36 protein-coding genes, 3 pseudogenes and 1 riboswitch are annotated in these 49,011 nt (G+C 73.7%); of the genes and pseudogenes, 22 read left to right on the top strand and 17 right to left on the bottom strand.

All coding sequences use genetic code 11. From position 1 onward, the window contains the following. The 7 genes from DEF28_RS28005 to DEF28_RS28000 form a co-directional block, all read left to right on the top strand. Positions 1–1,117, top strand: a 1,117-nt coding sequence (locus tag DEF28_RS28005; RefSeq protein ID WP_181874679.1) for a pseudouridine synthase, incomplete at its 5' end; no start/stop codon positions are given. A 45-nt stretch (positions 1,118–1,162) separates the two neighbouring features. After that, the gene (gene aroH, locus DEF28_RS07760) at positions 1,163–1,525 is read left to right on the top strand and encodes a chorismate mutase (RefSeq protein ID WP_114397331.1); all 363 of its coding nucleotides are present in this window, start codon (positions 1,163–1,165) and stop codon (positions 1,523–1,525) included. 105 nt (positions 1,526–1,630) lie between these two features. After that, a complete protein-coding gene (locus DEF28_RS07755) occupies positions 1,631–2,725 on the top strand; it encodes a prephenate dehydrogenase (RefSeq protein WP_114397330.1) in 1,095 nt (364 codons plus the stop codon). A gap of 275 nt (positions 2,726–3,000) precedes the next feature. After that, positions 3,001–3,708, top strand: a complete 708-nt coding sequence (cmk, locus tag DEF28_RS07750; protein ID WP_233515154.1) for a (d)CMP kinase — start codon at positions 3,001–3,003, stop codon at positions 3,706–3,708. Between the two features lie 94 nt (positions 3,709–3,802). Then, a complete protein-coding gene (gene der / locus DEF28_RS07745) occupies positions 3,803–5,227 on the top strand; it encodes a ribosome biogenesis GTPase Der (protein ID WP_114397328.1) in 1,425 nt (474 codons plus the stop codon). 86 nt (positions 5,228–5,313) lie between these two features. Then, the gene (locus DEF28_RS07740; RefSeq protein ID WP_114397327.1) at positions 5,314–5,814 is read left to right on the top strand and encodes a DUF523 domain-containing protein; all 501 of its coding nucleotides are present in this window, start codon (positions 5,314–5,316) and stop codon (positions 5,812–5,814) included. A 661-nt stretch (positions 5,815–6,475) separates the two neighbouring features. Beyond that, on the top strand, positions 6,476–6,949 hold the full coding sequence (locus DEF28_RS28000) for a hypothetical protein (protein ID WP_199493172.1): 474 nt from the start codon (positions 6,476–6,478) through the stop codon (positions 6,947–6,949). A 207-nt stretch (positions 6,950–7,156) separates the two neighbouring features. Here DEF28_RS28000 and DEF28_RS07730 read toward each other — a convergent pair whose 3' ends face one another. The 3 genes from DEF28_RS07730 to DEF28_RS07720 all read right to left on the bottom strand — a co-directional run bounded on the left by DEF28_RS07730 (position 7,157) and on the right by DEF28_RS07720 (position 14,452). After that, positions 7,157–9,835, bottom strand: coding sequence for an AfsR/SARP family transcriptional regulator (locus DEF28_RS07730; protein WP_114397326.1), 2,679 nt, complete (start codon positions 9,833–9,835; stop codon positions 7,157–7,159). A gap of 518 nt (positions 9,836–10,353) precedes the next feature. Next, positions 10,354–11,319, bottom strand: a complete 966-nt coding sequence (locus tag DEF28_RS07725) for a hypothetical protein (RefSeq protein ID WP_114397325.1) — start codon at positions 11,317–11,319, stop codon at positions 10,354–10,356. A gap of 1 nt (position 11,320) precedes the next feature. Further along, positions 11,321–14,452 (bottom strand): hypothetical protein, encoded by a 3,132-nt coding sequence (locus DEF28_RS07720; protein ID WP_114433214.1) that lies wholly within the window; start codon positions 14,450–14,452, stop codon positions 11,321–11,323. A gap of 655 nt (positions 14,453–15,107) precedes the next feature. Here DEF28_RS07720 and DEF28_RS07715 point away from each other — a divergent pair. Continuing rightward, positions 15,108–15,578 (top strand): CBS domain-containing protein, encoded by a 471-nt coding sequence (locus DEF28_RS07715; RefSeq protein WP_114399608.1) that lies wholly within the window; start codon positions 15,108–15,110, stop codon positions 15,576–15,578. Positions 15,579–15,664: 86 nt separating this feature from the next. Here DEF28_RS07715 and fdhF read toward each other — a convergent pair whose 3' ends face one another. The 3 genes from fdhF to DEF28_RS07700 form a co-directional block, all read right to left on the bottom strand. Continuing rightward, positions 15,665–18,373, bottom strand: a complete 2,709-nt coding sequence (gene fdhF, locus DEF28_RS07710) for a formate dehydrogenase subunit alpha (RefSeq protein WP_233515153.1) — start codon at positions 18,371–18,373, stop codon at positions 15,665–15,667. Between the two features lie 11 nt (positions 18,374–18,384). Continuing rightward, a complete protein-coding gene (locus tag DEF28_RS07705) occupies positions 18,385–20,097 on the bottom strand; it encodes an NAD(P)H-dependent oxidoreductase subunit E (RefSeq protein ID WP_114399610.1) in 1,713 nt (570 codons plus the stop codon). A gap of 138 nt (positions 20,098–20,235) precedes the next feature. Then, a complete protein-coding gene (locus DEF28_RS07700; RefSeq protein WP_114399611.1) occupies positions 20,236–21,156 on the bottom strand; it encodes a CPBP family intramembrane glutamic endopeptidase in 921 nt (306 codons plus the stop codon). 437 nt (positions 21,157–21,593) lie between these two features. Here DEF28_RS07700 and DEF28_RS07695 point away from each other — a divergent pair, with 437 nt between their 5' ends. Both DEF28_RS07695 and DEF28_RS07690 read left to right on the top strand, forming a co-directional pair. Continuing rightward, positions 21,594–22,382: a hypothetical protein gene (locus tag DEF28_RS07695; RefSeq protein ID WP_114399612.1), complete on the top strand. Its 789-nt coding sequence runs from the start codon at positions 21,594–21,596 to the stop codon at positions 22,380–22,382. Positions 22,383–22,502: 120 nt separating this feature from the next. Next, positions 22,503–22,733 (top strand): annotated as a pseudogene (locus DEF28_RS07690) (sigma factor); the annotation flags it as partial. A gap of 25 nt (positions 22,734–22,758) precedes the next feature. Here DEF28_RS07690 and DEF28_RS07685 read toward each other — a convergent pair. From DEF28_RS07685 to DEF28_RS07665, 5 genes are all read right to left on the bottom strand, one after another. Further along, entirely contained in the window at positions 22,759–23,616 is an 858-nt protein-coding gene (locus tag DEF28_RS07685; RefSeq protein ID WP_181874391.1) for an energy-coupling factor ABC transporter ATP-binding protein, read from the bottom strand. Next, entirely contained in the window at positions 23,613–24,359 is a 747-nt protein-coding gene (cbiQ, locus tag DEF28_RS07680; protein WP_114399614.1) for a cobalt ECF transporter T component CbiQ, read from the bottom strand. Before cbiQ ends, DEF28_RS07685 begins: the two co-directional genes overlap by 4 nt. Positions 24,360–24,362: 3 nt before the next feature. Beyond that, positions 24,363–24,812 carry an energy-coupling factor ABC transporter substrate-binding protein gene (locus DEF28_RS07675; RefSeq protein WP_114399615.1) on the bottom strand — a complete coding sequence of 150 codons (450 nt, stop codon included), beginning with the start codon at positions 24,810–24,812 and terminating at the stop codon, positions 24,363–24,365. A gap of 3 nt (positions 24,813–24,815) precedes the next feature. Further along, positions 24,816–25,580, bottom strand: a complete 765-nt coding sequence (locus tag DEF28_RS07670; RefSeq protein ID WP_233515152.1) for an energy-coupling factor ABC transporter permease — start codon at positions 25,578–25,580, stop codon at positions 24,816–24,818. Beyond that, a riboswitch (cobalamin riboswitch) is annotated at positions 25,571–25,770 on the bottom strand. Its footprint overlaps the gene before it by 10 nt. 367 nt (positions 25,771–26,137) lie before the next feature. Beyond that, complete coding sequence (locus DEF28_RS07665) at positions 26,138–26,515, bottom strand: RNA-binding S4 domain-containing protein (protein WP_374058225.1); 378 nt, start codon at positions 26,513–26,515, stop codon at positions 26,138–26,140. Between the two features lie 899 nt (positions 26,516–27,414). On the opposite strand from DEF28_RS07665, the gene DEF28_RS07660 reads away from it, so the two are divergent. Together DEF28_RS07660 and DEF28_RS07655 are read left to right on the top strand one after the other, a co-directional pair. Then, positions 27,415–27,945, top strand: coding sequence for a lytic polysaccharide monooxygenase auxiliary activity family 9 protein (locus tag DEF28_RS07660; protein ID WP_114399617.1), 531 nt, complete (start codon positions 27,415–27,417; stop codon positions 27,943–27,945). Positions 27,946–28,796: 851 nt separating this feature from the next. Next, a pseudogene (locus DEF28_RS07655) lies at positions 28,797–29,318 on the top strand (lytic polysaccharide monooxygenase auxiliary activity family 9 protein); the annotation flags it as partial. 919 nt (positions 29,319–30,237) lie between these two features. On the opposite strand, the gene DEF28_RS27480 reads toward DEF28_RS07655, so the two are convergent. Then, the gene (locus DEF28_RS27480) at positions 30,238–30,597 is read right to left on the bottom strand and encodes a hypothetical protein (RefSeq protein WP_181874467.1); all 360 of its coding nucleotides are present in this window, start codon (positions 30,595–30,597) and stop codon (positions 30,238–30,240) included. A 139-nt stretch (positions 30,598–30,736) separates the two neighbouring features. Here DEF28_RS27480 and DEF28_RS29055 point away from each other — a divergent pair, with 139 nt between their 5' ends. Continuing rightward, a complete protein-coding gene (locus DEF28_RS29055; protein WP_114433267.1) occupies positions 30,737–31,393 on the top strand; it encodes a transposase in 657 nt (218 codons plus the stop codon). Between the two features lie 61 nt (positions 31,394–31,454). Then, positions 31,455–32,268, top strand: a pseudogene (locus DEF28_RS07635) (IS982 family transposase). A gap of 19 nt (positions 32,269–32,287) precedes the next feature. On the opposite strand, the gene DEF28_RS07630 reads toward DEF28_RS07635, so the two are convergent. Next, a complete protein-coding gene (locus DEF28_RS07630; RefSeq protein ID WP_114398848.1) occupies positions 32,288–34,045 on the bottom strand; it encodes a PucR family transcriptional regulator in 1,758 nt (585 codons plus the stop codon). 792 nt (positions 34,046–34,837) lie between these two features. Between DEF28_RS07630 and dnaK the strand changes: the two genes are divergently transcribed. From dnaK to DEF28_RS07595, 6 genes are read left to right on the top strand one after another with little or no spacing between them, the layout of a single operon-like run. After that, positions 34,838–36,739: a molecular chaperone DnaK gene (dnaK, locus tag DEF28_RS07620; RefSeq protein WP_114398850.1), complete on the top strand. Its 1,902-nt coding sequence runs from the start codon at positions 34,838–34,840 to the stop codon at positions 36,737–36,739. A 9-nt stretch (positions 36,740–36,748) separates the two neighbouring features. Next, positions 36,749–37,357, top strand: coding sequence for a nucleotide exchange factor GrpE (locus DEF28_RS07615; RefSeq protein ID WP_114398851.1), 609 nt, complete (start codon positions 36,749–36,751; stop codon positions 37,355–37,357). 7 nt (positions 37,358–37,364) lie between these two features. Beyond that, a complete protein-coding gene (locus DEF28_RS07610) occupies positions 37,365–38,291 on the top strand; it encodes a DnaJ C-terminal domain-containing protein (protein WP_114398852.1) in 927 nt (308 codons plus the stop codon). Then, positions 38,288–38,623: a chaperone modulator CbpM gene (locus DEF28_RS07605; RefSeq protein ID WP_114398853.1), complete on the top strand. Its 336-nt coding sequence runs from the start codon at positions 38,288–38,290 to the stop codon at positions 38,621–38,623. The genes DEF28_RS07610 and DEF28_RS07605 overlap by 4 nt, the downstream gene beginning before the upstream one ends. A gap of 11 nt (positions 38,624–38,634) precedes the next feature. Further along, complete coding sequence (gene clpB / locus DEF28_RS07600; RefSeq protein WP_199493173.1) at positions 38,635–41,274, top strand: ATP-dependent chaperone ClpB; 2,640 nt, start codon at positions 38,635–38,637, stop codon at positions 41,272–41,274. A gap of 60 nt (positions 41,275–41,334) precedes the next feature. Further along, positions 41,335–42,498 carry a baeRF10 domain-containing protein gene (locus DEF28_RS07595; protein WP_114398855.1) on the top strand — a complete coding sequence of 388 codons (1,164 nt, stop codon included), beginning with the start codon at positions 41,335–41,337 and terminating at the stop codon, positions 42,496–42,498. Between the two features lie 191 nt (positions 42,499–42,689). Here the strand turns inward: DEF28_RS07595 and DEF28_RS27995 are convergent, their stop codons facing one another. Together DEF28_RS27995 and DEF28_RS27235 are read right to left on the bottom strand one after the other, a co-directional pair. Next, positions 42,690–43,553, bottom strand: coding sequence for an SLATT domain-containing protein (locus DEF28_RS27995; protein WP_199493170.1), 864 nt, complete (start codon positions 43,551–43,553; stop codon positions 42,690–42,692). A 25-nt stretch (positions 43,554–43,578) separates the two neighbouring features. Further along, the gene (locus tag DEF28_RS27235) at positions 43,579–44,043 is read right to left on the bottom strand and encodes a cell division protein SepF (RefSeq protein ID WP_147280162.1); all 465 of its coding nucleotides are present in this window, start codon (positions 44,041–44,043) and stop codon (positions 43,579–43,581) included. Positions 44,044–44,511: 468 nt separating this feature from the next. Here DEF28_RS27235 and DEF28_RS07580 point away from each other — a divergent pair, with 468 nt between their 5' ends. Next, positions 44,512–45,801: a glucarate dehydratase family protein gene (locus tag DEF28_RS07580; protein WP_233515150.1), complete on the top strand. Its 1,290-nt coding sequence runs from the start codon at positions 44,512–44,514 to the stop codon at positions 45,799–45,801. Positions 45,802–45,841: 40 nt separating this feature from the next. Continuing rightward, positions 45,842–46,819: a 2-hydroxyacid dehydrogenase gene (locus DEF28_RS07575; RefSeq protein WP_199493169.1), complete on the top strand. Its 978-nt coding sequence runs from the start codon at positions 45,842–45,844 to the stop codon at positions 46,817–46,819. A 117-nt stretch (positions 46,820–46,936) separates the two neighbouring features. Here the strand turns inward: DEF28_RS07575 and DEF28_RS07570 are convergent, their stop codons facing one another. Then, positions 46,937–47,998 carry an ABC transporter ATP-binding protein gene (locus DEF28_RS07570; RefSeq protein WP_199493168.1) on the bottom strand — a complete coding sequence of 354 codons (1,062 nt, stop codon included), beginning with the start codon at positions 47,996–47,998 and terminating at the stop codon, positions 46,937–46,939. Beyond that, on the bottom strand, positions 47,991–49,011 hold a 1,021-nt coding region (locus tag DEF28_RS07565), incomplete at its 5' end, for an ABC transporter ATP-binding protein (protein ID WP_325048991.1). The genes DEF28_RS07570 and DEF28_RS07565, both read right to left, overlap by 8 nt.

Genomic DNA, 49,011 nt, shown 5'->3' with positions numbered 1-49,011 from the left:
TTTCCGGGGGCGTGAGGAGCGTGACTTCCGCGACCGCGACCGCGGCCGGGACGACCGCGGGTTCCGCGGCCGTGACGAGCGCCCGCACCGCGGGCGGGACGAGCGCCCGCGCGACGACCGCGACGGCCGAGGACGCGAGCGCGCCCCGGGTGGCCGGGGCGGCCGCCCCGGCCCGGAGCGGCGCGGCGGCCACCGTCCGGCCGACCGCGGCCCCGCCACCCGCGAGTCACGCGGCCCCGCCTCCGGCGCCGGTGCGGCGGCGTCCGGCCAGGGCCGGGCCGAGCGGGAGCTCTCGCGCGCCGCGCAGGCCCGGTTGCGCGCCCTGCGGGAGGAGTACGATCCGCGCGACGACGACCGCTCGGACGAGCCGCGCGACACCTACGCCGACGTGTCCGGCGGCATCCGGCTGCAGAAGGCGCTCGCCCAGGCCGGCGTCGCCAGCCGGCGCGCCAGCGAGGAGCTGATCGCCGCCGGCCGGGTCTCCGTCGACGGCCAGGTCGTGCGCCGGTTCGGTGCTCGGGTGGACCCGGAGGAGTCGGAGATCCGCGTCGACGGCATGCGGGTGGTCACGGCGCCGGACCGGCTGTACTTCGCGCTGAACAAGCCGCGCGGCGTGGTCAGCACGATGTCGGACCCCGAGGGGCGGCCCACGCTCGCCGACTACTGCGGTCAGACCGAGGAGCGGCTGTTCCACGTCGGCCGGCTCGACACCGAGACCGAGGGCCTGATCCTGCTCACCAACGACGGCGAGCTCGCCAACCGGCTCACCCACCCCCGCTACGAGATCGTCAAGACCTACATCGTGATGGTCCCCGGCCCGGTGCCGCGTGAGGTCATCCGGGAGCTGCGCGAGGGCGTGGAGCTGGAGGACGGCCCGGTGCAGGTCGACTCCTTCCGCGTGGTGGACGACGCCGGGCCCAAGGCGCTGGTCGAGATCCAGCTGCACGAGGGCCGCAAGCACATCGTCCGCCGGCTGATGGAGGCGGTCGGCCACCCCGTCTCCGACCTCGCTCGGACGCAGGTCGGGCCGATCGGCCTCAACACGCTCAAGGTCGGCACAATGCGGGCCCTGACGTCGCGCGAGGTCAGTGAGCTCTACACTGCCGCAGGAATGTAGGTGCCCGGCCGGCGGCCGGGCGGGACGTACAGCGGAGGGACGACAGTGGCGGTAAGGGCGATCCGTGGGGCCATCCAGGTGGACGCGGACGATCGGGACCTCATCCTCGAGGCGACCGCCGAGCTGGTCTCGGAGGTCATGCAGCGCAACCGGCTCACGACCGACGACGTGATCAGCGTCATCTTCACCGCCACCCCCGACCTGCGGGCGGAGTTCCCGGCGCTGGCCGCACGCAAGCTCGGCTTCACCGACGTGCCGCTGATGTGCGCCGCCGAGATCGCCGTCCCGCACGGGCTGCCCCGGGTGGTGCGGCTGATGGCGCACGTCGAGACCGACCGCCCGCGTTCGGACCTCCAGCACGTGTACCTGCGCGGTGCGCAGGCGCTGCGCCTGGACATCGCGCAGTAGTACGGCGGCTCTGGCCCCGAGGGGGCACGGCGCGACCGCGCCGTGCCCCCTCGCGCGTGTTCTACGCTGGGACGACGAGAGTTCCGGTGGCGAGGCGGGGGAGCGGTGGCCGTGATCGAGCGAGCGGTGGTGGTGGGCGCCGGACTGATCGGCACCTCCATCGCGCTGGCCCTTCGGGAGCGGGGGGTCGAGGTGGCGCTGGCCGACCGCGACCCCGGCGCCCTGCGCCTGGCCTGCGACCTCGGGGCGGGGAGCGCGCTGCCCGCCGACGGCCCGGTGCGTCCGGCCGACGTCGCCGTCATCGCGGCGCCCCCGCAGGCCATCCCGGCGGTGCTGCGCTCCGCCCAGAACCGGGGGCTCGCCCACGTGTACACCGACGCCGCGAGCGTCAAGCACTCCGTCGTCACCGAGGCGGCCCGGCTCGGCTGCGACCTCGCCACCTTCGTGCCGGGGCACCCGATGGGCGGCAGTGAGAAGCAGGGACCGAGCGCGGCCCGCGCCGATTTGTTCCTCGGCCGCTCGTGGGCCCTGTGCCCCACCGGCAAGGCCGACGCCGGCGCGGTCGCGGTCGTGACCGAACTCGCCCGGCTGTGCGGCGCCGATCCGCTGACGCTCGACGCCGAGGAGCACGACCGCGCGGTGGCGCTCGTCTCGCACGCCCCGCACGTGGCGGCCGCCGCGGTGGCGGCCCGGCTGCTCGGCGGTGACGGCACGGCGCTCACCCTGGCCGGCCAGGGGGTGCGCGACGTCACCCGGATCGCCGGCGGCGACCCGGACCTGTGGGTCGAGATCCTGCGGCACAACGCCGTGCCCGTCGCCGACGTGCTGGCCGACGTCGCCCAGGACCTCGCCGACACGGCCGCGGCCCTGCGGGCCGGCGGCGTCCGGCCGGAGGGCCTGACCGGCCCCGTCCGCGACCTGCTCGCCCGCGGCAGGGAGGGGCGCGACCGCATTCCCGGCAAGCACGGCGGCGCCCAGGCGCCGGAGTACGCGGTGCTGCCCGTGGTCATCCCGGACGAGCCGGGGGCGCTGGCCCGCCTGTTCGCGGCGGCGGAGGAGGCGGGCGTCAACATCGAGGACGTCCGCATCGACCACTCGCCGGGCCTGCCAGTGGGCGTCGCGCAGCTGTCCGTTCGCCCGGACGGCGTGCAGCGGCTGTCGCGGGCCCTGGCGGCCGGTGGATGGTCGGTCCATCCGTAGGCTCCCCTTGCGGTTGGCTGCGGAAGGGTAACCGCGGTAGAGAGTGGCAGGTCGGCAAGGATGCGCCCCGGGTGTGCGGGGATGACCCGCGTATTGGTCTTGAACGTACTGGTGATGAGGCGTGCGCCCCGCGTGTGCGGGGATTGCCTTCCCGCGCCGCATCCCCCGCCGGATGCCGGGAATGGCCGTAGTGACGCGGGTCCGAGTACCGTTCCCGCCCCTGTAGCCTGGATCGTTGAGATGAGATGGAATCAACCCGGGGAGAGGTTGCCACGGTGAACGCGCGGGGTCACGGCGGAGGCATCGTCATCGCGATTGACGGTCCTTCGGGGTCGGGCAAGTCCAGCACGGCCAAGGGCGTGGCTCGGGCGCGGGAGCTGCGGTACCTCGACACGGGAGCGATGTACCGGGCCATGACGTGGTGGATGTTGCACCACCAGGTCGATGTCAACGACGCGGCAGCCGTCGCGGAAGCGGCATCGCGTCCGGTCATCACCCTGGGCACCGATCCGGACGCCCCCACCGTCCAGGTGGACGGCGTGGATGCGGCCCAGGCGATCAGGACCCAAGAGGTCACCACCAACGTGAGCGCCGTCAGCGCCGTACCAGCGGTGCGGGAGCTGCTCGTCACCCGCCAGCGCCAGATCATCGACGAGGCGCGCGACGAGGCGGCGGGCATCGTCGTCGAGGGCCGCGACATCACCACCGTCGTCGCCCCGGACGCTCCGGTGAAGATCTTCCTGACCGCGAGTGCCGAGATGCGGGCGCAGCGGCGGAGCAGGGAAGTGCGGTCGAGCGATGTCGCGGCGACCCAGGCCGATCTGGCCCGCCGCGACCAGCTCGACTCCAGCCGGGCGGCATCCCCGCTCACGCAGACGGCGGACGCGACCGAGCTCGACACCACGGGACTCTCCCTGGACGAGGTCATCGCGCTGGTGGTGAAGCTGGCCGACGAGGCCGGAGCGCGCACCCCCGCGCTGTAGGCGGCGGCGAACACGCGTTGCCTGCGGGGCACGACTGACCATCCCCACGGCACGCATCCTGGGCGCGTGGGGCATTGCGACCGGGAGAACCTTGATGAGTGAGAGAAGCGACGTCCTGAACGGCGTCACCGACCAGGGCGACGCCATCGACGACGCCGCGGTCAAGCCCGTGGTGGCCGTCGTGGGACGGCCCAACGTGGGCAAGTCGTCGCTGGTGAACAGGATCATCGGCCGCCGCGAGGCGGTCGTGGAGGACGTTCCCGGCGTCACCCGGGACCGGGTGGCCTACGACGCCACCTGGCAGGGCCGTGAGTTCACCCTCGTGGACACCGGCGGCTGGGAGACGAGCGCGAGCGGGCTGGCCGCGATGGTCGCCCGCCAGGCCGAGTACGCCGCGCAGACCGCGGACGTCGTCCTGTTCGTGGTGGACGCCACGGTCGGTATCACCGACGCCGACGAGGCGGTGACCCGTGTGCTGCGCGCCACCCGCAGGCCGGTGGTGCTGGCCGCCAACAAGGTGGACGGCGCGCTGCAGGACGCCGACGCGCTGGAGCTGTGGCACCTCGGGGTCGGCGAGCCCTACCCGGTCAGCGCGCTGCACGGCCGCGGGTCCGGCGACCTGCTGGACGCCGTGCTGGAGGCGCTGCCGGAGGAGGCACCGCGCGAGACGCTGGAGGAGGAGGGCGGCCCGCGCCGGATCGCGCTCATCGGCCGGCCCAACGTCGGCAAGTCGAGCCTGCTCAACCGGCTGGCGGGCGAGGACCGCGTGGTCGTGGACTCGGTCGCCGGCACCACGCGCGACGCGGTGGACGAGCTCGTCGAGCTGGGCGGCAGGACCTGGAAGTTCATCGACACCGCCGGAATCCGGCGCCGGTTCCGGGCACTGCAGGGGGCGGACTACTACGCCACGATGCGCACGGGCGCCGCGCTGGAGCGCGCCGAGGTGGCGGTGGTGCTGCTGGACGTGAGCGAGCCGCTCGCCGAGCAGGACATCCGGGTGGTCGAGCAGGTCGTGGAGTCCGGCCGCGCCCTGGTGCTGGCCTTCAACAAGTGGGACGTGCTGGACGAGGAGCGCCGGTACTACCTGGAGAAGGAGATCGACCGGCAGCTCGGCCGGGTGCACTGGGCGCCCCGCGTGAACATCTCGGCCCGCACGGGCCGGCACGTCGAGAAGCTGGTCCCGGCGATCGAGACCGGGCTGGCGTCGTGGGACACCCGGATCTCCACCGGGCGGCTGAACAGCTGGCTGAAGGAGCTGGTGGCGGCGACCCCGCCGCCGGTGCGCGGCGGCAAGCAGCCGAAGATCCTGTTCGGTACCCAGGCCGACACCCGGCCCCCGCACTTCGTCCTGTTCACGACCGGGTTCCTGGAGGACAACTACCGGCGCTTCATCGAGCGCCGGCTGCGCGAGGACTTCGGCTTCGAGGGCAGCCCGGTCAAGCTCTCGATGCGGATCCGCGAGAAGAAGGGCGGCGGCAAGGCGTCGCGGGGCAGCGTCCGGCCCGACTGGAAGCACTGACCCGTCCTGCCCTCGTCCACAGCCCCCGTGCCCGTCCGGTCCGCCGGGCGGGCACCCGGCTATCGTGGGCCCGGGAGGTGGGGAGAGTGGAACGGATCCTGGTCAGCGCCTGCCTGATGGGCCAGCGCGTCCGCTACGACGGGGGCGCCAAAACCTCGGCACACCCCGCCTTCGAACGCTGGCGGCGCGAGCGCCGCCTCGTCTCCTTCTGCCCGGAGGTCTCCGGCGGCCTCCCGGTTCCGCGCCCGCCGGCCGAAATCGAGACCGGCGCCACCTCGCGGGACGTCCTCGCGGGCGCGGCCCGGATCGTCACCGACGCCGGGGCGGACGCCACGGACCACTTCCTGGCGGGCGCGCGAGGCGCGCTGGCGGCGGCGCGCCGGCACGGGATCCGCGTCGCGATCCTCAAGGAGGGCAGCCCGTCCTGCGGCGTGCACCGGGTGGGCGACGGCACCTTCAGCGGCGCGAAGAGACCGGGTGACGGGGTGACGGCCCGGCTGCTGGCCGACCACGGTATCCGGGTCTTCACGGAGGCCGAGATCGACGCGGCGGCGGCGTACATGCGGGAGCTGGAACGAGGCTATTAATGCGCGGGTAATTTTCTTCGTTAAGTGCAAGTTGTCGATTGCGCTTTGAATTGTCTCACAATGGGCCGAATGAATGGAGTCCATTTCTGATGGACTCTGAGATGAAGTGCTTGTTTGATCAAAAATCAGCGGAAATGTGGGGATTTGAACTCTTGGCTTGTTAGGGGAGGGATCTGTCCAGGAGAAAGAATAGCGACGATCCCAGGAAGGCTGTGCTCAGGGTAGTGTGCGTGGGGGATGAGGTGAGAGTCCAGGTGGCGACACCGGTGATGTATGCGATGATGGTGCAGAGTAATACGATGAGCAGAGTTCGGTAGGGGGATGCTGCTGGTCGTCGCGAATTGTCGGGAATGTCTCTCGGCATTGGTGCCTCCCGCTGGAGATCATATCCGTGTCCGGTCGATCCCGCCATCCGTAGCTCGCCCTCACACTCCCTAATACCTTTCCCTTGCGTGGTGTCGGGGGTGGCAATATCCTGGTCGGAATGTTGCTGCCCCGCGCATGTGGGGGTGAGCCGATATTCGGGAGTATGTGTCGGCCTTGATGTTCGACGCGCCCCACGCATGTGGGGGTGAATGGGGAAATAGGGTACAGCCAGGGCTCTCTCTACTGATGTCGCATCTCTTTAGACGAAGTCGGTCAAATAACAGAGAAACACAGAATGACGAACGGGTCAGCCGCCGACGCCGATCTCTTCGAGGCGCGAATCGGCGTCTACGCCACGCCGGCCCAGGTCGCGGACACCGTCGCCGCCCTCTCCGCACTGCTGCGCGAGGAGCGGGGGGCGGCGGGTGCCGTGCCCTGGGACATCGCGGTGGTCGAGGATGCCGGCCGTACCGACCCCGACGACATGCCGCTGGCGGAGTTCTACGGCGAACTCCCCGAGCAGTGGCGCGCCGAGCATCCGGGGGAGGAGCCGGGCGAGCGGATGATCCACGAGATCCGGGTCGGAATGTACCTCCCCGAGGCCCACGGCCACGATCTCCGGCAGCGGCTCAACCGGGTGGTGTGCCCGGACCTCCAGCACAGCGGACCGTGCCCGATCCCGTGGTCGTCGAGCTACACCGACCCCGCGGAGGAGGCCGAGCGCGACTACCTGGAGCGCCGCTACGCACGGCTGCGGGCCGCTGCCTGACCCGGCCGTCGCCGAACGCGGCAGCCCGCCGAAGGAGGTGCCTATGGGGGCGGCCCGGTACTCGGCCCACCGATCGACCGCTTGCCGGAGGTCGAGCGCGGCAACCTCGTGCCGGGGCAGGCCTACGGTGTGGACGAGGCGTTCCGCGAGCCAGTCGGGGACGGGTTCTCGTCTTCGGCAGGGTGTGTTCTCGGTTGCCGCCCCTGCTCACCTGTCACTCGTCAGCCGCCCGATGTCGCCGAGGGCCTCCGCGACCCCCTCGCTGTCACCGATCTCCTCGAAGATCACCAGTGCCGCCCGGAACCGGGCCATGGCGATCCCCGGCGCGCGGTCGTCGCGGTGCAGCAGGCCGATCTCGTGCAGGACGTGCGCCTCACGGTGCCGGTCGCCGATGACCTGGGTGAGCTGGAGCGCGGCGGTGAACCACACCAGCGCTTGGTCCCGGTCCTCCAGGGCTCGCCACACCCGGCCGATGGCGGTGCGGGCCACGGCCTCGCCGTGCTGGTCGCCGACGGAGAGGAACCCGGCGAGGGCGCGGTAGTAGTCCTCCAGCGCCTCGGAGTAGCGCCCGCGGAACCGCGCCACCGTGGCCAGGCCGCTGGTGGCGATGGCCTCGCCGTGCTCGTCGCCCTCCGCGGCGAACAGCTCCTGGGAGCGGCGGAACGCCCGCACGGCCTCGTCGAACTCGTCCTGGTAGATGTGTAACTGGCCGAGCCCGCGGAGCAGGGCGGCCTCGCCCCGCCGCAGCCCGGCCGTGCGGGTGGCTTCCAGTGCCACCCGGTGCGTGCGCTGCCAGTCGTCGTAGTGCGCGCGCAGGTCGAAGTAGGGCACGAGGGACACCGCGAGCTCCCACGCCGAGGCCGGCAGGCCGGCCGACGCCGCCTGCCCGACGGCGGCGACGAGGGAGTGCCGCTCGGCGTCGAACCACGCGCGCGGCCGGTCGGCCAGGCGCTGGCGGGCGGCCGGCTCCACCTGCCAGCGGGGCGCGGTGGTGAGGCGCGGGATGAAGGGGTTCACCGGCAGCCCCGTGTTGGCCATGTCGGTGAGCGACAGCCAGCCGCCCACCACCCGGCGGACGGCGCGGCGGCGGTGCTCGGTGTCGCCGGGCGCGGTCGCGACCTCCCGGGCGTAGAGCCGGAGCAGGTCGTGCATCGCGTAGCGCGGCTGGCCGAGCTCGTCCACGCCGACCGGGCGGATCAGGTTGGCGTCGACCAGGGTGTCCAGGACGTCGTCGGCCGCCGGCCGGTCCAGCAGCGCGCCGATCGTCCAGCTCGGGGTCGCGGGCATCTCCTCCAGCGTGCCGAGCAGCCGGAACACGGTCGCGGCCGGCGGCAGCAGCGAGTGCAGGCTCGCCTCGAAGCTGGCCCGCACCCCGCCGAGGACGCCGAGCCGCCGCGACTCGTCGGTCAGCCGTTCGGCGAGCACGCGCAGCGGCCATCCGTACCGTCCGGCCAGCTTGGCGCCGGCCAGCCGGAGTGCCAGCGGGAGCCCGCCGCACGATTCCACGATGGCCGCCGCGGCCTCCGGCTCCTGCGCGACCCGCTCGGGGCCGGCGATCGCGGCGAGCAGCGCGGTGGCGGCGTCCGGCGCGAGCACGTCGAGCTCCACCAGCTGGGCGCCGGGGAGGTCGGTGAGGCGGCGCCGGCTGGTGACGAGGACCCCGCATTCCGGTGTCGAGGGCAGGAGGGGGAGGATCTGCTCGGTGTCGCCGGCGTCGTCCAGCACCAGCAGCATGCGCCGCCCGGCCAGCCGCGAGCGGTACATCGCCGTCCGCCCGGGCAGGCCGGCGGGGATGGTGCGGCCCACCACCCCGAGGGCGCGGAGCACCTCGGCGAGCGCTTCGGCCGGGGCGGTCGGCTCCGGGGTGGTCCCCTTGAGGTCGAGGTAGAGCTGCCCGTCGGGGAACCGGTCGCGCAGCGCGTGCGCGACGTGGGTGACCAGCGTCGACTTCCCGACCCCGGGAGGGCCGGCCACGACGGTGACGCCGGGGCCCCGCTGCCCGTCCGCGCCGAGCCGGAGGAGGCCGTGCACGAGCTCGGCACGGCCCTGGAAGTCCGGGAGGTCGGGAGGAAGCTGGCAGACCGGGGGCAGCGCCGTCGGCAGCACGGTGGCCAGCGCCGCGGTGATGGTGGTCGCGGCGGGGTCGCCGTCGAGCACCGCCTCGTGCACCTGCCGCAGTTCGGCGCACGGCTCCACGCCGAGCTCCTCGACGAGGAGCCTGCGCACGTCGGCGAAGGCGCGCAGCGCCTCGGCGCGCCGCCCGCTGCCGTACAGCGCCAGGATGAGCTGCAGCCACAGCCGCTCCCGGAACGGGTGCTCGGCGAGCAGCGCCCGTAGCGGGGAGATCGCCGCGGCGTGCTGGCCGAGGGACAGCTGCAGGGCCCCGCGCTCCTCGGCGACCGCCACCCGCCGCTCCACCATCCGGCCCACCGCGCCCTCCCACATGGGGCTGGCCGGCAGGTCCTCCAGGGGGCGCCCCCGCCACCGCGACATCGCCCGGTGCAGCAGCCCGAGCGCCGTCTCATGGTGCGCCCGCTCACGTGCGGCCTCCGCCTGCCGGACGAGGTCGTTGAACACGTGCAGGTCGAGTTCAGCGGGCTCGACGCGGATCGCGTAGCCGGCGGAGCCCGCGCGGATGCGGTCGGACCCGCCCAGGGCGGCGCGCAGGGCGCTGGCATAGGTGCGCACGTTGGCCACGGCAGAGGCGGGCGGCCGCTCCGGCCACAGCGTTTCGACGATGGTGTCGAGCGGCACCATGCGGTTCGCCTGGAGCAGCAGGGTGGCGAGCAGCATGCGGGGCTTCACGGCGCTCAGCTCGGCGCCCTCGCCGTCAACCTGCACGCGTAGGGGGCCGAGGATCTCGAATCTCAACTCCGGACGCGACATGTTCTGCCCTCCGACACGCCTCTGGGGGGTACGGGCATGACGCTACCGTCCGGTAACGCGCTATTGGGAGGTATTTTCGGGGATTTGTCGGAGTTCGTGGCGACGGCGGGGTAGCTCGGCCGTATGCGGCGGAGCGACCCTGGCGCCATGCCTACCAAGCGACTGGCGAGCGCCGTCCTCGCCCTCCTCCTCGGCGTGGGCTGGCTCCTCGTCGGCGCCGCTCCGGCGCAGGCGGCTGAGCCCGTGCAGCCCAGCGGGCGCCCGCGGCGGCATCGTGGCCGGCCTTCCGCTGCCGGAGCGCGGTACGCCCGAACGCTCCGCAGCGTCGCCGAGGCGGCCGTCCGCCCGCCCGGCGGAGACGCAGACAGCCCGGGCGGTGGACAAGCACCGGCCCGGGCCTGCGTTCCCGCACTGCTTATGCGCCAAGGAGGCAGGAACAGGACAAGGCTATCGCCGCGCCCGCGGCCGCGCGCGGCGAACGCCGGTTTTCCCAGACCCGCCGGGCCGGGCCGTCGGCGTCAGGCGCCGGTCTCCTCCGGCGGCTGGTCGGTGTCGAGGCGGGTCTCGACGCCGTCGATGATGGTCCAGCACTCCAGCTCGTAGGGCCAGAGCCGGGGGAGGTGCGCGCGGGCTTCGGCCGGGTCGGGGAAGATGAAGGCGACGTTGTCGATCGGCTGCTCGGGGCCGAGCGCGTTGTCCCGGCGGGCGGCGCAGGCGTCGCGCATCTCCACCGCCGGTACCGTCCGCCCGAGGACGACGATCTTGAGGACGCGGCGGTTCTCGTCGTAGAGGCCTTTGATGTCATGCCGGTAGAGGTAGGGAGTCTGGAGGTAGCCGCCCTCGGGCCTGATACCCATGTGTTCGTGTGCCGGCCTGGCCTGTTGCAGGGCTTCGGCCGCATTCAGGTCGAGGTCGTGGAACTGCACCAATGTGGTGTCGTGGGGCCCGCGCAGGAGCCGCCAGGGTCCGGTCTCCAGCCAACGTCGGGATACCAGGTTGCGGTGGCCATCTCCCTTGAAGGCGCACGCCCACCCGTGCGGAATGTGGTAGTTACCGAATCCGGGGCCGCGGTACCTGAGTGCTCCCTTGCGCCACTCCCGATACCGAGTCGCGAACGAGGCCACCTCGAAGGGAATGCCGCTGAGGAACTCCACCAGGTCGGACGGATCTCCTTCGAAGTCGAACGTGGCCTGTACGACGCGGCGGGGTTCGATGACGAGCTTGTAGTAGTGGCCGCTGTCGAAGAACGCGGCGATGGTCTGCCCGGTGTCGGCATACTGGCGAAGCCAGTCCGGGGTGGGGGTTGCCGGCGTGCCCTCGATATCGACGGTCAGGTCGACGGGGACAGCGTTCTCCCCCCACAGCCGCCGCTCCCAGATTGTCCGGGCAATGGCGGTGAGATCGGGTCCGCTGAACGCCACAGCGATTCGTCCCAGCGCCATTAGCCGCCTCCCATCGGGCAAGGTGTTTTCCAGGTCGATCATGCTACTCCGTGTCACCGACGCCATCTCTCCTCAGATGCGCGTCCGCATCCGGTACGGCGCGTTCCCCAGTGAGCCACTGTTCCAGTGTGGCCGCGCCGGGCTCGCCGCCCCAGGTGCCGCGGCCGCTGAGGAACGCGACATCGTCCTTGTCAGGGGAGACGCGCAAGCTCTCTCCGCGATCGTTGTGGATCTCGATCTCGATGCTGGCGTCCTCGTACCTGTCGAGCAGGTCGCTGAGTATCTGCGCGTTGCTTCGGACCCCTGCGGGGTCCGGGAACACCACGACCGCGTCGTCGACCGGGACAAAAGATCCGTCTTTGAGTCTCACTTCGTGCCCGGTGATCTCGATGAGGTCGCCGAGCTGCTGTATCTGCTCCGTGCCGAGCTTTCCGGTGTAGTTCTTGATCTCGAATGCGGTGTTTCCCTCCACGATGTCGAGCCGCCGGTTCGACTGGAGTTCGAACCCTTGAGCCTCTGCCTCGGCCCTGCTGATGGTGACCTGGGTCTCCCCGTCTTGGGCGTACATCTCCCGGTACCACGACTCGCCCAGACTGCCGCGATCGGAAGGGGCGAGATCGCCGCTCACCTCCAGCATCATCTGGTGGCTCGTGGCTCGAAGAGCTTGATCCTCATCGAGACCGTTAGCGCGGAACTGCTCGAAGCGGGGATCCGCTGTGACGAACTGCGGGTCCAGGACATGGCGGACGATCGCGTTGCGGAACTCTTCCTTGGCGTAGTGGCGAATGTTGTCGTACGACTGCCCCGATGGATCCCGCATCGCGTTGAGGACATCCAACGGGCGGCCGTCGGCATCCACGTTGGACGCGTCGATGAGCTTGAGGTCTTTCAGTACGTCGACGAACTTCTGGAACGAGGAGTTGTTGCCTGAGATCAGCGCGTCAAACGCCTGCTCCCGGGTGGCTCCCCGTGGGAAGTACTCCCTCTCGCGCGGGGTGGCGTTCTGGAAGTCCCCGGTCTCCCAGTCCCACTCCAGCGCCGGGAGGTCCTGGCGGCCCGGCAGTCGCCGGATGTACGGCATGTCGCCATTGCGGACCCACACGTAGCCTTCTGGCGCGTCCTTTGCGCCTATGGGCTTCCAAGGGCCGTCGCCGTTCGATGCGCCATCACCCGATGTCCCCGAGGAGCCCCCACGATCCGACGATCCCCCGTCGTCCGGGAGGCCGCCCGGACCGTCGCCGCGGCCGTTCGACGGGAGGTCCGGACCACCGCTCGACGGGCCGCTGCCACCGCCGGGCGTGTCGATGGTCCCGGTGCTGCCGCGGTCCGTCGAAGGCAGATCCGGGCCTCCCCCGGAAGGACCGCCCCCGGACGGAGTGTCCAGCCGAGCCGACGGCGACAGGTCGGGCGACGGCCCGCCCCCGGGCCGGTCGCCGATCGACATCTCCGCGCGCCCTTCCGGCAGGCCCGCGTTCACGAGTGCCCGTTGCCGGTCATGAATTTCACCGATGATGCCCTCGGGGTGGGCGAGTTCGGCCAGGTCCAGGTCCTGGCGGAAGCGCTCGATCAAGTATTCCTGCATCTGCCGGGTAGTCGGCAGGTTCTCGGGATTCCGGAGCGGGTCGGAGGCGTCCGCGTCGGCGGCCCGGGTCTCCTGGTCGGCGTTCGCGTCCGCGTTCGCCTCCGCGTCGGCGTCGCGGTCCGGCGTGCGCTGCGTATCCGCGCTCTCGCTGTCCGGCCTGTCCGCAGCGGTGTCGGTGTCGTTGCGGTCGACCGGGCGGTCCGTGTCGGCCGGTGGCTCGTCCCGCGCGGGGCTCTCGGGGGTCCGGTCGGCGGGTTCGCTGGGGGTGGTGTCGGTGTCCGTGCCTGGCCGGCTGGGCTCGGACGGTGTGCTGTCCGGCGTGTCCGGACGGGGGGCGGGTTCAGGCGTCGGCGAGTCCGGAAGCTCGCTGAGGCGGGCGGCGTCGTCCAGGGACTCGCTGAGGCCGTCGAGCCGGGTCTGGGGGATGTCCAGCCCGTCGAGCGCGGCGGCGAGTTCCGCGTCCGGAGACGGGGCTCCGTCAGGGCCTGGGCGGTTGTGGCCCTGGTTGATGTCGAGGTCGGACCGGTTCGTCGGCAGGTCCGGCGCGTCCGGTGCGTTGGGCAGGTCGGCGTTGTTGACGGCCCGCAGCCCCCGCATGCCTTGGGAGACCCGCGAGGCCAGGATGGGGACGCCTACGGTCGCGCCGACGCCGGTGGCGGTCAGGGCGATGCCGGCGATGGTGGTGCCGATGTTGAGGATGCCCTGGGTGATCACGTAGCCGGGGCGGTCGCCCCACTCGCGCCACGGGACGATCGAGTGCGCGACCTCCGTCCAGGCCGCCAGTCCGTTCTCCCAGCCGTCGGCGAAGGCGAGCATCCGCACGCCTTCCCAGGTCTCGCCCCAGTACTGCTTGGCGTTATCGAGGGGGTTGCCGTTGAACCAGCCGCCCTCCTCGGTGTACAGGCCGACCATGGAGGCGGCGTCCAGGAACGGGGCGGAGACGAAGTCCCAGGCCCCCATGGCGACGTCCTCCCACCACGGGGCGTCGTGCTCCTGCGGGGTCGCCCACGGCGTCTGCACGCCCTCCGGAACGGAGGTGTAGCCGTAGACCTCCTGGCCGTCGCGCGCGGTCGGCTCGGCGCCGTACTCCCCGGCGACGAAGGTGGTCCCCCCGAAGATGGCGGTGATCCTGTTCGCGCACGCCCGCTCGGCCGCCATGTAGGCGTTGAGTTTCGCGAGGATCTCGTCGTTGAGTTCGTTGAACTCGTCGACCTTGTCCTCGTCCTTGCGCCAGTCCTCATTGGCGTCTATGTGCGCCTTGAACGCCACCGCCTCGCCCTTGAGCTCGCGCAGCCGCGCCTGGATGGGCCCGGCCTCCGCGGCGAAATCGTCCAGTGCGTCGGCGACGGTGGACACCGCGGATTCGAAGTCGTCACCGGCGGTGGCAACCGGATTGACGGCGGCCAGCAGGGTCTCGGCCTCGGGCGCGATGTAATTGCCCGCGAGCCCCTCCCACGCGCTCTTGATGTCGTTGCCGGTCTGGGCGATTCCGGTGCCGTCGCCGCGCAGGGCGCTGGCCGCGGTCTGCAGTTCGCAGACGTTCAGTTCGGGAACGATGATCTCGTCAGGCCGGATAACGTACTCTTCGCTCAACGCCGCACCCCAAGCGCTCCGTCATTCACCTGTCATCGCCGCCGCGCCGAGCGGTTGAGAACTCGGACGGCTCGGAACCACGGATGGTTTCTGAACCGTGAATGGCTTTCAGCGGCGATTATGATCGATGGATCGGACGAATCCGGGTGCCGTTTTCCGGATCGGAATAAGCGGCGCGGCCGCGGGGACGGGCTTTCACCGAGGACAGCGTGATGCGACTTTCCGGGTGAATTCCCAGGTCAGGGAATGTGAACGGGTACGGCGGGGGAGGCGACCGCAGGTGTCCTCAACCCGGATGGCGAAGGGCTGAATGCGTCGGTGGCCGGATTCGGTCACCGGGGCCTGCTGAGGGCGCTATGCCGTGGCAGGGGCGGACCCCGCCCTCCGGGTCACGGTCGTCGGACGTCAGGCGCGTGCGCCACGGGCGGTTCCGCGGCCAGCGGTTCGGAGACTCCCACGAACCGCGGACTCCCCGCACCGGACTCCCCGCCGTGCGTGCCGTCCGCCCCGCCCGGTCCCCCCCTGATCATGCCCTTTGACCCTGGTCCGCCCGATCACGGTGCGTGAGGGTGGACAGTGGTCGGTCGGATCCGGCGGCCCGGACGGTCCTCCGGAGGGAGGCCGTCCGCACGCGGAATCCGCGAGGGGGGCGGACATGAACGTACGCGAGATCATGACGAGCCCGGTCGACGCCGTACCGCCGGTCGCCTCGGTCGCCGAGGTGGCCCGGGAGATGGAGCGGACCGGGGTCGGCTGCCTGGTCGTGCTGGACCAGGAGATCGTGGGGATCGTGACGGACCGGGACCTCGTCATCCGGTGCGTCGCCCGGGGGCTGCCCGCCGAGCAGACGCTTGTCCGCGACGTGATGTCGCGCGACGTCATGGTGGTCGGTCCCGACAATCCGGTCGAGGACGTGTTCGACGTCTTCGGCCACCACGCGTTCCGCCGGCTGCCGGTCGTGGAGGGCAGGTCCCTCGTCGGGCTGGTGACCGTGGACGACCTGCTGCTGAGGGCGCACTACATGTTCTCGGGGCTGCTCGGGCCCATCTCGATGGAGACATTGGTGCCGCGGTCGCGCGAGCCCGCGGCGGGGCCGCGGCAGCGCACCGGAGCCGAGGGCGGCTGACCGCGGGGGCCCGCGGCGGGCGCGCGGGGACCGGAGCCCGCGGCCGGGGAGCGGCCACCGGGCGCCCCGTCGGCCGGCCGAGCCGGTCAGCCCCGCGCCGCCCGGCCGGGACCGGGCGGCGGGCCCTCCGGGGCCGGCCGCAGCGCCACCGCGCTCACCTTGTACTCCGGACAGCCCGTCACGGTGTCGGCGAACCCCGACGTCAAGACGTTGGCCGGAGCGTCCGGGAAGTGGAAGGCGGTGAACAGCTCCCCGGGCGCGACCTCGTCGGTGCGGCGCGCCGCGAGGACGATCGCGCCCCGGCGGCTGGCCACCTCGACGCGGTCGCCGTCGGCGATCCCGAGGCGGTCGGCGTCGGCGGGGTGCACATCCAGGGTCTCGGCGGACAGCAGCTCGGCGTTGGCGGTACGCCGGGTCATCGACCCGGTGTTGTAGTGCGCCAGCCGCCGCCCGGTGACCAGCACGAACGGGTACGCCCCGTCCGGCTGCTCACCCGGCGGCAGGTACGGACGCGCGGCGAGCGCGGCCCGGCCGTCCGGCGTGGCGAACCGGTCGAGGTACAGGACGGCCTCGCCCCGTTCGCCGGCGCCGCGGCACGGCCAGTGCAGCGGCCCGTCGCGGTCCAGCCGCGCGTGGGACAGGCCGCCGAACAGCGGCGCCACCGCCGCGCACTCGGCGAGCGCGTCCGCCGGACTAGGGCAGCCCAGGTCGGCTCCCAGGGCACCGGCCAGCAGGTGCAGGATCGCGAAGTCGCTCCGCGCCTGCCCGGGCGGTGCCACCGCCGGACGCACACGCTGGACGCGCCGCTCGAAGTTCGTGAACGTCCCGTCCTTCTCCAGGAAGGACGCCGCCGGGAGGACCACGTCGGCCAGTTCCGCAGTGCCGGACAGGAAGACGTCCTGGCACACCACCAGTTCGCAGGCGGCGAGCGCCGCGCGCACGTGCCCGGAGTCGGGGTCGCTGCGCATGATGTCCTCGCCGATGACATGTAGCGCGCCCAGCCGGCCGGCCACCGCGGCGTCGAACATCTCCGGGATCCGCAGCCCCGGGCGCTCCGGCACCGGCGCGCCCCACACGGCGGCGCAGCGCTCCCGCGCGGCCGGCTCGGCGACCGGCTGGTAGCCGGGCAGGTGGTCCGGCAGCGCGCCCATGTCCGACGCCCCCTGCACGTTGTTCTGACCGCGCAGCGGGAGCACGCCGCAGCCGCCCTCCGTGCCGACCGAGCCGGTGAGGACGGCCAGGTTGGCGAGCGTGCGGACGCCGTCCGTACCGTGCCGGTGCTCGGTCACCCCCAGGCCGTACAGGATGGCCGGCCGCTCGGCCGAGCCGAAGCGGCGCGCTGCGCGCGCCAGGTCGCCCGGCGCGATCCCCGAGAGCCGGGCCACCCGCTCCGGCGGATGGTCGCGCAGCACCTCCCGCAGCTCGGCGAGCCCGCTCGCCCGCTCGGCCAGGAACGCCTCGTCGGCGAGGCCCTCGGCCAGCAGCACGTGCGCGATGCCGTTGAACACCGCCACGTTGCTGCCCGGCCGGCCCCGCAGGTGCACATCGGCCAGGTCCGCGAGGTCGGTCCGCCGGGGGTCGGCGACCACCAGGCCCGCACCGGCGAGCACCCGCTGCTTGATCCGGGCGCCGACCACCGGGTGCGCCTCCGTGGGATTGGCGCCGGCGACGAGGAAGCAGTCGGCGCGGTCCAGGTCGTCGAACGGATTGGTGCCGCCGGCGAGCCCGAACGCCGCCGTCAGGCCGGACGCCGAGGGCGCGTGGCACAGCCGCGAGCAGTTGTCGACGCTGTTCGTCCCGAGGACGGCACGCGCGTACTTCTGCGCCAGGTAGTTCTCCTCGTTGGTGGCCCGCGCCGAGGAGATCACCGCGACCGCATCCGGGCCGCGCGCCGCGCGGATCGCGGCCAGCCGGCCCGCCGCGAAGCCGACCGCCTCCTCCCAGGAGGCCTCCTCCAGCGGCGCGTCCCGCCCGCCGCGACGCAGCAGCGGCACGGTCAGCCGGTCCCGCGCGCGGGTGTACCCGTGCGCGAACCGCCCCTTCACGCACGCATGCCCCCGGTTGACGGGAGCGCCGTGCACGGGCGTGACCGCGGCGACCGAACCTCCGCGGACGTGTACGTCCAGGGAGCAGCCCACTCCGCAGTAACCGCACGTGGTCCGGGTGGTGCCGGCCAGCGGGCTCGGGTCGAGCAGCCCCGGCTCGGACAGCGCTCCGGTGGGGCAGCTGTCCACGCAGCCGCCGCACCCCACACAGGGGGAGTCCACCCACGGTTCGCCGGCACCGGGCACCACCACGGTGTCGAAGCCCCGCCCGCCCATGTCCAGGGCGAACGTGCCCTGCACCTCGGCGCACATCCGCACGCACCGCTGGCAGGCGATGCACAGGTCCCGGTCCAGCTTGACGTAGGGGTGGGAGTGGTCCGTTCCGCGGCGGTGCGGCAGCGCGCCGAAGGAGCCCGCGAACACGCCGAGCAGCGCGCAGCAGCGCACGAGCTCGCTCCGGTCGGCGGGGACCGCCAGCGCCCGCTCCGGCAGCCCGGCCGCGACCAGCTCCAGCGCCCGGCGCGCCGCCGCGCGGGCCCGCTCCTCCTGCGGCCGTACCCGCATGCCGTCCGCGGCCGGCGTGGTGCAGGCCGGCAGCACCCGGCCGTCGACGTCGACCAGGCATACCCGGCACGAGCCCACCGGGGCCAGCCGGTCGTCCTGGCACAGCGTCGGCACCTCCTGCCCGGCCGCCCGGACCGCCGCCAGCACGGTCGCGCCCTCGGCGAGCTCCACCGCCGTGTCCGCCACCCGGACCCGCATCAGCGGCCGCCCCGCAGCTCGTCGCCGTACACGCGCAGCAGGCCGCGCACCGCCCCGGCCACGCCGCGCCCGAACGCGCACAGGCTGGCCACCGCCATCGCCTCCAGCACCGGATCCTGCTCCTCCAGCGCCTCGCGGACCGGCGCCGCCGCTCCGGAGCCGATCCCGCGCGCGAGCTCCAGGCCGCGCCGCGACCCCACCCGGCACGGCGAGCAGCTGCCGCAGCTCTCCGCCGCCGCGAACTCCCACAGGTGCCGGAGCAGGTCCCGGGCCGGCACTCCCGCGTCCACGGCGACCAGGCTCGCGTGCCCGAGCGGGACGCCGCGGCGCCCCAGGTCGGCGGCCAGCAGCGGCACGTCCAGTTCCTCCGGCGGCAGGAATCCGCCCAGCGGTCCGCCGACCTGGACGGAGCGCGGCGCCTCCCCGGAGCGCAGCCCGCCGCCCAGCTCCTCGACGAGGAGGCGCAGCGGCGTGCCGAACTCCACCTCGAACACCCCGGGCCGGGCGAACCGCTCGTTCAGGCTCACCAGCTTCGTCCCGGTCTCCGGGGCGCGGCCCAGCCGGGCGTAGGCCGCTCCGCCGTGCGCCGCGATCCACGGCACGGCCGCGAGCGTCTCCACATTGTTCACCGCCGTCGGACGGTTCCGGAAACCGCGCCGCGCGGGATAGGGCGGGCGCGCCCGCACCCCGCCGCGCAGCCCTTGGAGGGTGTGCAGCAGAGCCGTCTCCTCGCCGGCCACGTAGGAGCCCGCGCCTTGGACCACCTCCACGTCGAAGCCGAACCCCGAGCCGTGCACGTCGGATCCGAGGTGCCCGGCCGCCCGCGCGCCGTCCGCCGCCGCGCGCAGCCGCCGGGCGGCGAGCGGGTACTCGGACCGGACGAGCAGCAGCCCCCGTTCCGCCCCCACCGCGAAGCCGGCGAGGACCAGCCCCTCCAGGACCCGGTGCGGGTCGCTCTCCATGAGCAGCCGGTCGCAGAAGGACCCGGGGTCCCCCTCGTCGCCGTTGGCCACGACATAGCGGGGCCGCGCTCCGGCCCGCACCGCCCGCCACTTGTCCGCGACCGGGAACCCGGCACCGCCGCGGCCGCGCAGCCCGGCCGCGGCGACCTCGCGCAGCACCGAACCGGGGTCGCCGGACGCGGCGATCCGCGGCCATACCTGCCACGGCCCCTCGGCTCCGGTGAGTCCGGCCAGGAGCACCGCGTCCCGCGCGGCGCACCGGAACGGGACCGGTGGCGCGGGCCCCGGCCCGCCGGGGGCCGCGGTGCCGGCCGGCAGCAGCCCGCCCAGTCCGGCTCCGGTGCACGGCAGCTCGCCGTCCAGGGCGCTCGGCGCCGCGTAGCAGTACCCGAGGCAGTACACCTTGGCGAGTGAGACCGAGCCGTCGGGCGCGCATCCGCCGCAGCGGACTCCGAACCCCTCCTCCAGCCGCCGGATGTGCCGGCCGCGGTCCGCCACCAAGCACGCGGTGCCGTCGCAGACCCGGATGTGGCGCCGGCCCCGGGGGCCGGACGCCAGGTCCGCGAAGAACGACGCCGCCCCGGCGACCGCGGCCACCGGCTGGCCCAGTTCCGCGGCGATCCGCCGCTCGTCCTCGGCCCGGACCGCGCCGTGCCGGGACTGCGCCGCGCGCAACCGGTCCAGCGCCGGTGTCCCCGGCCGGTCGACGCGGTCCTGCAGTTCCACGAAGGCGTCCCGGGACTCCGCCATGTCGCCCTCCCGAACCGGCGCGGGCCACCGCGCCGCATGGACGGGGAGCACCGACGCCGCGCCGACGGCGCCTGTCCCCGCAGGTCATCTCGCGGCTACCCGCGGCGCGCCGACCCAACCGCCGCGGTACCGCCGGGTCTAGCCGGACAGGATGACCGGCAGCACCGTGAGGCCGCTGATGAAGCCGTGCAGCAGGATGTTCACCCACAGGTTGCGGTAGCGCGACCAGAGGTAGCCGAACAGCAGGCCCGCCGACCCCTGCGCCACCACGCCCATCGCCACGATGACCCACCACTGGGGGTAGGCGTGCGTCGCGACCGCGCTCGAAACGCCGTAGACGAGGGCCGTCACGACGATCCCCGGCCACCGGCCGAGGAGCAGCTCCAGCCGGGTCTGCAGCACCGCCCGGAAGAAGATCTCGCCGAGCACCACCGAGTCGGCGAAGGCAAGCAGGATCCGCGCCCACAGGGCGTACCCGGTCGGCAGGGTGTAGGGCGTCGGCAGCGGGCTGGTCCACGGCGTGAACAGCGCCAGGTACATGTAGACGGCGACGGCGACCAGCCCGGCCCACCGCCACCAGTCGGGGACCCGCAGCCCCAGCCGGGCCGACCGCGGGCCGCCGACCGTGTAGCGCATGATCCCCTCGGGACCGATCAGGATCATGGGGACGATCAGCAGGAAGAGCACCTTGGCGATGTCGTAGGACAGCGCGGGGAACGCCGGGTTCACCATGCCCAGAGCGAAGCCCAGCAGCACGTCGCCGACGTGGAAGGCGAGGAGGCAGCCGAGCAGCGCCACGACCTCCGGCCGCAGGTGGCGGATCCCGAGGTCCCGGCGCAGCTGGTCGGCCTCCGCCTCCACGGGCGTCCGCCAGGGAAGCAGCCGGATCAGCAGCATGGCCGCCAGGACCGGCAGCCACAGCTCAGTCAGCGGCCCGGAGGCGTAGTAGCTGGCCGCGTGTACCGCGGCGTGGCCGGTCGCGTACAGCAGGGCGCCCGCCGCGACGTAGACCGCCGCCCCGGCGGCCACCACGCTCCGCCGCTTCGGGGTTGCCAGCATGGCCCGACCTCCTGACAGCGGATGCCGCGTCGTCCACCTCGCCGCGGTCCCCCTCCCAGCGTTCCCGGCCTCGGCCGCCACATGACGCCGAACAGGCAAAAGGTGCGCGGCGCGCTCACCCGCCGCTCTCGCCGAACCAGGGCGGTCGGCGGGAGGCGGCCGCTCCTCAGCCCGCCGTCGGTGGCCGTGCGCAGCGGGCGCACCATCCGCGGTCCGAGCCGGGCGGCGCGGGGGCGAACCAGGCGGGGCGGACCGGGCGGACCGGGCCTGCCCGCATCCGACGTGCTCGGCGACGGCCGATGACGGCGGTCGGGCGGCAGCCGCGCGGGGCCGGCGATCGCCTGCGGTCCGGCGGCGCGTCCGGTTGAATGGCCTCCGGGACCCCGCGCCTTCCCGGGCCCCGGTGGTCGTCCGTCCGTCGCGGTGAGGAGACCGGCGTGCCCCCTTCGCAACCCCCGTCCACCCCGAGGAGCCGCAAGCTGCCCCCGGGCACGCTGCAGTGGATCGCCGGCGGCGCCGGAGGTGCCGCGCTGGTGACCGGAGCGGTGGCGGTGTTCACCAGCGGCAACGAGGCCGGCACCACCGCGCTGCTCACGGTCGGCGCCCTGCTGCTGCTCGTCGGGATGTTTGGCCACCTCGTCGACAGCTTCGAGTTCAACGGCACCCGCGTGAACCTGCGGAAGGCGGCGGAGGCCGTGGCGTCAGCCCGCAGGGCGGAGCTCGACGGCGACCGCGACGAGGCGGCGCGGCTACGCGAGCAGGCGGTGGCGATCCTCGAGGAGGACGCGCGGGCGCACGCCACCGAGTACCGGCAGCTCCGGACGGACCTGCCGCGGGGCCGGGAGCGCACCCAGGTTCTCGAACAGCTCATGGACGAGGCGCGGCGCACCGCGGCGACGCTGCAGGCCACGCCCGAGCAGGTCGCCGCGTGGCTGCGCGGCGACGACGAGGGCGAACGGGTGACGGCGCTCGCCGCGATGCGGCAGCGGCCCGACCTGCGCGACCCCGAGGCGGTGCTGGCGGCCGTCGCCGACCCCCGCAGTGCGTTCGAGCACTACCACGCCATGAAGCTCGCGGCCGACATGGCGGGCGACCTCGGCCCCGATCAGCGGCGGCGGCTCGCCGCCACGGTCGAGGCCCAGCGCGGCCTCCGCTACCGCGCGACATCCGACCGCTGGCGGATGAGCGAACAGGTGCTCCGGGAGGTCGCGGCCGCCGACGGGTGACCTCCCCCGTGCCGCTCCCCGGGCGGAGCGGCGAGCACGGGGCCCGGAATCCGGCGCACCCCTCCGGTAACGATCCGCCTCCCTCCAGCACAAGGGGGCGAGTCCAACGGAAGGGGGCCGATGACGGAGGACGAGGACGCGGACGCCGCCCGGGGCGAGTTCACCCGGTTCTCCGAACGCCACTACGACGACGTCCGCCGCTACGCGCGGCGGCGGGTCCGGCCGGACCGGGCCGACGACGTCGCCGCGGAGACGTTGGCGGTGGCCTGGCGGCGCCGCGCGAAGGTCCCCGCGCGCGAGCCCCTGCCCTGGCTGTACGCCGTCGCCCGCAGCATCCTGCTGGCCCGCGCGCGCGAGGAGCGGCAGCGCGGCCGCCTCATCCGCCCAACCGGATCACGTCGTCCGGAGTCGCCGGGTCCGGGGCGGCCGCCGGGAGCGCCCCCGCCGCGCGCAGGGCGGAACCCACCGCCGGGCCCCACGCCGGGCGGAGCCGGGCGGCGGACAGCAGGGCGGGGTCGGCCAGCACCTCCCGTGCCGGACCGACCGCCAGCACGGCCCGGTCCAGCAGCAGGGCGCGGTCGGCCCAGCGGTGCGCGAGGTCGACGTCGTGTGTCGAGACGACCAGGGTCGTGCCGGCCGAGCGCAGTCCCTCCAGCGTGGCCAGCAGCGACTCGACACCGGCCGGATCGAGGCCGGCGGTCGGCTCGTCGAGGACGAGCACGTCCGGCCGCATCGCCAGCGCACCGGCCAGTACCACGCGTTTGCGCTGGCCGAAGGAGAGCAGATGGGTCGGCCGCTCCGCCAGGCCGGTGATGTCCAGTGCCGCGAGCGCCCACGCGACGCGGTCGCGGACCTCCCGCTCGGCCAGGCCCTGGTTGAGCGGACCGAACGACACGTCCTGGGTGACGCTCGCCGAGAAGAGCTGGTCATCGGGGTCCTGGAAGACCAGCTGCACGCGGCGGCGCAACCCGGCGGTCCCGCGCCGGGTGCGCCGCACGGCGGCGCCGTCCAGGACGATCCGCCCGGCGTCCGGGGTGAGGCTGCCGGCGAGCAGCCGCAGCAGGGTGGTCTTGCCGCCCCCGTTGGGGCCGAGGACCGCCAGCACCTCGCCGGAGAGCACCTCGACCGACACGTCCGTGAACACCGGGGCCGGATCGGTCGCGTGGTAGCCGAAGGCGAGGCCGCGGCCGGCCAGGACGGCGGGCCGGGCGGTGGAGGCGTCGGAGTCGGTCACGGCCACATCCCGGGGTGCAGGGCGGCGGCGGCCACCGACAACGGGGGCAGGGCCGCCGCGAGCAGCGCCGCCGGCCGGACCGGCGGTGTGTCGACGAGTACGGTGAGCTCGCCCTCGTAGCCACGGCACTCCAGGCCGCGCCGCATCCGGCGGGCGCGCTCGAAGGAGCGGACGAACACGGCCGCGCCGAGCACGCCCAGCGAGCGGACCCACGCGGCACGGGTCTGGTAGCCGAGGCGGCCCGCCTGCGCGGTGCGGATCCGGCGCGCGGTGTCCAGCAGGACGAACAGCATCCGGTACGTCAGCGCCACCGTCTCGACCAGCGCGGTCGGCAGGCCGAGCCGCGCCAGGCGGGGGAGCAGGTCGGCGAGCGGCGTGCTGAAGGCGAACATCAGCTGGCAGCACAGCGCCGCGGCCGCCCGGCCGGCGACCTCGGCGGCGCGCCGCCAGCCGTCCGGCGCCCACGCCAGCACGGCGTCCGGTCCGCCGACGCTGACGAGCATCGTCACCGCCCCGGTGAGCACGAAGAGCAGCGGCACCCACGCGGCACGGGCGAACGCGCGCGGCGGCACCCGTGCCGGACCGAAACCGACCGCCAGCGCGGCCAGGGCGCTCAGCGCGGCACCCGGCCACACCGGCAGCACCAGGGCGCAGGCCAGCAGACCTCCGAAGAGCGTGCCCTTGACGGCGGGGTGCACCCGCCGCCAGGGGCTGCTGTGGGCCGCGGCGTCGATCGCGAGCACAGGTCAGCGCCGGTCTGTCCCTGGTCCGGCCTCCGCGCCGGGGGACGCACCGCCGCCGGGCCGCACGCCCCCGGCGGCCGGCCGCAGCCGGTGCCGGGTCCGCGCGGCGCCGAAGTAGTAGCCGATGACCCCGGCGCCGATCGCCGCCTGCAGCGCGAACAGGCCGGACTCGATCTCGCCGGACGGCGCCTCGTACAGCGGCGCGAACCAGGGCCGGTAGTCGGGCGCGAGCTCGCCGACCGCCTCCTCCGCCTGGCCGTCCGCACCGGCGAACGGCTCGGCCAGGTGCCGTCCCGCCCCGATGAGGAGCGGCAGTACGGCGATCAGCGCGGCGACCAGCACCAGCAGCCACGTCGTCGCGGCCCGCGGGCGCCCGCTCGTCCGGGGTCCGGGCCCGCCGCCGTCCGCCGGCGTGCCGCCGTGCCCGGCGGTGTCGCGTTCCGGGGATGCCATGTCTCACACCGCCCTTCCGCCGGCCGGCGCGGCGGAACCGCCCGCGGCCGACCGCAGCACGGCCAGCCGGAGGAGTTCGTCGCGGGCGACCGTGCTCAGCAGCCGCACGATGACGACCGTGACGAGGCCCTCGATCACGGCGAGCGGGATCTGGGTGATGGAGAAGATGGCACCGAACTTCGCGAAGGCGCCCAGAACGCCGCTGCCGGCGTCGGGGAAGGCCAGCGCCAGTTGCAGGCTGGTCACCGAATACGTGCTCAGCGACGCCAGCGCCGCCCCCGCGAACACCGCGAAGCCGAGCGCGGTGGTCTCGGGCAGCCGTGCGGTGAGCCGCCGGACCAGCCGGTACCCGCCGTACCCGACCCACGGGCCGACAACCGCCATGGAGAACACGTTCGCGCCCAGCGTGGTGAGGCCGCCGTGGGCGAGCAGCAGCGCCTGGAACAGCAGGGTGACGGTGCCCAGGGCCGCCATGACGGGCGGCCGGAACAAGATCGCGCCGAGCCCGGCCCCGGTGGGGTGCGAGCAGCTGCCGGTGACGGACGGGATCTTCAGCGCCGACAGTACGAAGCAGAAGGCGCCGGACGCGCCGAGGAGGAGCTTGGCGTCGGGATCGGCGCGCACGGCCAGCGTGACCGAGCGGGCGCCGTGGAGGACGAAGGGGGCCGCGGCGACGGTCCAGGCCACCGCGTGCACGGGCGGTAGGAAGCCCTCAGCGATATGCATGTTGTGGGACCAACTCTCCAGCACCTCGTGGATGGTCGTCATGCGCCGCAGCCGGTCTCCTGGCTTCCGGGTCGACGCCCGGCACCGGCCTTCCCAGGGCGTCGCCGCCCCAGTGGCCTGGACCGGACCGTGCTGGCCGCGCGGTCGGTGGTGCCGAACTTCCCGTACACAGTGGCGAGGGCCGCGCCGGCTTCGCACCGGCTTCCCGAACACCACGGCCCCATGACCGTACGGCGCGGGACCCGCGCTTCGCAATAGCGGCCGCCGCGGCGGCACACGGGAGCCAGGGGAGAGCCGGACCGCGGCGGGGCGGCCCCCTGCGGGGCCGGGCGGTGGCCAGCGCGGGGCGCGGGTGCCCTGGGGGCTGTCGGCGCTCGGCGGCGGCGGAGTGCGGGGTCGGACGGCGCGGCGCCCCGGGCCCGCAGCGCCGCGCGGACGCGGGTGCGACCCGGAACGTGTCCGGTGGGGGTCCGACGGCACCGGGCCGGCTCCGCGGCCGGCGGGCAGGCCGGGCGGCTGCCGCTCTCCCCGCCCATGCGGGCGGAAGCGGCGGCCGGCCGGGTGCGGCGGTGAGCTCCGGGCTGGGGCCCGGGGCGGGATCAGCCGCCCTCGGCGCGGAGCCGGTCGAGCCGGCGGCGGTCCCGCTTGGTGGGACGCCCGGCCCCGCGGGCGCGGTAGGCGACGGGGGCGGCCGCCTGCGGGGGCGGCGCGGGCGTGTTGTCGACATAGCAGCGGACCGCGATCGGCGCGCCGACCCGCTTCTCGATCACGTGTGCCACCTCGACGATCCTGGTCACACCGTGCGCGTGCAGCCGGACGACGTCCCCCGGGCCGACGGACGCGGCGGGCTTGGCCGTGCGGTCGTTGACGCGGACGTGTCCGCCCCGGCACGCCTGCGCGGCCTCGGCGCGGGTCTTGGTCAGCCGCACCGCCCACAGCCAGCGGTCCACGCGGGTGCTGGCCGGACCGGGCGGCAGCGCGGGAGCGGGCTCGGACGGGCGGGCCGGCGGCGGCCGGGTCTCCGCGCGGTCTCCTCGTTCGTCCACGGTCGGTCCCACTTCCTCGGCGGTCGGCGGCTCATCGTCGGAGGTGCCCCTGTCCCGCACTGTAGCGCCTGGGGCAGCGCGGGGGCTCGTCGATTTCGGCGGGCCGGTCCATGCCCACATAGCCCCACAAAATCGGAGGAAAAGCATATAAAGGAAATAATCCGCCGAGCTTGCGCGCGCCGGACATCGGGCTGGGTTTCGCGGACCGCTGCTAGCTGGCGGGCGGGTCAGAGAATGCTTACGCCGGCACCGGATCGGAAGAAGTGCGGCGGACGTCGCTTTCCGGGCTCGCTGTGCAGGATGTCGCCCCAGGTCATCGCCGTGCAGCGGAGGGAGGAGCGTCGGAGAATTGCCGCGTGAAGGGTGGTGGAAAGGTCCAGGTCATTGCCGGCGGGGAGAGTTTTCCGCAATTCGGGATTCCGGCGTGCGCGGCGGATTCTGCGGCGCCCCGCTCTTGACCAGGAATGGCGCGGCAATTACGGTCTAGACCAGATTCACGGCGAGCGGAATCCCGGGCCGGCCCGGCCGATCCACGACGTCGAACGAGCGCCACCGGTCCGTGCCGCGGGACACACCGGACTCGCCCTGTCACTTCGCGTCCGACACCGCCCTGGGGACAGTGCCCCGCCGGTCCGTCGACGTGTCCGCCGGCAGCGCGGCCGGCGCCGCGACAGGACGAGCCGCCGCGCCTCGCCCGCGGAGGACCCGCCGAGGTCCTCGTCCCATCCCCCACGCCGCGCCTTCCCACCCCGTCGGTCCGTCCGGGCCGTCGCGGCCCGACCGGTGCCCCGCCCGCGGGGAGACGCGGTTCGACCGAGAAGGACACGACCATGATCCGGAACCTGAAACGCAAGCTCGTCGCCGCCGCGGCCGGGGTCGTCGCGGCCCCCCTCGTCTTCGTCGCCCTGCCCGCGAGCTCCGCCTACGCGCACGGCTACGTCTCCTCGCCCGCGAGCCGGCAGGCCCAGTGCGCGGCCGGCACGGTCAGCTGCGGCGACATCCGCTGGGAGCCGCAGAGTGTCGAGGGGCCCAAGGGCCTGACCAGCTGCAGCGGCGGCAACGCCCGGTTCGCCGAACTCGACGACAACGGCCGGGGCTGGCGGGTGACCCCGGTCGGGCGCACCGTGAACTTCACCTGGACCCTGACCGTCCAGCACCGCACCAGCACCTGGGAGTACTACGTCGGCGGCACCCGCGTGGCGTCCTTCAACGACAACGGCGCGCAGCCGCCCGCCACGGTGTCCCACAGCGTGAACCTCTCCGGGTTCAGCGGCCCGCAGAAGGTGCTGGCCGTCTGGAACATCGCGGACACCGCCAACGCGTTCTACGCCTGCGTCGACGTGAACGTCGGCGCCGCCTGACCCCTGCCTCCGCGTGGCGGTCTGACCGCCACCGCCCCGGGCGGCCCGGCGGGCCGCCCGGGCACCACGTCGCGGGTCGCGCCCCGGCCCCACCCGCCCCGGCCGCTGCGAGGCGCCGCGCCATTCCGGACCGCGGAATCCGGGGTCGGTTCATCGGCCGGTGGGATGAGCCGGTGGCCGATGGCCCTCGCAGGTGCCGTTGCGGCTGGCTGCTCCGGGCGAGGAGGTATTCCGGGGGCCTCGTCCAGTGCGGGCGGGAATGGAGTTCATTCCGGTACCGGGCGCGGAATTTTCACGGGAAGCGCTTTCCGTTTTGGTGGAGGTGGTGATCCCCCAGGCCAGGGCCAGGATGTGTGGCGGTGACTCCCCGTGTGGGGGTGGATACGCCGCCCGGAGGAAGCTCCAGGTCACCGGTGAGAAAAACGAGGAATTCCGCAATTCGGTATCCGTCAGGCGGCCGGCTTCGGGCCATCGGTCCTTGACCCCGAATGGCGCGGCAATTACGGTCTTGACCGCATTCACAGGCGAGCGGAAACCCCCGATCGGCCGGTCCTCGACGTCGAACGGACGACACCGGCACCACCACGGGGCCGACCCGACTCCTCCGTCGCCGCGCGTCCGACATGGCCCTGGGAGCGCGCCCCATCGGCCCTGTCGACGCGCCCCGCCGGTAGCGCGCCCGGCGCGGACAGGACGAGCCGGCGACCCGCCTGCCGAGGATCTTGCCGTGGTCCTCGTGACATCCCCCATGCCGCGCCCCCACTCCGCCGGTTCCGCCCGGCCGTTCCGGCCTGACCGGTGCCCGCTCTCGGGGGACACGCGGCTCGAACGAAAAGGACACGTCCATGAACCTGAACCTCAGACGGAAGACCGCCGCTGCCGCCGCCGGTGTCCTCGCGGCCCCCTTCGCGTTCGCCATGCTCCCCGCGGGAACGGCCTATGCCCACGGGTACGTCTCCTCGCCGGAGAGCCGGCAGGCCCAGTGCGCGGCCGGCACGGTCGACTGCGGTGAGATCCAGTGGGAGCCGCAGAGCGTCGAGGGGCCGAAGGGCCTGACCAGCTGCAGCGGCGGCAACACCCGGTTCGCCGACCTGGACGACGACGGCAAGGGCTGGGAGGTGACTCCCGTCGGGACCACGGTGGACTTCACCTGGACCCTGACCGCCCAGCACCGCACCAGCACCTGGGAGTACTTCATCGGCGGCGAGCGCGTGGCGGTCGTCGACGACGGCGGCGCGCAGCCTCCGGCGTCCGTGACGCACACCGTGGACCTCTCCGGGTACAGCGGCCCCCAGAAGCTGCTGGCCGTCTGGAACATCGCCGACACCCCCAACGCGTTCTACGCCTGCGTCGACCTCGACGTCGGCGCCGCGGCGGCGAACGAGGAGGCCCCCGCCGCGGAGGCTCCGGCGGCCGACGAGCAGGCACCCCCGGTCGAGGAGGCCGCCGCGGGCCACGAGCACCACGCCGCGCCGGCCCCCGCCGAGCCCGCCGGACCCCCGAAGCGGCTCTGCCGCTCCTCCTGACCCCCGGCTCCCGGGGTCGGGAGCCGGTCCGCGCGTTGGTGGCCGCGGGCGCCCGGGCGGCCGCGCCGGCTGCCCGGGCCCACCACCGCGGTCGCTGGTTCCGGTCCGGACGCCCCGCGCCGAGCGGGGCGTCCGGCTGGGCGACTCGGTGCCACCCGCTCATCACCGAGTCCCCCGGGCAGCGTCCGGCGCGGCGGTGCGGATGCCCCGCCGCCCGAAGCCTCCGGCGTCCCCGCGGTCCGCGGCGTTCCTGAGCAGGACGCCCGGACCCGGCGGGCCGCCGCGCCGGCGGTCGGCGGGCCGGTAACCGCTCCGGCACCGCGGTTCCGAGGCCGTCCCCAGGAGCGCGGGCGAGCGCGAGTCCGGCAACGCCATCCCGAACCGCCACCGAGAAGCGGTCCGGACAGGGCGGCCGCCGCGGTCGCCGACGGCCGAGCCGGGCACTCCGACGCGCGGCGGCGCGGTCCGCCTCGCGCGGAAGACGGGCCCCCGTCCCCCCCGTCCGGGGGGAGGGGAGGCCGCCAGGCCGACCGAGACCCGTCAGCGGGGAGGCCGAGTGCGGGCGACCGGGCCGGGCAGCCCGCAGGTGCCCGGTACCGCGGAGCCGAACCTCAGCAGGCCAGCGGCCGGCGCCCCCGCACGGTGGCCGCCAGCCGCCGTCCGCGGAGTGCCGGCGCGGCGCAGGAACAGGCGCCGCCGGGCGTGGTCCCCGCGGGCCCGGGCGCGCCAGGCGATCGCTCGGGTCGGGACCGCCGAGGCGCCACCGCTACCGTCCGGGGCCGCCGAGGCGGCCGGACGCCGCGCCGCCCTCCCACTCCCTGCGGCGCGACCACAGCAGCGCGAATGCGTGGTAGCTCTCATCCGGGCCGAGGTACCCGGTGGCGAAGCGCCCCGCGCCGGCGAGCGTGAGCCGCGTCGCGCCCTCCTCGTTCACGCAGGCCGTGTCGACGTCCTCCCCCACGCCGAGCCACACCTGGTCGTGGCGGGCGTGGAAGTAGACCCACCGCCCGTCGTCCGTCCGCGCCTCGATCTCCACGGGCGTCGCCGTGAGCGTGACCGCCGCCGACCGGATCCCCGGCAGCGCGGCGACCCGCCGCGCGGTGCCGTCCCACGTGTCGGCTCCCACGCTGTCCGCCGGCCCGGGCCCCCGCTCCGCGTCCATCCGCCGCGCCTCCCGTCTGCGACCTATCCCCGGCTGAAGGTACTAGGTCGTGTTTCTTGGAAGGTCCGCGGAATGAGCCGGTGCTCTGGAACCGTGTGCCGACATGGTCCGAGGCCAGGAACCCACCGACGCCGAGGGGGCCTGCCCGCCCCCGCTCATGCCCGCCCATCCCCGCAAAGGCCAGCGGTGGGACCACCACCGGCACGTCGGCAACGCCGTCCTCTTTCGCCCTCGCACTGGCACCCCCTGGGGAGACCTGCCCGAACGGTACGCCCCCGGGGAGACCACCGCGGGGCGGCACCGCCGCTGGTCACTGGACGGCCCCCGCAACCGCATCGCCGAACGGCTGCGCACCGACACCGCCACCGGCGAACCCCTCGACATCTCCGCGGACTCCACCATGGTCCGCCCCCACCACCACGCCGCCGGGGCCGCGAGAATAGGGGACGCGGCCCGGCACGAAAGAAACGCATCCCAAGCACCCGGCCGGCCCCCGGGGCGGGCTGACCACCAAGACCCACCTGGTCTCCAGCGCGGGAACCACCGCAGGCGCGGGTCGCGGGGCGGAAGACCCCCGGCCTTCGACCGGGGCGCCCACCGGGACCGCACCACCGTCGAACACTCCATCAACCTGCGCAAACAGAACCGGGCGGCAGCGACCGGGTACGGCACGAGGGCCGCGGTCGACGACGGAACCATTCACGTCCCCTCCATCCGTACCCGGCTACGTGACCTCACCCGTTCAACAAACCCTGCCTAGAGGAGTAGTTCCGATGTGTGGAGGTGTCCGGGCATGAAGAGAGGGCGTCCAGGATCAAGTTGTGACGCAAGACCTGGACACCCTCCTGACCGCACTTGACGTGAGAATCGACGACCACCTGGAGCTGAACGGGTGCATGCGGCGCCCGCCACGGCTCATCGACTCCGAGCTGCTGTGCCTGGCCGTTGCCCAGGCGCTGCTCGGCTCCACCTCCAAGGCCCGCTGGATGCGGTTCGTCCACGCCAGGCTCGGCCACATGTTCTCCTACCCGCCCCAACGCCCCGGCTACAACAAGCGGCCACCCGATTCCACCCCCGTGGAGTGCGGACGCTCCCGCCCCACGGTGCAACGATCCCACCTGGCCGGATGGGCCGCCTGCGGCTACTGCCGCTCCCACTCGCGGTTCTACTGGGGACGGCGCCTGTTCCTGGTCTGCACCCCCCTCGAGGATGCCCGTCACCTGGGCTCTGGCCAGCCCCGAAATCGACGAGCGGCAGGTGCTGGCCGCCAGGCCCCAAGCCGAGCCGGACCTGGCCGCCCACCGGCCCGGGCTGCTGCTGACCGCCGACCAGGGCTTCGCCTCCAAAGCGTTTGAGGCCGGGCTCGCCGAACGGGGAGTCACGCTGCCGCGGCCCTCTTCCAAGCGGGAGAAGACCCGCCCCGCCGAGCACCTACTCAAAGGGGTGCGGCAGTTGATCGAGTCGGTCAACGACACGTTGAAAGGCCAACTCGATCTGGAGCGCCACGGCGGACGCACCGCCGAGGGGGTCACGGTCCGGGTCGGCCAGCGGATCCTGGCCATGGCCGCGGCGATCTGGCACAACCACCACACCGGCGCACCGGTCATGAAGTCCCTGACCGCCTACGACCACTAACCACAAAGGAACTACTCGTCTAGGGCCCCACCGGGGGCGGCCGTCCCTCCGACGCCGCGGCCGGGCCAACCCCGCCGCGGACGTTCCAGATCCGGGTCGCCACGTGCAGGTTGAGCCGCTGGTCGGGATCGGCCAGGTCGTACCCGGTGATCTCGCGGATGCGCCGCAGCCGGTACCGGAGCGTGCTGCGGTGGACCACCAGCGCGGAGGCGGTGCGGTCGTAGCTGCCGCCGCAGTCCAGGTAGCGGGCGAGCGTGCGCACCAGGTCGGAGCCGTGCCGCCGGTCGTAGTCGAGCAGCGGCGCCAGCCACTCGGTCATGAACCGGGCCACCTCGCCGTCCCGCGCGCCGAGGATCCGGTAGACGCCCAGATCGTCGAAGGCCGTCACTCCCCGCGGCTCGGGCGAGGACGCCCGGACGTCGAGCGCCAGCCGCGCCTCCTCGAACGAACGCGGCAGGCGCTCCGGGACGGGGCAGCGCCCGCCCACCCCGACAGGGCCGAGGTCGGCGGCGAGCGCGGCGTGGAACGATGCCGCCTCCGGCGACTCCGCCGCCACGGCGACGACCAGCCCGTCGCACGCCGCGACCAGGGCCGGCACGCCGGTGCTCTCGGCGGCGTGCCCGGCCCGGCGCACCGCGTCGCCGTCCGCCGGCCCGGCCGGCCGGAGTACGGCGACGCGGTGCGGGCCGCGCAGGTCGTGCCCGGCGGCCGCCGCGCGGTCGCGCACGCTGTCCGCCGCCGTGCCGCTGACCAGGTCGTCGACGAGCTCCCGCCGCAGCCGCGACTCGGCCTCCGCGAGGTCGCGCAGCCGGACCAACTCCCAGGCCAGGACGGACGCCGCGCACTCCAGCGCGCCCTCCTCGTCCGCCCCGGCCCGCCGCTCCGGATCGAACAGCGCGAGGACGCCGAGCACCTCGCCGCGCGGCTGGACGAGTGCGATGAGCCGGTCTCCGTCGCGCACCACCCGGCGCTGCCGTGCCGCCCGGCGGACGGCCTCCCCCCGGTCGCCCGCCGGGCGCGGACCCGGCCCCGCCGACCCGGCCGTCGCCCGCGGACGCCCGAACCGGTCCTCCACCACGACGGGCAGCCGCGTCAGCCGGTGCAGCACGCGCGCGATCCCGGTCTCCCCCTCGCCCGCGGCGGCGTTCAGCAGGCGGTCGCGCATCGACCGCTCGCGCTCCAAGGCGGCGACCCGGGCGGCGAGCCCGCGCCGCTCCGACTCCGCCTCCTCGACGGCCCGGCGCAGCCGGTCGTTCTCCGCCTGGTAGGCGGCGACCCGCCGGCGCAGCCCCGCCGCACGGCCGCGTTCCGCCCGCAGCGTCCCGGCCGCGGCGAGCGCGGCCGCCACCGCCCGCGCGAGCGCGTCGAGCAGGAGCACCTCGCGGCCGCTCGGCGGGCCGGCGGCGGAGACCACGAGATAGCCCCGGTTGCCGTGCGGCCCGGGCAGCGCGAACGCCCGGCACCAGGGCGCACCCGGGAGCGGGATCTCTCCGCCGCGGCCGTCCAGCGCCGCGACCTCGGCATCGACACGGGCGTCGGGCGGCCGGCCGGGGACGTCGGCCTCGCACCGCACCAGCCGCCGGTCCCGGACCAGGTAGCAGACCTCGGCCCGGAAGGGCCCCAGGTCGGCCACCGCGCCCGCGGCGAACCGGAGGATGTCCTCCTCGTCGCGCTCGGTGAGCAGCAGCGCCGATCGGGCGAGCAGGTGGTGGACCACCGGCTCCGGCTCGCGCGGCGCCGCGACCGGGCCGACTGATCGTGCCGGGGTGCCGCCCATGCGATGCCCTCTCGCTCGGCTGCGTTGCCCGCCGTGCTCCGGCGTCCAGCACCCTCCATGCTATGGGGTCGGACCGTCCGCGGACCGGGCGGAAGGCCGCCCGACCTGCGCGGACTTGTACCACCAGGGCCATCCCGGGCGCGGATTTCCCCCTCGCGGGCGCACGCGCGGGCCGCCGGCGAGCTGCGACCCTGAGAGCACCGGGACCCGCCGGCCGGCGGCGGCTGCCCGCGCCGGGAACCGCGAGGTCCCCGGTCGACGCGGCGGGACGCGGCGCACATTCGGCGCGCGGCCGGCGCGGCGGAGCGGGCGGAGCAGGGAGCAGGGCAGACGAGGGCGGGGGCCTCGACCATGACACTGATCCGGATCGGGCGGCTTGGCGGCCGCGGGCGGACACCCGCGCAGGCGCCCCGATGGGCCGGTCCCGCGCCGGCCGCGTCCCGCGCCGGTGCACCGGCGATTCCCATAGCGGCGGTGGACGGGCGCGGGTACGGGGTCTCCGGGCGGCGCGTCCTGCTCGGCGGCCATCCCGACGCGGACCGGGCCGCCGCGAGCGCGCGGCCCGGCGTGCCGGCGATCCGGGGCCCGTCCACCCGGCCGCGGCGGCCGCGCACGGTCGGGATCGCGGCGGGGCCGGACCACGGCCCGCCGGCCGGCCCCCGCGCCGGGCGGCCCGCCGGTGCACCGACCGAGCGGGCATGACCCGCCGCCGGTGGCCGCGGGCGGCCGACCGTCCCGGCCCGACCGGCTCCGGGCGGACCGCTACGACCCGCAGGAAGGCAGGCAAGTCCCATGGCCAAGGCAGTCGGCATCGACCTCGGCACCACCAACTCCGTCATCGCCACCTGGGAGGGCGGCGAACCCAGGGTGGTCCCCAACGCCGAGGGAGCGCGGACCACGCCGTCGGTGGTGGCGTTCACCGAGTCGGGAGAGCGCCCGGTCGGCCAGCTCGCGCGGCGCCAGGCGATCCTGAACCCCAGGGGCACCGTGTACTCCGCCAAGCGGTTCATCGGCCGCCGCTTCGACGAAGTCCCCGACGAGGCGCGGGCCGTCGCGTTCGAGGTGGTCCCCGGCCCCGACGGAGCCGCCCGCTTCGACGTCCGCGGCAGGCAGTACGCGCCCGAGGAGATCAGCGCGCTCGTCCTGCGCAAACTGGCCGAGGACGCCGGCCGCGCGCTCGGCGAGCGGATCACCGAGGCCGTGATCACGGTGCCCGCGTACTTCAACGACGCCCAGCGCACCGCCACCCGCGACGCCGGCCGGATCGCCGGCCTGGAGGTGCTGCGGATCATCAACGAGCCGACCGCCGCGGCGCTCGCCTACGGCCTGGACAAGCGCGAGCACGAGTGCGTCCTGGTCTTCGACCTGGGCGGCGGCACCTTCGACGTCAGCATCCTGGACGTGGGAGACGGCGTGGTGGAGGTGCGGGCCACGGCCGGCGACACCCACCTGGGCGGCGACGACTTCGACCGGCGGATCGTCGACCACCTCGCCGACGAGTTCCAGCGCGACAACGGGATCGACCTGCGGCAGGACCCCCAGGCCCTGCAGCGCCTCTTCGAGGCGGCGGAGAAGGCCAAGGTGGAGCTGAGCTCGGTCACCCAGACCCAGGTGAACCTGCCGTTCATCACCGCCGACGCCGCCGGACCGCGCCACCTCACCACCTCGCTGATGCGCTCCACCTTCGACCAGCTCACCGCCGACCTCGTCGAGCGCTGCATGGACCCGGTCAAGCAGGCCATGGCCGACGCCAAGGTGACCGCCGACGACATCGACGAGGTCATCCTGGTCGGCGGCTCCACCCGCATCCCCGCCGTCCAGGGGCTTGTCCGGCGCATGACCGGGGGCAAGGAGCCCAACATGAGCGTCAACCCGGACGAGGTGGTCGCGCTCGGCGCGGCTATCCAGGCCGGCGTGCTCAAGGGCGAGGTGCAGGACGTGCTGCTGCTCGACGTCACCCCGCTCTCCCTGGGGGTGGAGACGCAGGGCGGCGTGATGACCAGGATCGTCGAGCGCAACACGACCATCCCGGTGCGGCGCACCGAGGTCTTCTCCACGGCCGAGGACGGCCAGTCGGCCGTCGACATCGTGGTGCTCCAGGGCGAGCGCGAGCGCGCCGCCGACAACCGGGTGCTGGGGCGGTTCCGGCTGGAGAATATCCGGCCCGCACCGCGCGGCGAGCCGCAGGTCGAGGTCACCTTCGACATCGACGCCAACGGAATCCTCAACGTCACCGCCCGCGACAAGGACACCGGCGCGGAACAGGGCATCACCATCAGCGAGAGCTCCAACCTGGACCGCTCCGAGGTGGACCGCATGGTCGCCGAGGCGGAGCGGCACCGCGACGAGGACCGCGAACTGCGGGAGGCGGTCGACGCCCGCAACGCGCTGGACACCGTCGCCTACCAGGTCGAGCGCCGGCTGGAGCGGCTCGGCGAGGCCGCCCCGGGCCACGAGCGGGCCCGCGCCGAGATGCTCGTCGGAGAGGCGCGCGAGGCGGTCGGGGAGCAGGCACCGCTGGACCGCGTCCGCTCGCTGACCTCGGAGCTGCAGCAGCTGCTCCAGGGGTTGATGATGCGTGGCGGGCCGGAGGGGCGCCGGGCCGCGGCGGAGGAGGGCACCGTCCCGCGCCAGCAGCGGGGCGAGGCAGCCGAGCCCGAGGACGTCGTCGACGCCGAGTTCGACCGGGGGTGAGGTGCGGACATGACCACCGAGCGACCAGACGCCCCCGGTGCGCCGGACCCGGCTGAGACGCGGAGGCGCCCCGCGGAGCCGGACGGCCGGGACGCGGCCGCGCCGGCCGGCCCCGCGACCGGGGCCGACCGCACGGCGCCCGGCCCCGAGGCCCCGCGCCACCGGACGGAACTGGACCTGAGCGCGGAGGAGCTCGCGGACCGCTGGCGGCGGACCCTGGCCGACCTCGACAACCTCCGCAAGCGCTACGCCGCCGAACTCGTCCGCGAACGCGAGGCCGAGCGCGACCGCGTCGCCGCCGCGTGGCTGCCCGTCGTCGACAACCTCGACCTCGCGCTCGCCCACGCCGAGGCGGACGCCGGGTCCGCGCACGATCCGATGGCGGTCGGCGTGCGGGCGGTGCGCGACCAGGCGGTCGGTGTCCTCGCCGCGCTCGGCTACCCGCGCCACGACGAGGTCGGGACGCCCTTCGACCCGGCGTGGCACGAGGTCATGGAGGTGACCGAGGCTGGCGACGAGCCGCCGGGGACGGTGGTGCGCGCGCTGCGGCCCGGCTACGGGGAGCCCGGGCGGCAGCTGCGCCCGGCCGCGGTCGCCGTGACCGCCGAGCGGGGGTGAGGGGCCGATGGCACGCGACTACTACGAGGTGCTGGGCGTGTCGCGCAACGCGACCACCGAGGAGGTCCAGCAGGCGTACCGGAAGCTGGCGCGCCGCTACCACCCCGACCTCAACGCCGACCCCGTGGCCGAGGAGCGCTTCAAGGAGGCCAACGACGCCTACCAGGTGCTGTCCGACCCCGGCACCCGGGCGCGCTACGACAGGTTCGGTCCCGACTTCCGGCGGGTCCCGCAGGACGTGGACGAACGCGTGGCGGCGGGCTCCGGCGGCCGCCGGCGCCGCGGCGGGCGCGCCGGGCGGGGCGGTGTGCACGTCGAGACCGGCTTCGGCGGAGTGGGCGTCGACCTGGACGACCTGCTCGGCGGGCTGTTCGGCGGCCGCAGCACCGGCCCGGTGCCCGGGGCCGACCAGGAGGCCGAGCTGGAGCTGGGCGTGGCCGACGCCTACCGCGGCGGCACCCGGCACGTCACGCTCGCCGGCCCGGAGGGGACCCGCGAGTACGACGTGCGCGTCCCGCCCGGCACGGTGGCCGGGCAGCGGATCCGGCTGCCCGGCGAGGGCGGGCGGGGCGTTGCCGGCGGTCCGCGCGGCGACCTCTACCTCGTGGTGCGCATCGCGCCGCACCCGCGCTTCCGGCTGGACGGGCGCGACGTCCACGTCGACCTGCGGGTCACGCCGTGGGAGGCGGCGCTCGGGGCGCGGGTGCCGGTGCCGACCCCGGGCGGCGAGGCGATGGTCCGCGTCCCGACGGGCTCCTCGAGCGGCCGGCGGCTGCGGCTGCGCGGCCAGGGCCTGCCCGACCCGGACGGCGAGCCCGGCGACCTGTACGCCGAGGTCCGGGTGGCGGTGCCGCCGCGGCCGAGCGCCCGCGAGCGGGAGCTCTTCGAGGAGCTGGCCGCCGTGTCGGCCTTCGACCCGAGGAGGCCGTCATGAGCACGCGTCCGACCACCGGCGCGGTCCGCGAGGCGCAGCGGGTCCGGGTGCGCTACCCGCTGGCCCGGCCGCCCCGGATCAGCCTGGAGGCCACCGCCCGGCACGCCGGCCTGCACCCCGACCTGCTGCGCCGCCTCGTCGCCCTCGGGCTCGTGGACGCGGTCCGCGACGCCCGCGGCGAGTTGTGGTTCGCCCCGAGCGCGCCGGCCGCCGCCGCCCGGATCCAGCGGCTGCGCGCCGGACTCTCGCTCAACTACGCCGCGGTCGGCGTGGTCCTGGACCTGCTCGACCGCATTGACCGGCTGGAAGCCGAACTGCGCCGCAAGGAGTGACCGCCGTGGACATGAACCGCCTCACCCAGAAGTCCCAGGAGGCGCTGCAGGAGGCCCAGAGCGCGGCGTCGCGCCTCGGGCACACGGAGGTCGACGCCGAGCACCTGCTGCTGGCGCTGCTCGACCAGCCGGAGGGGCTGGCGGCCCGGCTGGTCGAGGGCAGCGGCGCCGACCCGGCCGCGCTGCGCGCCGGCGTCGAGTCCGACCTGTCCCGGCGCCCCCGCACCACCGGGCCCGGAGTCGCGCCCGGCCAGGTCTACGTCACCCGGCGGCTGACCGCTCTGCTGGACAGCGCGGGCCGCGAGGCCGCCCGCCTCAAGGACGAGTACGTCTCGGTCGAGCACCTGCTGCTCGCCCTCATCGAGGAGGGCTCCGCCGGGGCGGCCGGCCGCCGGCTGCGCGAGTGCGGCGTCACGCGCGAGGCGTTCCTCGGCGCGCTGACCCGGATCCGCGGCGGCCAGCGCGTCACGTCCGCCACCCCGGAGTCCGCCTACGAGGCCCTGGAGAAGTACGGGCGCGACCTCGTGGCCGAGGCGCGCTCGGGCGGCCTGGACCCGGTGATCGGGCGCGACACCGAGATCCGCCGGGTCGTGCAGATCCTGAGCCGCAAGTCCAAGAACAACCCGGTGCTGATCGGCGATCCCGGGGTCGGCAAGACCGCCATCGTGGAGGGGCTGGCCCAGCGCATCGTCCGCGGCGACGTCCCCGAGGGGCTGCGGGACCGGACGGTCTTCGCGCTGGACATGGGAGCCCTGCTGGCGGGCGCCAAGTACCGCGGCGAGTTCGAGGAGCGGCTCAAGGCGGTGCTGGGCGAGATCAAGGCGGCGCAGGGGCGCATCCTGCTCTTCGTCGACGAACTGCACACCGTGGTCGGCGCCGGGGCCGCGGAGGGCGCCATCGACGCGGGCAACATGCTCAAGCCCATGCTCGCCCGGGGCGAACTGCACATGATCGGGGCGACCACGCTGCAGGAGTACCGCAGGCGCATCGAGTCCGACGCCGCTCTGGAGCGCCGCTTCCAGCTGGTCATGGTCGACGAGCCGACGGTGGAGGACACCGTCTCGATCCTGCGTGGCCTGCGCGAGCGGCTGGAGGTCTTCCACGGGGTGAAGGTGCAGGACAACGCGCTCGTCGCGGCCGCGACGCTCAGCCACCGCTACATCTCCGACCGGTTCCTCCCGGACAAGGCGATCGACCTGGTGGACGAGGCGTGCGCCCGGCTGCGGACCGAGATCGACTCGATGCCGGCCGAGCTGGACGAGGTCACCCGGCGGGCAACCCGGCTGGAGATCGAGGAGGCGGCGCTCGCCAAGGAGACCGACCCCGCCAGTGGGCAGCGGCTGGCGGAGCTGCGGCGCGAACTCACCGACCTGCGCGCCCAGGTGGACGCGGCGCGGGCCCAGTGGGAGGCCGAGCGGCAGGCCATCCGGCGCGTGCAGGAGCTCCGCGGCGCCATCGAGCAGGTCCGCCGCGAGGCGGAGGCGGCCGAACGCGACTACGACCTGAACCGGGCGGCCGAGCTGCGGTACGGGCGGCTGGCCGACCTGGAGCGCCGGCTGGGCGCCGAGGAGGAGCAGCTGAGCGCGAAGCAGGGCCGGCGGCGGATGCTGCGCGAGGTGGTGACCGCCGACGAGATCGCCGAGATCGTCGCGGCGTGGACCGGCATCCCGGTCGCCCGCCTCCGGGAGGGCGAGCGCGAGAAGCTGCTGCGGATGGAGGAGATCCTGCGGGAGCGGGTGGTCGGCCAGGACGAGGCGGTGCGGCTGGTCTCCGACGCCATCATCCGGGGGCGCTCCGGCATCCGGGACCCGCGCCGGCCGATCGGCTCGTTCGTCTTCCTCGGCCCCACCGGGGTGGGCAAGACCGAGCTGGCCAAGGCCCTGGCCGCGGCGCTCTTCGACACCGAGGAGAACATGGTCCGGCTGGACATGAGCGAGTACCAGGAGCGGCACACCGTCAGCCGGCTGCTCGGCGCGCCGCCCGGCTACGTCGGCTTCGAGGAGGGCGGCCAGCTGACCGAGGCGGTCCGGCGCAGGCCCTACTCCGTGGTCCTCTTCGACGAGATCGAGAAGGCGCACGCCGACGTCTTCAACACGCTGCTGCAGGTGCTCGACGACGGCCGGATCACCGACGCGCAGGGGCGCACGGTGGACTTCCGCAGCACCGTCATCATCATGACGTCCAACATCGGATCGGCCTACCTGCTGGAGGGCGTCACCCCGGAGGGCGAGTTCCGCCCGCAGGCGCGCGACCGCGTCATGGCCGACCTGCGGCAGCACTTCCGGCCCGAGTTCCTCAACCGGCTGGACGACGTCGTGCTGTTCCGGCCGCTCACGCAGCGCGAGATCGAGCGGATCGTGGACCTGCAGTTCGACGAGCTGCGCCGCAGGCTCGCCGAGCGCCGTATCTCCGTCGAACTGACCGAGGAGGCCCGGCGGCTCATCGCCCGCGAGGGCTTCGACCCGGTCTACGGCGCGCGCCCGCTGCGCCGCTACATCTCGCACGAGCTCGAGACCCGGATCGGGCGGGCGCTCATCCGCGGCGTAGTCGAGGACGGCGGCACCATCCGGGTGGCCGAGCGCGACGGCGCACTCGCGGTCGGGTACCCGGGGGCGCGGACCCCGGAGGCACGGGAGGAGGTCGGGGTGTGACCGGCCCGAATCCGGGCCGCGCACCACCCGGCCGGCACGGAGTAGGAGGAGGCGAGCGGGATGATCACCGCGCAGGACATCGACCGCACCATCCGGTTCCAGGGAGGCGGCCTGCCGGTCGTGTCCGTCTACCTGTCGGTTCCGGTGGACCCGGCCGACCGCGCCGCGCTGCCGACCCGGCTGAGCGCGCTGCTGCACCAGATCCGCCCGCTGACGGCGGACGAGTCGCTGGGACGCGAGCAGCGGATGTCGCTGCGCGGCGACATCGAGGCCCTGGAGGCGCGGGCCAGCGAGGAGATGTGGACGCGCGGCACGGTCGCGCTGTTCTCGTGCAGCGGCCGCGGCATGTTCGAGGAGTTCCACCTGCCGCGCCGCACCCGGGACCGCGTCATGGCGGACGCGGCACCGTGGGTGCGGCCCATGCTCGCGGTCCTGGACGAGTACCACCGGTACTGCGTCGCGGTGGTGGACCGGGCCGCCTCCTGGATCTGGGAGGTGTACCAGGACGAGATCCGCGAGGTCGAACGGACCCGGGACGAGTTCCCGCGCAAGCCCGACTTCGCCGCCTGGTTCACCGAGTACCGGGTCCGCAACCGGGCGGAGGAGCTGAGCAAGCGGCACTTCCGCGCGGTCGCGACCCGGCTGGCGGACCTCTTCCGCACCGGCGCGCCCGAGCTGCTCATCATCGGCGGCCACCGGCACGAGGTCGCGCCGTTCCTCGCCTTCCTGCCCGACGACCTGCGGGCGCGGGTGGCGGGGACGTTCACCCTCGACCCGGGGACGGCCACGCCCGACGACATCCGCAAGCACGCCGACCACGTGATCGAGCGCTACGAGCGGGACGAGGAGCGCCGGATGGTCGCGGAGCTCTTCGAAAAGGCCGAGAGCGGCGGCCCGGCCGCCGCGGGCCTGCGCGACTCGCTGTGGGCCGGCACCGTGGCGGCGGCGGGCACCCTGGCCGTGCAGGACGGCGCGACGGCGCGAGGCGTGGCCTGCGACCGCGACGGCTGGCTCGCACCCTCCGGCGCCACCTGCCCGCTGTGCGGGACACCCACCCGGCGCACCGAGGACATCCTCGACGAACTCGCGGAGACCGTGATCGACGAGGGCGGCAGCGTCAAACACGTCCGCGCCGAGACACGCCTCCGCGACCACCTCGCGGCGGTCTCACTGCGCTTCCCCCTCCCGGCGAGACCGGACACCGCGCCGGCGCCCGCCGGCTGAGGAAAGTTGCACCGGCTTGATATGGGGGCGGTGGTCCCGCGGCCGCGGGAAAGCGCGACTCGGCCGTCGACTGACCCACCGCCCGCCATATCGACCATTCCGTGCGGTGAGACGGCTGGCGGGGTAGTCGAGGGGATAGGGGAATGGAGTGTGTGCGGCGTTAAATGGTTGATTCTTTGTGCCAGAGGATGTTATTCTGCTGAATTGCGTGATTCGGGAGGCTGTTCGAGGTTTTGTTGGCGCTTTTTCTGTTCTGACTTCAGTCGGTGCACTTCTTCGACGAACTCGGCAAGCCTGCCCTCTTCGTTGTCGATGTGCTTATATCGCCCCACTCCGATCTCAACTGCCTCCCATTCGCTCTCGATGGCGTCGGCGGTTTGTTGGAGATAAAAGCTCCTCTCTTTGTATTTAAAGTATCCCATGAAGCCGCTCGATATTCCTACGAGAAATGTGATTCCCAGTGTTGCCCAGCGCAGTTCTGCCCATTCTGCTGCGACACCGGAAACGCCTGTAGCGGCTAGTGAACCGATGATGATAATGCCTTGGAGTGCATTATTTACTCTTCGATACCCTCTGCTTTCGGAGCGAAGTTGGTCGACGTCTGAATAGGCGTCTTCCTTGTATGTCACCCGCCTGACCTTCGCGGGGACGTCTTCTCTTGCAACCACGAGTTTTCGGGTGTCGCGCAGTCTCGCGAGCTCCAGCTCCAGGTCTCCCTCGCTTGGTCGGCGGGGGTCCCCGTGTATTGCTCGGGACAGCCAGGACCCTGGGGAGCCGTGTCTCTGTGTCGGCTGGCCTCCGGGGGTCCGTTTGAGGTAGAAGGCGGAAAGTGCGAAGCTGAGTGCTACCGGAACTGCTGGTATGTAAATTGCAACAACTATTGAGTCACTTAGGTTGGGGATCCAGAGGAGGATATAGAGAAGTAAAATGAAGACGGGGCCGAGGAAAAGGGATACATTTGACCAAGTCTTCCGTTTTCTGGCTATGGTCAGGCTGTGTTCGGTCTGTCGAATCTGGTGATTCAGGAGCAATAGCTGATCGTTGATCTCAGTCATGGAAATTTTGTCTCGTTTGCTAATTTCAACCCTGGGGTGTGATTATGATGGCGTGGTCGGTGATTCGATAAATCCAGCCGTGGGATCCTGCGGCCATGCCGCTGCAAAAATCAACAAGTCTGGATGCTTGGTGGGGATTCATCTTGCTGAGATCGATGGATATAACTCGTCCTTCTCGGTAGCGAATTGAGATCTCGCTGACGGCGGATTGGTAATCGTGGGGGGAATAGCGGAGTGCTTTCGTTAATCGAATGGCTGGGTCGCCTTGTGAGAGTGTGTGGTAGGAGTTCAGTGACTCTGCATCCGTGATGGACATCTCGAGTTTTTCTCGCGAGTGTATGAGGTGGGGAAATGTTTCGGTGGTGGGCTTTCTGTCGAAGTGGGGTTTGCGAGACGAGATCGCCAGAACCGCAACTATGACAGAGAGAAGCGCCACAAGGCTCGGCGCCCATACCTGTAGCAAGGTTGACGCCACGTTCTCTCCAGGCACCGAAGAATTATAGGCAGGGGCGGAGGGTGTCTAATCCGGTCCAACTTGCAGGTCGTCGTTCGCGACCGATTGTGGCCATCTGTTTGAATGTGTCCAAGTTTGTTGTGGCTAGTGTCAATGTCGGCTGATTGGTGAGTTTTCGACATGGCCTCGGTGCTGAGGCGAACTTCGCAGAGGGTGTCATGAGTACCTGCCTGGCGCCGGACCGTCTTCGCCGCGCTGCCCGCGACCTCGCTGCACGAGTGCGCTCCGGGGGTTGCGGTTGGCGGGCAGGCCCCCTTCTCCTCGTGTCAGCGTGTTCGGCAAAGCGGGCGCCCGTCCGTCTCTGCGGGCCGGTCGGTCGCTGGGGCAGGTCTTGTCTTTCCTTCTGTCTCTCGTCTACCCATATGGACGACGGCTCGATAGGGTGCCTCCGTAGACGATGATCACCGGCGCGTGCGTCGGTCCGACACCTCCGGAGGAGACACGGTGAGCATCGACGCGGCGGGAGAGCCGCACCGCATCAGCGAGGTCCGCATCACGCCGGTCGCCTTCCGGGACCTGCCGCTGCTCAACACGGTCGGGGTCCACGAGCCGTTCGCGCTGCGGGCGATCGTGGAGGTCGTCACCGACTCCGGACTCACCGGCCTGGGCGAGACCTACGGCGACGCCGGCCACCTGGAGCGGCTGCGTGCGGCGGCCTCGGTGCTGACCGGGGTCGACGTGTGGCACGTGCACCGGATCGCGGGGCTCATCCGCGACCGGTTCGCCGGCGACCGCGTCCGGGGCGGGCACGGTATGAGCGGCATGGTCACCGGCAGCAGCACCGCCGACCGGGTGCTGTCGCCGTTCGAGGTGGCCTGCCTGGACATCCAGGGCAAGGCGATCGGCCGCCCGGTGAGCGACCTGCTCGGCGGAGCCGTGCGCGACCGGGTCGACTACAGCGCCTACCTGTTCTACAAGTGGGCCGCCCACCCCGGGGCCGACCCGGACCCGTGGGGCGCCGCGCTGAAGCCGGACGAGATCGTCGCGCAGGCGCGGCGGATGGTCGACGAGTACGGGTTCCGCGCCATCAAGCTCAAGGGCGGCGTCTTCCGGCCGGAGGAGGAGGTCGAGGCGATCCGGGCGCTGCGCGAGGCGTTCCCCGACCACCCCCTGCGGATCGACCCCAACGGCGCGTGGAGCGTACCGGCCGCGATCCGGGTCGGCGCCGAACTCGACGGCGTGATCGAGTACCTGGAGGACCCCACCACCGGCATCGACGGCATGGCGCGGGTGGCCCGCGAGGTGTCGATGCCGCTGGCCACGAACATGTGCGTCGTGGCGTTCGACCAGGTGCGGCCGGCCGTCGCCGCGGACGCCGTCCAGGTGATCCTCTCCGACCACCACTTCTGGGGCGGGCTCGGCCGCTCCCGTTCACTGGCTGACATCTGCCACACGTTCGGCATGGGGCTGTCCATGCACTCCAACTCCCACCTGGGCGTCAGCCTCGCCGCGATGACGCACCTGGCCGCCGCCACCCCGCACCTCACCTACGCCTGCGACACGCACTGGCCGTGGAAGGACCCGGCCGACGACGTCATCGTGCCCGGCGCCCTCGCCTTCTCCGACGGCGCGGTCGCGGTGCCCACGGCGCCCGGGCTCGGGGTCGAACTCGACCGCGACGCCCTCGCGCGGATGCACGAGCGCTACCTGGCCTGCGGCATCCGCGAGCGCGACGACACCGGCTACATGCGCCGGTTCGAGCCCGGCTTCGACCCCACCGCCCCGCGGTGGTGACCCCCGGGGGCCGCGGCCGGGGCGGTGGCCGATGAGGATCGTGCTCACGGACCCGATCCTGGACCGGTTCCGCGACCTGCTGACCCGCCAGGGAGGCGACGGCCACGCCTGGGAGTTCCTCGCGGGCCGACCGGACGGCGAGGTGGTCGAGCGGCTGCGCTCCGCGGACGTGCTCGTGGCCTCCCGGATGACCGTGCCGATGGCCGAGGCCGCCCCGGGCCTGCGGCTCGTGCACGTCACCGGCGCGGGTGTCGACCGCGTCCCGCTCGACGCGCTCGCCCCCGGTGTGACGGTGTGCAACACCTTCCACCACGGCACCTCGATCGCCGAGCACGTGGTCATGGCCGCGCTCATGCTGTCGCGCCGGGTGCGGCGTGCCGACGCCCTGCTGCGCGAGGGGCGCTGGGAGTCCGTCGCGGTGGACCCCGCCGTCGCCCTGGGCGACACCCTGGCGGGCCGCACGGTCGGCGTCGTGGGCCTCGGCGAGATCGGCGCCGCGGTCGTGCGGGCGGCCACCGCACTGGGCATGCGCGCCCGCGCCATACGCCGCGACCCCGGCGCGCCGCTGCCCGAAGGGGTGCGCGTGGACCGAATGGACGGCGACGACGGCCTGCCGGAGCTGCTCTCCGGCTCCGACGTCGTCGTGCTGACCGTCCCGCTGACCCCGGCCACCACCGGGCTGATCGGCGCGGCCGAGCTGGCTCGGATGCGGCCGGACGCGCTGCTCGTCAACGTCGCGCGCGGGCCGATCGTCGACGAGGACGCCCTCTACGACGCGCTGGCTGGGCGGCGCATCGGCGGCGCCGCCCTGGACGTGTGGTGGAGCCACCCCAAGGACGGCGGCGGCGCCCGCGGGTACACGCGCCCGTTCCACGAGCTCGACAACGTCCTGATGACGCCGCACCACTCCGGGCACACCCGCGCGACGTTCACCGGCCGGGCGCGGGAGATCGCCGCGAACATCGAACGGCTGGCCGCGGGCGAGCCCCTGGCGAACGTGGTGCGCGCCGGGGCCTGACGTTCCCGGGCCCGCCCCGGGAACGCCAGGCCCCCGGCGGTGCGGACCGCACCCGCACCTCCCACCAGCGCGGGCCGTCCTCCCCAACCCCGGGAGGACGGCCCGCGCGCCGCGTGCTCAGCCGGCCGCCGGAGCGGCCTCCAGCGGGAAGTGGCACAGGGCCGCGTGCCGGTCCCGCTCCGCGGCACCGCCGCCGTCCGTCCGGGGCCGGGCCGGCGGGGCCTCGGAGGCGCAGCGCTCCGCGGCCTGCCAGCAGCGGGTGCGGAACCGGCAGCCCGACGGCGGGTCCAGCGGCGACGGGATCTCACCGCTGAGCAGGATGCGGCCCGCCGCCGCGCCCCCGGTCACGTCCAGGGACGGCGCGGCCGACATCAGCGCCCTGGTGTAGGGGTGCAGCGGCTGGTCGAAGACGCTCTCGGTGGGCCCCTGCTCGATGACCTTGCCGAGGTACATCACCGCGACCCGGTCGGCCACGTGCCGCACCACCGACAGGTCGTGCGAGATGAACACGTAGGACACGCCCAGCCGCTCCTGCAGGTCGGCGAGCAGGTTGAGCACCTGCGCCTGGACCGAGAGGTCCAGCGCCGACACCGGCTCGTCGCACACGATCAGGTCGGGACCCAGCGCCAGGGCGCGGGCGATCCCGATCCGCTGGCGCTGCCCGCCGGAGAACTCGTCGGGATAGCGGTGCGCGTCGCCGGCGCGCAGCCCCACCAGGTCGAGCAGCTCCCGCACGCGCCGGTCCCGGTCGGCGGGAGCGGCGTCGCGGTGGGACCGCCACGGCTCCCCGATGATGTCGGCGGCGGTCATCCGGGCGTTGAGGGAGGCGAACGGGTCCTGGAACACCATCTGCACCCGGCGCCGCCAGGCCAGCAGGCGCCGGCCGCGCAGCGCGAACGGGTCGGTCCCCTCGAACCGCACCGTTCCCTCGTCCGGGCGTTCGAGCAGCAGCAGGACGCGGGCCAGCGTCGACTTGCCGCACCCGGACTCGCCGACGAGGCCGAGCGTCTCGCCGCGGCGGACGTGCAGGTCGACGCCGTCCAGGGCGGTCAGCCTCGACTTCCCGGGACGGCCGCCGGCGACCCGGAACGTCTTGCGGACGCCGGCGACCTCCAGCAGCGCCCCGGCTCCAGTGGTCGCCGCGGAGTCCGCGGCGGCGGTGGCGGTGTTCTCAGGCACGGGCGAGCTCCTCGGAGAAGTGGCAGGCGGCGGCCCGCGACGGGCCGGTCGGCTCCAGGAGGGGGCGGACCTCGGCGCACTGCGCGCGCGCCATCGGGCAGCGTGCCTGGAACACGCAGCCGGCCGGGATCGCGCTCAGCTCCGGCGGGCTGCCCGGGACCGAGCGCAGCGGGCGCCCCCTCTCCACGTTCTCCGGCACCGAGTCGAGGAGTCCGCGGGTGTAGGGGTGGCGCGGACGGGTGAACACCTCGCGCACGGGCCCGGTCTCCACCACCGTCCCGGCGTACATGATCGCGACCTCGTCGGCGCGCTCGGCGACCACGGCGAGGTCGTGCGTGATCAGTACGAGCGCCATGTCGTGCCGCGCCTGGAGGTCGGCGAGCAGCTGCATGACCTGCGCCTGCACGGTGACGTCGAGCGCGGTGGTCGGCTCGTCGGCGATGAGCACGTCGGGGCTGAGCGCCACCGCCATCGCGATGAGCAGCCGCTGCCGCATGCCGCCGGAGAACTGGTGCGGATAGGACTTCGCCCGCGCCCGGGGCTCGGGGATGCCGACGGCCTCCATCAGCTCGATCGCCTTCTCCCGGGCCGCGCGGCGGGACAGGCCCGCGTGGATGCGGAACGGCTCACCGAGCTGCGTGCCGACCGTCTGCACGGGGTTCATCGCGGTGAGCGCGTCCTGGAAGACGATGGACAGCACCGGTCCGGCGAGCTTCTTGCGCTCGGCGCGGCCGAGCCGCAGCATGTCGGTGCCGCCCACCCGGACCGACCCGCCGGTGACCTCGGCGACGGGGGCGAGCAGTCCGACCACCGCCTGGGCGGTCATGGACTTGCCGCAGCCGGACTCCCCGAGCAGCGCCAGCGTGCGGCCCCGGCGGACGGAGAAGCTGACGCCGTCCACGGCGCGGACCCGGCCGGCGGGGGTGGAGACGTCGACGGTCAGGGAGTCGACCTCCAGGGCGGGGCCGGCCGGGTCGGCCGCCGCCTCCCCGGGCGCGGACGGCTCCGAGGCC

This window comes from Marinitenerispora sediminis (genome assembly GCF_003336425.1).
Taxonomy (GTDB): Bacteria; Actinomycetota; Actinomycetes; order Streptosporangiales; family Streptosporangiaceae; genus Marinitenerispora; species Marinitenerispora sediminis.
The sequence above is the reverse complement of the archived record's forward strand: the minus strand, read 5'-3'. Positions and strand labels throughout refer to the sequence as shown.

Coding starts and splice junctions, on each gene's coding strand:
- DEF28_RS07610 (WP_114398852.1), top strand. CDS start 37,365: ATGGCACGCGACTACTACGAGGTGCTGGGCGTGTCGCGCAACGCGACC.
- DEF28_RS27995 (WP_199493170.1), bottom strand. CDS start 43,553: ATGACTGAGATCAACGATCAGCTATTGCTCCTGAATCACCAGATTCGA.
- DEF28_RS07675 (WP_114399615.1), bottom strand. CDS start 24,812: ATGGCATCCCCGGAACGCGACACCGCCGGGCACGGCGGCACGCCGGCG.
- DEF28_RS07670 (WP_233515152.1), bottom strand. CDS start 25,580: ATGACGACCATCCACGAGGTGCTGGAGAGTTGGTCCCACAACATGCAT.
- DEF28_RS28000 (WP_199493172.1), top strand. CDS start 6,476: ATGACGAACGGGTCAGCCGCCGACGCCGATCTCTTCGAGGCGCGAATC.
- DEF28_RS07630 (WP_114398848.1), bottom strand. CDS start 34,045: ATGGGCGGCACCCCGGCACGATCAGTCGGCCCGGTCGCGGCGCCGCGC.
- DEF28_RS07715 (WP_114399608.1), top strand. CDS start 15,108: ATGAACGTACGCGAGATCATGACGAGCCCGGTCGACGCCGTACCGCCG.
- der (WP_114397328.1), top strand. CDS start 3,803: ATGAGTGAGAGAAGCGACGTCCTGAACGGCGTCACCGACCAGGGCGAC.
- dnaK (WP_114398850.1), top strand. CDS start 34,838: ATGGCCAAGGCAGTCGGCATCGACCTCGGCACCACCAACTCCGTCATC.
- DEF28_RS07700 (WP_114399611.1), bottom strand. CDS start 21,156: ATGCTGGCAACCCCGAAGCGGCGGAGCGTGGTGGCCGCCGGGGCGGCG.
- DEF28_RS07595 (WP_114398855.1), top strand. CDS start 41,335: ATGATCACCGCGCAGGACATCGACCGCACCATCCGGTTCCAGGGAGGC.
- DEF28_RS07730 (WP_114397326.1), bottom strand. CDS start 9,835: ATGTCGCGTCCGGAGTTGAGATTCGAGATCCTCGGCCCCCTACGCGTG.
- DEF28_RS07615 (WP_114398851.1), top strand. CDS start 36,749: ATGACCACCGAGCGACCAGACGCCCCCGGTGCGCCGGACCCGGCTGAG.
- DEF28_RS29055 (WP_114433267.1), top strand. CDS start 30,737: ATGGTCCGAGGCCAGGAACCCACCGACGCCGAGGGGGCCTGCCCGCCC.
- DEF28_RS07725 (WP_114397325.1), bottom strand. CDS start 11,319: ATGATCGACCTGGAAAACACCTTGCCCGATGGGAGGCGGCTAATGGCG.
- DEF28_RS07705 (WP_114399610.1), bottom strand. CDS start 20,097: ATGGCGGAGTCCCGGGACGCCTTCGTGGAACTGCAGGACCGCGTCGAC.
- DEF28_RS07660 (WP_114399617.1), top strand. CDS start 27,415: ATGATCCGGAACCTGAAACGCAAGCTCGTCGCCGCCGCGGCCGGGGTC.
- clpB (WP_199493173.1), top strand. CDS start 38,635: ATGAACCGCCTCACCCAGAAGTCCCAGGAGGCGCTGCAGGAGGCCCAG.
- DEF28_RS07605 (WP_114398853.1), top strand. CDS start 38,288: ATGAGCACGCGTCCGACCACCGGCGCGGTCCGCGAGGCGCAGCGGGTC.